Source organism: Marivirga aurantiaca (genome assembly GCF_016679925.1).
Lineage (GTDB): Bacteria > Bacteroidota > Bacteroidia > Cytophagales > Cyclobacteriaceae > Marivirga > Marivirga aurantiaca.
Window position 1 is genome coordinate 980414 of record NZ_JAEQBW010000001.1, and the last position, 57671, is coordinate 1038084.

At 37.5% G+C, this 57671-nt stretch carries 50 protein-coding genes and 1 tRNA gene (2 of these 51 running past the window's edge); 33 read left to right on the top strand and 18 right to left on the bottom strand.

Annotated features, from left to right (window positions below; genetic code table 11):
• From miaE to JKA74_RS04255, 17 genes are all read left to right on the top strand, one after another.
• A protein-coding gene (miaE, locus tag JKA74_RS04175) for a tRNA-(ms[2]io[6]A)-hydroxylase (RefSeq protein ID WP_201429894.1) crosses the window boundary here: on the top strand, positions 1 to 184 show its final stretch. 401 nt of this gene lie to the left of the window's left edge; 184 of the gene's 585 nt are visible here — the last part of the coding sequence; its start codon lies beyond the left edge, outside the window; the stop codon is at positions 182 to 184.
• A complete protein-coding gene (locus JKA74_RS04180) occupies positions 184 to 762 on the top strand; it encodes a YqgE/AlgH family protein (RefSeq protein ID WP_201429895.1) in 579 nt (192 codons plus the stop codon). The genes miaE and JKA74_RS04180 overlap by 1 nt, the downstream gene beginning before the upstream one ends.
• A gap of 59 nt (positions 763 to 821) precedes the next feature.
• The gene (locus tag JKA74_RS04185; protein WP_236587492.1) at positions 822 to 3089 is read left to right on the top strand and encodes a DUF349 domain-containing protein; all 2268 of its coding nucleotides are present in this window, start codon (positions 822 to 824) and stop codon (positions 3087 to 3089) included.
• Positions 3090 to 3192: 103 nt separating this feature from the next.
• Positions 3193 to 3265 (top strand) — tRNA-Thr (locus JKA74_RS04190).
• Positions 3266 to 3445: 180 nt separating this feature from the next.
• Positions 3446 to 4468, top strand: coding sequence for a DNA polymerase III subunit delta (holA, locus tag JKA74_RS04195; protein WP_201429896.1), 1023 nt, complete (start codon positions 3446 to 3448; stop codon positions 4466 to 4468).
• Between the two features lie 70 nt (positions 4469 to 4538).
• Positions 4539 to 7616: a tetratricopeptide repeat protein gene (locus JKA74_RS04200; RefSeq protein WP_201429897.1), complete on the top strand. Its 3078-nt coding sequence runs from the start codon at positions 4539 to 4541 to the stop codon at positions 7614 to 7616.
• A gap of 1 nt (position 7617) precedes the next feature.
• Positions 7618 to 9297, top strand: coding sequence for a porin family protein (locus JKA74_RS04205; RefSeq protein WP_201429898.1), 1680 nt, complete (start codon positions 7618 to 7620; stop codon positions 9295 to 9297).
• Positions 9298 to 9463: 166 nt separating this feature from the next.
• Positions 9464 to 10237: an SPOR domain-containing protein gene (locus tag JKA74_RS04210; RefSeq protein ID WP_201429899.1), complete on the top strand. Its 774-nt coding sequence runs from the start codon at positions 9464 to 9466 to the stop codon at positions 10235 to 10237.
• A 12-nt stretch (positions 10238 to 10249) separates the two neighbouring features.
• Positions 10250 to 10924, top strand: a complete 675-nt coding sequence (locus JKA74_RS04215) for a MotA/TolQ/ExbB proton channel family protein (RefSeq protein ID WP_201429900.1) — start codon at positions 10250 to 10252, stop codon at positions 10922 to 10924.
• A 6-nt stretch (positions 10925 to 10930) separates the two neighbouring features.
• A complete protein-coding gene (locus JKA74_RS04220) occupies positions 10931 to 11326 on the top strand; it encodes an ExbD/TolR family protein (RefSeq protein ID WP_201429901.1) in 396 nt (131 codons plus the stop codon).
• Positions 11319 to 12185 carry a hypothetical protein gene (locus tag JKA74_RS04225; protein ID WP_201429902.1) on the top strand — a complete coding sequence of 289 codons (867 nt, stop codon included), beginning with the start codon at positions 11319 to 11321 and terminating at the stop codon, positions 12183 to 12185. The genes JKA74_RS04220 and JKA74_RS04225 overlap by 8 nt, the downstream gene beginning before the upstream one ends.
• 2 nt (positions 12186 to 12187) lie before the next feature.
• Positions 12188 to 13492, top strand: a complete 1305-nt coding sequence (locus JKA74_RS04230; RefSeq protein ID WP_201429903.1) for a bifunctional folylpolyglutamate synthase/dihydrofolate synthase — start codon at positions 12188 to 12190, stop codon at positions 13490 to 13492.
• Between the two features lie 2 nt (positions 13493 to 13494).
• Entirely contained in the window at positions 13495 to 14160 is a 666-nt protein-coding gene (gene trmB / locus JKA74_RS04235) for a tRNA (guanosine(46)-N7)-methyltransferase TrmB (protein ID WP_201429904.1), read from the top strand.
• Positions 14148 to 14807: a phosphatase PAP2 family protein gene (locus tag JKA74_RS04240; protein WP_201429905.1), complete on the top strand. Its 660-nt coding sequence runs from the start codon at positions 14148 to 14150 to the stop codon at positions 14805 to 14807. The genes trmB and JKA74_RS04240 overlap by 13 nt, the downstream gene beginning before the upstream one ends.
• A gap of 3 nt (positions 14808 to 14810) precedes the next feature.
• Positions 14811 to 15746: a succinylglutamate desuccinylase/aspartoacylase family protein gene (locus tag JKA74_RS04245; protein WP_201429906.1), complete on the top strand. Its 936-nt coding sequence runs from the start codon at positions 14811 to 14813 to the stop codon at positions 15744 to 15746.
• Positions 15743 to 16348: a sugar transferase gene (locus tag JKA74_RS04250; RefSeq protein WP_236587493.1), complete on the top strand. Its 606-nt coding sequence runs from the start codon at positions 15743 to 15745 to the stop codon at positions 16346 to 16348. Before JKA74_RS04245 ends, JKA74_RS04250 begins: the two co-directional genes overlap by 4 nt.
• Positions 16349 to 16491: 143 nt before the next feature.
• Complete coding sequence (locus JKA74_RS04255; protein ID WP_201429907.1) at positions 16492 to 16686, top strand: hypothetical protein; 195 nt, start codon at positions 16492 to 16494, stop codon at positions 16684 to 16686.
• Between the two features lie 643 nt (positions 16687 to 17329).
• Here JKA74_RS04255 and JKA74_RS04260 read toward each other — a convergent pair.
• Both JKA74_RS04260 and JKA74_RS04265 read right to left on the bottom strand, forming a co-directional pair.
• Positions 17330 to 18349 (bottom strand): PorP/SprF family type IX secretion system membrane protein, encoded by a 1020-nt coding sequence (locus tag JKA74_RS04260; RefSeq protein ID WP_236587494.1) that lies wholly within the window; start codon positions 18347 to 18349, stop codon positions 17330 to 17332.
• A 61-nt stretch (positions 18350 to 18410) separates the two neighbouring features.
• Positions 18411 to 25400, bottom strand: a complete 6990-nt coding sequence (locus JKA74_RS04265; protein ID WP_201429908.1) for a PKD domain-containing protein — start codon at positions 25398 to 25400, stop codon at positions 18411 to 18413.
• A 386-nt stretch (positions 25401 to 25786) separates the two neighbouring features.
• On the opposite strand from JKA74_RS04265, the gene JKA74_RS04270 reads away from it, so the two are divergent.
• Both JKA74_RS04270 and JKA74_RS04275 read left to right on the top strand, forming a co-directional pair.
• A complete protein-coding gene (locus tag JKA74_RS04270) occupies positions 25787 to 26281 on the top strand; it encodes a hypothetical protein (protein ID WP_201429909.1) in 495 nt (164 codons plus the stop codon).
• Between the two features lie 109 nt (positions 26282 to 26390).
• The gene (locus JKA74_RS04275) at positions 26391 to 27827 is read left to right on the top strand and encodes a PP2C family protein-serine/threonine phosphatase (RefSeq protein ID WP_201429910.1); all 1437 of its coding nucleotides are present in this window, start codon (positions 26391 to 26393) and stop codon (positions 27825 to 27827) included.
• Between the two features lie 685 nt (positions 27828 to 28512).
• Here JKA74_RS04275 and JKA74_RS04280 read toward each other — a convergent pair.
• The gene (locus JKA74_RS04280) at positions 28513 to 29205 is read right to left on the bottom strand and encodes a 16S rRNA (uracil(1498)-N(3))-methyltransferase (protein ID WP_201429911.1); all 693 of its coding nucleotides are present in this window, start codon (positions 29203 to 29205) and stop codon (positions 28513 to 28515) included.
• 161 nt (positions 29206 to 29366) lie between these two features.
• Here JKA74_RS04280 and JKA74_RS04285 point away from each other — a divergent pair, with 161 nt between their 5' ends.
• From JKA74_RS04285 to JKA74_RS04295, 3 genes are all read left to right on the top strand, one after another.
• On the top strand, positions 29367 to 30653 hold the full coding sequence (locus JKA74_RS04285; protein ID WP_201429912.1) for a NupC/NupG family nucleoside CNT transporter: 1287 nt from the start codon (positions 29367 to 29369) through the stop codon (positions 30651 to 30653).
• A gap of 512 nt (positions 30654 to 31165) precedes the next feature.
• Entirely contained in the window at positions 31166 to 33559 is a 2394-nt protein-coding gene (locus JKA74_RS04290; protein WP_201429913.1) for a TonB-dependent receptor, read from the top strand.
• Positions 33549 to 34487: a DUF4249 domain-containing protein gene (locus tag JKA74_RS04295; protein ID WP_201429914.1), complete on the top strand. Its 939-nt coding sequence runs from the start codon at positions 33549 to 33551 to the stop codon at positions 34485 to 34487. The genes JKA74_RS04290 and JKA74_RS04295 overlap by 11 nt, the downstream gene beginning before the upstream one ends.
• A 56-nt stretch (positions 34488 to 34543) precedes the next feature.
• On the opposite strand, the gene JKA74_RS04300 is transcribed toward JKA74_RS04295, so the two are convergent.
• A complete protein-coding gene (locus JKA74_RS04300) occupies positions 34544 to 35209 on the bottom strand; it encodes a peptidoglycan DD-metalloendopeptidase family protein (RefSeq protein ID WP_201429915.1) in 666 nt (221 codons plus the stop codon).
• Positions 35210 to 35328: 119 nt separating this feature from the next.
• Positions 35329 to 36951, bottom strand: a complete 1623-nt coding sequence (gene pckA / locus JKA74_RS04305) for a phosphoenolpyruvate carboxykinase (ATP) (RefSeq protein ID WP_201429916.1) — start codon at positions 36949 to 36951, stop codon at positions 35329 to 35331.
• A gap of 222 nt (positions 36952 to 37173) precedes the next feature.
• Between pckA and JKA74_RS04310 the strand changes: the two genes are divergently transcribed.
• From JKA74_RS04310 to JKA74_RS04325, 4 genes are all read left to right on the top strand, one after another.
• Positions 37174 to 38676 (top strand): peptide MFS transporter, encoded by a 1503-nt coding sequence (locus JKA74_RS04310; protein ID WP_201429917.1) that lies wholly within the window; start codon positions 37174 to 37176, stop codon positions 38674 to 38676.
• A gap of 102 nt (positions 38677 to 38778) precedes the next feature.
• Positions 38779 to 39324, top strand: a complete 546-nt coding sequence (locus tag JKA74_RS04315; RefSeq protein WP_201429918.1) for a SiaB family protein kinase — start codon at positions 38779 to 38781, stop codon at positions 39322 to 39324.
• 16 nt (positions 39325 to 39340) lie between these two features.
• Positions 39341 to 39721, top strand: coding sequence for a DUF1987 domain-containing protein (locus JKA74_RS04320; RefSeq protein WP_201429919.1), 381 nt, complete (start codon positions 39341 to 39343; stop codon positions 39719 to 39721).
• Positions 39722 to 39730: 9 nt separating this feature from the next.
• Complete coding sequence (locus JKA74_RS04325; protein ID WP_201429920.1) at positions 39731 to 40273, top strand: hypothetical protein; 543 nt, start codon at positions 39731 to 39733, stop codon at positions 40271 to 40273.
• A gap of 329 nt (positions 40274 to 40602) precedes the next feature.
• Here the strand turns inward: JKA74_RS04325 and JKA74_RS04330 are convergent, their stop codons facing one another.
• The 6 genes from JKA74_RS04330 to JKA74_RS04355 form a co-directional block, all read right to left on the bottom strand.
• Positions 40603 to 40854 (bottom strand): hypothetical protein, encoded by a 252-nt coding sequence (locus JKA74_RS04330; RefSeq protein WP_201429921.1) that lies wholly within the window; start codon positions 40852 to 40854, stop codon positions 40603 to 40605.
• An 82-nt stretch (positions 40855 to 40936) separates the two neighbouring features.
• On the bottom strand, positions 40937 to 41185 hold the full coding sequence (locus JKA74_RS04335; protein ID WP_201429922.1) for a hypothetical protein: 249 nt from the start codon (positions 41183 to 41185) through the stop codon (positions 40937 to 40939).
• 14 nt (positions 41186 to 41199) lie between these two features.
• A complete protein-coding gene (locus JKA74_RS04340) occupies positions 41200 to 41640 on the bottom strand; it encodes a hypothetical protein (RefSeq protein WP_201429923.1) in 441 nt (146 codons plus the stop codon).
• Positions 41641 to 41700: 60 nt separating this feature from the next.
• Positions 41701 to 42411, bottom strand: a complete 711-nt coding sequence (locus JKA74_RS04345; RefSeq protein WP_201429924.1) for an SDR family NAD(P)-dependent oxidoreductase — start codon at positions 42409 to 42411, stop codon at positions 41701 to 41703.
• A gap of 199 nt (positions 42412 to 42610) precedes the next feature.
• Entirely contained in the window at positions 42611 to 43309 is a 699-nt protein-coding gene (gene folE, locus JKA74_RS04350; protein ID WP_201429925.1) for a GTP cyclohydrolase I FolE, read from the bottom strand.
• A complete protein-coding gene (locus tag JKA74_RS04355) occupies positions 43287 to 43697 on the bottom strand; it encodes a 6-pyruvoyl trahydropterin synthase family protein (protein WP_201429926.1) in 411 nt (136 codons plus the stop codon). The genes folE and JKA74_RS04355 overlap by 23 nt, the downstream gene beginning before the upstream one ends.
• 296 nt (positions 43698 to 43993) lie before the next feature.
• On the opposite strand from JKA74_RS04355, the gene JKA74_RS04360 reads away from it, so the two are divergent.
• Positions 43994 to 44506 carry a hypothetical protein gene (locus tag JKA74_RS04360; protein WP_201429927.1) on the top strand — a complete coding sequence of 171 codons (513 nt, stop codon included), beginning with the start codon at positions 43994 to 43996 and terminating at the stop codon, positions 44504 to 44506.
• A gap of 292 nt (positions 44507 to 44798) precedes the next feature.
• Here the strand turns inward: JKA74_RS04360 and JKA74_RS04365 are convergent, their stop codons facing one another.
• Positions 44799 to 44969, bottom strand: coding sequence for a hypothetical protein (locus tag JKA74_RS04365; protein WP_201429928.1), 171 nt, complete (start codon positions 44967 to 44969; stop codon positions 44799 to 44801).
• Positions 44970 to 45326: 357 nt separating this feature from the next.
• Here JKA74_RS04365 and JKA74_RS04370 point away from each other — a divergent pair, with 357 nt between their 5' ends.
• On the top strand, positions 45327 to 46394 hold the full coding sequence (locus JKA74_RS04370; RefSeq protein WP_201429929.1) for an AI-2E family transporter: 1068 nt from the start codon (positions 45327 to 45329) through the stop codon (positions 46392 to 46394).
• A gap of 140 nt (positions 46395 to 46534) precedes the next feature.
• Here the strand turns inward: JKA74_RS04370 and pth are convergent, their stop codons facing one another.
• Together pth and JKA74_RS04380 are read right to left on the bottom strand one after the other, a co-directional pair.
• A complete protein-coding gene (gene pth / locus JKA74_RS04375) occupies positions 46535 to 47095 on the bottom strand; it encodes an aminoacyl-tRNA hydrolase (protein WP_201429930.1) in 561 nt (186 codons plus the stop codon).
• Between the two features lie 389 nt (positions 47096 to 47484).
• Positions 47485 to 48150 (bottom strand): DUF502 domain-containing protein, encoded by a 666-nt coding sequence (locus tag JKA74_RS04380; protein WP_201429931.1) that lies wholly within the window; start codon positions 48148 to 48150, stop codon positions 47485 to 47487.
• A 243-nt stretch (positions 48151 to 48393) separates the two neighbouring features.
• On the opposite strand from JKA74_RS04380, the gene JKA74_RS04385 reads away from it, so the two are divergent.
• The 5 genes from JKA74_RS04385 to JKA74_RS04405 all read left to right on the top strand — a co-directional run bounded on the left by JKA74_RS04385 (position 48394) and on the right by JKA74_RS04405 (position 54081).
• Positions 48394 to 48864 carry a nucleoid-structuring protein H-NS gene (locus tag JKA74_RS04385; RefSeq protein WP_201429932.1) on the top strand — a complete coding sequence of 157 codons (471 nt, stop codon included), beginning with the start codon at positions 48394 to 48396 and terminating at the stop codon, positions 48862 to 48864.
• A 51-nt stretch (positions 48865 to 48915) separates the two neighbouring features.
• Positions 48916 to 49485: a hypothetical protein gene (locus JKA74_RS04390; protein ID WP_201429933.1), complete on the top strand. Its 570-nt coding sequence runs from the start codon at positions 48916 to 48918 to the stop codon at positions 49483 to 49485.
• Positions 49482 to 50318, top strand: a complete 837-nt coding sequence (locus JKA74_RS04395) for a hypothetical protein (protein ID WP_201429934.1) — start codon at positions 49482 to 49484, stop codon at positions 50316 to 50318. The genes JKA74_RS04390 and JKA74_RS04395 overlap by 4 nt, the downstream gene beginning before the upstream one ends.
• Positions 50305 to 52770, top strand: coding sequence for a leucine-rich repeat domain-containing protein (locus JKA74_RS04400; protein WP_201429935.1), 2466 nt, complete (start codon positions 50305 to 50307; stop codon positions 52768 to 52770). Before JKA74_RS04395 ends, JKA74_RS04400 begins: the two co-directional genes overlap by 14 nt.
• A 615-nt stretch (positions 52771 to 53385) precedes the next feature.
• Positions 53386 to 54081, top strand: a complete 696-nt coding sequence (locus JKA74_RS04405) for a TVP38/TMEM64 family protein (RefSeq protein ID WP_201429936.1) — start codon at positions 53386 to 53388, stop codon at positions 54079 to 54081.
• A gap of 75 nt (positions 54082 to 54156) precedes the next feature.
• Here the strand turns inward: JKA74_RS04405 and JKA74_RS04410 are convergent, their stop codons facing one another.
• From JKA74_RS04410 to JKA74_RS04425, 4 genes are all read right to left on the bottom strand, one after another.
• A complete protein-coding gene (locus JKA74_RS04410) occupies positions 54157 to 54996 on the bottom strand; it encodes a metallophosphoesterase (protein ID WP_201429937.1) in 840 nt (279 codons plus the stop codon).
• A gap of 150 nt (positions 54997 to 55146) precedes the next feature.
• Positions 55147 to 55956: a DUF481 domain-containing protein gene (locus tag JKA74_RS04415; RefSeq protein WP_236587495.1), complete on the bottom strand. Its 810-nt coding sequence runs from the start codon at positions 55954 to 55956 to the stop codon at positions 55147 to 55149.
• Between the two features lie 392 nt (positions 55957 to 56348).
• Entirely contained in the window at positions 56349 to 57236 is an 888-nt protein-coding gene (gene floA, locus JKA74_RS04420) for a flotillin-like protein FloA (RefSeq protein WP_201429938.1), read from the bottom strand.
• Positions 57237 to 57409: 173 nt separating this feature from the next.
• On the bottom strand, positions 57410 to 57671 hold the end of the coding sequence (locus JKA74_RS04425; RefSeq protein ID WP_201429939.1) for a hypothetical protein. Its footprint extends 266 nt past the window's final position; 262 of the gene's 528 nt are visible here — the last part of the coding sequence; the start codon falls outside the window, past its right edge; the stop codon is at positions 57410 to 57412.

Here is a 57671-nt window from a genome sequence, read left to right on the forward strand (position 1 = left end):
TGATGGTGAAATCAAGAAATTTTATCATCGATTATGGGCTTCAGAAGCTAAACATGGAGAAATTTTTATTGATATGGCGTTACATTATTTTGAGAAAGAGTTAGTTTATAGCCGATTAGAACAAATGAGTGAAGAAGAAGCTAAGATTTTAGAAGACTTACCCTTAAAACCTGCACTTCACTGATGGAGTTTTTTGAGTTTAAAAATATTGACCGGCCACAAAAGGGAGACTTGTTACTTTCGGAACCCTTGTTGCCCGATATTAATTTTGATCGTACGGTAATATTGTTGTGCGAACACAATGAGGAAGGATCTTTTGGCTTTGTTTTGAATAAATTATCAATTTTGAAGGTAGATGAAGTTTTACAGGAAATAAATTCCTTCGATACGAGTTTATATGTAGGAGGGCCTGTACAACAAAACACTTTACATTTTATTCATGACATAGAACATTTGCGCGGAGGAGGGCAGGAAATTATGGATCAATTGTATTGGGGGGGGAGTTTTGAAAAATTACTGGATTTGGTGCAGGAAAGAAAGGTTGATAAAAATAAGATCAGGTTTTTTGTAGGCTATAGTGGATGGTCGGAGGAACAATTGCAACAGGAAATTGATCAGAATACGTGGATTGTGGCACGAGGAGTGCATCCATCGTATATTTTTAATACTCCGCCTGAAAAGCTTTGGAAGGATATATTGGAGAAAATGGGGGGGAGATTTAAAGTATATGCCAACTATCCTTCTGATCCGAAGCTTAATTGATAAAAAGAATTAAAATTTTAATTAATATTGTATCTATTTGATTAAAGAATACTAGAATTATGATGGACGTGAAAGGTACTTCTGAAAACCCAGATGAAAATAAAGATAACATGGAAGAACAGAAGGTGAAAAATGAGCAGGCAACAGGTGAAAACCAGGGGAATGAAGCCAATGAAAACGAATTTGTACAGGATGAATTGTCAGGTTCTGTAAAGAAGGAAAACACTGAAGAAAAGGATGTGCCTGCTGAGGAACAACCTATTCGTTCTTCTGAAATAGAAGCAGCTGCAACAGACCTACCCACTGAAACAAATGAGCAGGTATCTTCTCAAAATGAAGAGCAAGCTGATGAAGTGGATACCAGAGAAAATACACCTGTTGATGAAAATTCAAGCATGAAGGAAGCTGAGGAAGAAGCGAGTACCTTATCTGAAAATCCTGAAAAGCATACCTCCACCGAGACTGGGGTAATTGATGCTGATCAGCCCCTTAAATCCTCCGAAATAGAAGCAGTTGCTACAGATATACCTGAAACTCATGAAGCAAAAGCAGAATCTTCTGCTAAAGAAGAAGATGAATCTGATAATGAAGATGAATCCGATAGCGACCATGAAGATGAGTTAAAAGATTACTCCAATTTTAGTAAAGCAGAATTGGTAGATGCTATTAAAGAAATTTCCCATTCAGATGATTTCAGACAAGCAGATAGAATTCTAAAGGAAATCAAGCCACTTTTTGATGAAATACATGATGAAGAAAGAAAAGTGGCACTGGAAAAATTCCTTGCCGAAGGTGGTGAGGAAACCGATTTTTCAATGAAGCATGATGAATTGACTGATCGTTTTGAAGCCAATTTTCAGCTCTATAAAGACAGAAAAAGAAAACACTTCAAAGAACAGGAAAAGCAGAAGGACGAAAATTATAAAAAGAAACTGGAAATATTGGATCGCTTAAGGGAATTGGTTGATGGTGAAGAAACTATTACCGGCCTCAACGTGATCAAGGAATTACAGAAAGAATGGAAAGCTGTAGGGCAGGTGCCTGGCAACCAGGCCAAAACACTTTGGGCCAACTATAATGCTCTGCTTGACAGATATTACGATCAAAGGAGCATCCTTTATGAACTAAAAGAACTTGATAGAAGAAAGAACATTGAAGCTAAGAAAGAGCTTTGTGAGAAGGCTGAAGCCTTGGCAGATTCCAATGATGTGCCTTTTGCTATTAAGACTTTAAATGATTTACACGAAGAATACAAGCATATAGGTCCTGTACCAAAAGAAGAACAAGAGCCACTTTGGCAAAGGTTCAAAGCAGCCTCTGACGCTGTTTATGATAAACGCAAGGACTATCTAAAAGACCTGAAAGAAATCCAGGAAGCCAACCTTGAAAAGAAAAAAGCCATTATTGATAAAATCCAAACTTATTTAGAGTTTAACTCAGATAGGATTAAAGATTGGAATGCCAAAACCAAGGAAATATTGGCCATTCAGAAGGAGTGGGAGAATACCGGACAGGTGCCCAAGGAAAATGCCAAGGAAATCAACAAAAGCTTCTGGAGCAATTTCAAACAATTTTTCGGCAATAAACATGAATTCTTCAAGCGATTGGATGCAATGCGTGAAGAGAACATGAAGAAAAAGCAGGAATTGGTGAACCTGGCAGAAGCATTGAAAGAGAGTACTGAGTGGGTAAAAACAGCTGAGAAACTCAAGCAATTACAAAACCAATGGAAAGAGATTGGCCCTGTGCCCGAGAAATACAGGGAAAGTATTTATAAGCAATTTAAAACAGCCTGTGATGCATTTTTTGAAAATAAGAGAGCAGGTAATCAGGAATCTGAGAAGGAATTTAAGGAAAACCTAAAAGCCAAAGAAGATATTATTGCGCAGATCAGGCAATTGGAGCCTGGTGATCTGGAACAATTGGAGGCCTATGAGCAAGCCTATAGTAAATTGGGCTTTGTGCCACGCAATGCCATTCAAAAGGTTAAAGAGCACTTTTCTGATGCAATTGCCGAGTTCATTGAGAAGTCGGAATCTGTGTTGAGCGAAGAACAATTAGCTAAAGTGAAGTTAATGGCACAGCTGACTAAGATAATGGCGGGTCCGAATTCTGACAGAAAGCTCAATCAAAAGGAACATGGCCTTCGAAAGAAAATCAGTGATTTGCAAAATGACATCATTACATGGAGAAACAACCTTGAGTTTTTTGCTTCATCAAAAACAGCAGATAAATTGAAAAAAGAATTTGATCAAAAAATTGAAGAGGCAGAAAAAGAGATTGCACTGTTAAAGAAGCAGTTACGCATAGTCCGCTCTGTTGACTAAAAAATTACTTTGACTTTTTTTAGTGAAGGGTTTGGATTAATAAAAACAGCCCGTATATTTGCACTCGCAATAAGGGAAACGAAAGGCTCCCAAGTTGTAAAAGGCCTCTTTAGCTCAGCTGGTAGAGCAACTGACTTGTAATCAGTAGGTCGCTGGTTCGATCCCGGCAAGAGGCTCATTAAAGCTACTCATTTGAGTAGCTTTTTTTGTTTATAATCGTTTTTGCTTCTCTAACTATTCAAAACCAGATCAAGTAATATTTACTTCCTATTAAATGTTTACCATTTAGTTCCACATCCTTTCCTCTTTTACAACTAACCCTTATCTTCGCATCAGCATACAATTTGAATAGTTAAATGGCAAAAACTGCAGATCAGATATTAACGGATTTAAAAGGTGGAGCTTATGCGCCTATATATTTTTTGCATGGAGAAGAACCTTATTTTATTGATATCATAAGTGATTTCATTGAGAAAAATGCGCTCAATGAAGCAGAAAAGAGCTTTAACCAACGCATATTATATGCAAAAGATGTAAGCCTGAACAATGTGATTTCGGCTGCCCGAAGCTTTCCAATGATGGGACAGAGGCAGGTAATCATAGTAAAGGAAGCACAGGAATTGGCTGAATTGAAGAAAGGAGATACAGGCATGGAAGTATTTGAGGCTTATTTGCAAAACCCCCAACCTTCCACAGTTTTGGTGTTTTGCCATAAGCACAAAAAAATCGACAAACGGAAAAAGATTTCCAAACTGATAGAAAAAAACACTGTTTTCCTTGAATCCAATAAAATTTATGAAAATAAAGTACCTGATTGGATCCAACAATATGTAAGTGGGAAAGGCTACAAAATCAATCGGGATGCTACTATGTTACTCACAGAATATATTGGCAACAACCTGGAAAGAATGTCAAATGAGATTGATAAAATATTAATCAATTTTAAAGAGCCTGTTGAAATTGATTCGGCCCTTGTGCAGGAATATGTAGGGATAAGCAAAGACTATAATATTTTTGAATTGCAAAAAGCCCTTGTGACAGGAAATGTTTTACAGGCCAATAGGATCATCCAATATTTTGCTGCTGACCCCAAAAATCATCCTGTAATTTTATCTATTGGTTTTTTGCATAGTTTTTTTACTAAATTATTATTAATACACAACCATCCTGACAAGTCGGACAGAGGTGTGGCCATGGCTGCCGGGGTTTCCCCTTATATTGCCAAGGAATATATGGCGGCTGTCAGACGTTTTAATCTTAACAAGGTAGTGCAGAATCTGGCTTACATTTATCAGGCTGATTTAACCAGCAAAGGAATCAATGCTTCGCTGGCTGAGGACCAACTAATGAAGGAATTGGTCTATAAACTGATGCACTGAGGTGAATAAATTCAGCTTAATCAAAAATATTTAGCACTTAATTGAGTTAAATACGTAATTGAAAAACACGATGATCTATAAAATAATAACGCCATTACTTTTTCTTTGCCTGCCTTTTTTTGCCAATGCCCAATACGCGCATGTGAGGCAGTCTGCTGATGATTTATATAAGGAGGGAGTCAAATTATTCCAATCACAACAATACAATTCAGCACAGAAACTATTGGAAGAATATGCCAATCATCCTCACAGCAATGATCTTCAGTCCCAAAATGCGGAGTATTTAAGCGCATTATCGGCTATTTATCTTTTTCATGCCGATGGAGAAGCCAGAATCAAAAATTTCGTCAATACTTATCCTGCTAATTCATATGCTGATGAAGCATATTTTGAGTTAGGTAATTTCTATTTCAGGGAGAAAAACTATCCCAAAGCCATTCAATATTATGAAGAAACGGATGAAGATGTGCTGGGTCAAAAGGATAAAGAAGACTATCAGTTCAAATTGGCTTATTCCTATTTTAGCAGGAAAGCATTTTCAGAAGCCCTTCCTTATTTTAACAAACTAAAAAGAAGTAGTTCCAGTTATCAATCAGCAGCCAGTTATTATGCCGGCTATATTGCCTTTGAACAAGGAGATTATAATCAGGCATTAATTGACCTGAAGAAAGCAGGGGAGAATGATTCTTATAGTAGTACAACTGCCACCATGATTGCCAATATCTATTACAGGCAAAAAAAATACGATCAGGTAATTGAGTATGCTCAAAATATTAGTAATAATGTGTCGGGCATGGCTTCGGCTGATTTAAGCCTGATCATAGGCGATTCTTATTATTTTAAAAATAATTATTCCAAAGCTTCTGAATACTTTACTGATTTCAGAGACAAAAGTAAAGCGAAACCTGAAAGAGAGGTGCTTTACAGAATGGCCTATGCCGAATACAAACAGGAAAACACCGGAGAAGCTACTCAATTATTTGAGCAAGTTGGCTTAGGGAAAGATTCCTTGTCGCAATACAGCACATACTATTTGGGTAAGTTGTATTTGGAGAACGATAATCCCCGCTATGCTGTAAATGCTTTTCAGCAGGCAAAGCTATTGGATTATATTCCTGCGATAAAAGAAGAAAGCCAGTATCAACTGGCCAAGCTTTATATTAAGCAAAAACTCTTTTCAGATGCTATTTCGGAGTTAAAGGATTTTGTGTCCAGGTATCCTCAAAGCAATTACGCCACTGAGGCTAATGAGTTGTTGAGTCAGGCATACCTTAATACCAATGCCTATGAACTGGCCATAGAATTTATTGAATCTATCCCAAATAAAACCCTGAGGTTGAAAGAAGCTTATCAGAAAGTGGCTTTCTATCAAGGAGCGGAATACTTCAACCAGGCCCAGTTTTACAAGGCGGTGCAATTTTTTGAGAAATCAGTAAGCTATCCTCAAAACAAGTCACTTGCAGGAAAAGCCTATTACTGGATGGGAGAGGCCTATGCCACCGGAAAAAAATATGAAGAAGCAATAAATGCTTATGAGAAGGCTCTTAATCATTCTAGTTCCTCTGATGAATGGTATCCGGCACTGCAATATGGATTGGCGCATGTCTATTATAACGATAAACAATTTAGTAATGCATTGAACTATTTTAACGCTTATGTGAAGTACGGTAAATCCAGACCTTACTATGAAGATGCCCTCATTAGATTGGCTGATTGTTATTATGTTTCAAAAAAATATTCCCTGGCACTTTCTAACTATCAAACTGCTATTGACCAAAAAAATGAAAAATCTGACTATGCTTATTTTCAGAAAGGTGTTATCCATAGTATTTTATCAGAAAATGAAAAAGCAAACAGGCATTTTGATGTGGTAATATCAACTTATAAAAAATCAAATTACTATGACAATGCCCTTTTCCAAAAAGCATTGATGGCTTTTGAAAGTGGGAAGTATTCAGAAGCTATAGATGGTTTTTCTTATTTACTAAAAGCAACAAATCAAACGCCTTTGAGGCCTTATGCTTTATCCAAACGGGCAATTGCTTACTTTAATTTGCGGAAATATAAAGAGGCTGAGGAAGATTATAAAATGATATTGGATAACTATCTCACCCATCAGACAGCCAATGGTGCTTTACTGGGCCTTCAGGAAATATATAGTATGCAAGGCCTTTCAGGAGATTTGGACAAATATTTAGCGGAGTATAAAAAAGCAAATCCTAATGATAAAGAGATAACTTCTATTGAATTTGATGCGGCCAAATCCATCTACTTTAACCAAAATTATAATAAAGCAATTGCTGCCTTTCAGAATTACCTGAATGAATATCCTGACAATGCATTGAGTTATGAAGCCAAATACTACCTGGCAGATTCCTACTACAGGAGTCAACAATATGACAAGGCACTTCCTTATTTTTACGAAGTAGTTCAGGAAGATAAAACACCATTCGTCAAACGTTCTGTTCAGAAGATAGCCGAACTAGAACTAGAAAGAAGCAACTATGAAAATGCCGAACTCTATTACAATAAAGTTTTAGAATTGGCAGATAATGATAAGGATAAATATATTGCATGGTCGGGCTTGTTGCAAATAGCCAAAGCCCAAAGTTTATATTCGGAGATGATTCAGTATGCGGATCTTATTCTGGATAAAGCGGCAGTGAACCCTAATGTAATGAATGAGGCATACCTGAATAAAGGATTGGCTTATTATTACCAGGGGGATTATAAAAATGCAGAATCACATTTTAAAAGTGCTGTCAACAATGCCAAAGATGCCAATGCAGCTGAAGCTAAATACCTTATTGCCCTTATGCAGTATAATAAAGATGAGCATCAAAATTCTATTAATACATTGTTTGAGTTAAATAATGATTTTGCCAATTATTCTGAATGGCTGGGGAAATCATTTTTATTGATTGCAGACAATTATTATGAGATGAATGAGCTGTTCCAGGCTAAAGCGACCTTAAATTCCATCATTGAAAATGCTCAATCTGTTGTTTTGAAAAAAGAGGCACAATTGAAGCTGGCTAAAATTGAAGAGGAAGACCAAAGAAAAGCAGAAGTAATTAAAAATGAAGAAGATTCCATCCGTGCTTTGCAGGGAGAAATGATACTTGACACAGATTCTACCAAAAACTAATATGCGTTATTTACTATTAATAACATTTTTGGCCTTTGCAAATATTTTGCAGGCTCAGGACAATTGGGAAGATCCCAAGACTGGTGAGATAGAAGATTCTCAGATAATAATAGAGAAAAACCGGAAAATTGAACTACCGGGAGCTACCAGAAACTTTCAGAAAGTACCGAAAATTGAAAAAGACAGCAGTCTTATTCCTGTTAGTTTTGAGATAAAGGAATTTCAGCCTACTTTAAATAGCATCAAACCCAGAATCAGGGTGCTAACAGTCCAGGATGAGAAACTTCAGAAATTATATGCAAACCAGGTAAAAGTGGGATTGGGCAATTATGGGGCTACTTATTTGGAGGGTTTTTTGGCAAATAAAAGGAGCAAGAACCAAAGTTACGGCTTACAATTAACCCATGAAAGTTTTGCCAGGGGGGCTGTGGATGGTAATAATTCGGCCTCAGGCTACCAGTTGGTTCGGCCTTATGGGAAATTGATCTTCAATAATATTGTGGTGGAAGCTGATGCTTTTTATGAAAGGCACAATAATTACCTCTATGGTTACGATTCTGCACTTACAGAAGTGGATAGAGATAGTATACAGCGTACTTTTCATACGGTTGGTGCTCATGTGAGATTGAAAGACAGGGACATGGAAAATCCCTACCAATACGGACTTTCAATAGATGCTTATCAATTGAATACTAATTATAAAGCAGGAGAGGGATCGTTTGATTATGACTTGACCAATGAAATGAATTTGTCAGAAAATTTTAAGGTGTATTTGAATTCGAATGGGTTTTTTAGCAAATATCAATTCAATGATAAATCCCAAAGCCGTACGCGGAACTTATTTAGAATACAACCGGGCATTGTATATAGTGTGGGAGATCTTACCCTAAATGGAGGGCTGAACTTTGTATATGAAAATGACACACTGGAATCAATGAACCAATTGCATGTCTATCCTGATATTTTCGCCAAATATCAATTAAGTCCTAAAATATTTGCCAAAGCTGGTTTGAAAGGAGATGTGAGGGGAGTACGCTTAAGAGATTTACTTTTGGAAAACCCTTACTTGAATGATTCAATTGCATTGAACCACACTTTAATGCCGTTTCAATTATATGGGTCTTTATACGGATCTTTGACTAATGTTTTGGGATTTGAAGCCGGCTTTTCTGTTGCTTCAGTAAAAAACAATTATGGTTATTATGTTAATCCTGAAAACACTGAACGATTTGAGGCTGTATATTTTACAGGTAATAACACCGAAATTAATATTTATACCGGAGTTTCCGCCCAAATCAACCAGGAGTGGAATGCTCGATTGAGAGGAGATTATTTCTACTACAATTTAAGTGATGGTCTGGAAATGCCCTACAGGCCTAATTTCCTTCTGAAATTTGATACTGATTACCTGATTGCAGAAAAACTTACAATTGGTTTGAATGGCCATTTGCAAGGAAGCATGTATCCGGGATTCCCACCCAATAACGCCAACCCTGAACTGGTAGAAGACGTGAAAATACCTGCTATTTACGATTTAGGGATAAAACTGGATTACAAATTATCTAATCGCTCGTCTGTATTCTTGCATGCTAATAACCTGATAGCCAAAGAATATGAGTATTATTTCAATTATCCAAATAGAGGATTTCAAGTTTTAGGAGGCTTTATATATTCTTTTTAATGTTTTAAATATCAATAATTGCCATTATATTTGATATTCAACAAGTCCTATGTTAAAAATATGATAGTCATAGGAAAGGGGTAGTTGAAAATATTATAGATATAATGATAAATATTTATAATAAATTGATACATTTAATCTGCTAATAACCTTAAAAGACCGAAAAATGGCGAAAAAGGACAAAAACGAAGACGAATACAAAGACGAAAATTTAGATAATTCTGCAAATCAGGATGATGAGGATTTCGGATTACCTGATTTAGATGATGATAATGATTCAGAAGAACCATCTTCTTCTTACGATGAAGATCAAAAAGAAATTGAAGAAGACAGGCTGTCAGACATCCAGGAACCCTCTGACTCTCCATACCTGGATGATTCTGAAGAAGATGTGAACGACCCTTATGAAAGTGATCCCTATGAAGAGGAATTAGCTTATGAAAGGGATGAAGCTGCATCAGCTTATGTTCCACCCAAAAAATCTTCTGCGGCACCTATTGTAATTACTTTAACCTTAATTGTTCTTTTGGCTTTGTTGGCTGTTTACTTTATCTTCATCAGAGAACCTGAGAGTTCAAAGGAAACAAAGCAAGCTCCTGTAAAGGATACAACCTCTTATGTGGTTGAAAAGCCAGTGGTAGTTGAGGAACCTGAAATTAAAGAGCCGGAAGAGCCAAAAATTGGTGAAGTAAATACACTATCCAGCAGAACAGGTCGTTCATATGTGGTAGTTGGGAGTTTCTTTGATGCAGATATGGCAAAAGATTACGCTGATAAATTAGCCAAGGATGGTACAAGTACTTACATTATTCCTCCATTTGGAAAAAGTAAGTTTAACCGTGTGGCAATTGAAGAAACAGCATCTTTTGCTGAGGCCAATTCCAGGGCAACGGAACTGGCAGGTCAATTTAAAGAACAACCATGGCCATTAAAATATTGATCTTTTTTAAATATGACATTATTGCAAGTAACCACTGCCACTGATTCATTAGTGGTAAGCGCTGAAGAAAGCGTTAATTTGTTTGATTTACTATTACAAGGGGGATACGTTATGATCCCCCTTTTATTATTATCCATTGCAGCAATTGCTATTTTTATAGAGCGGGTAATGACTATTAAAAAAGCTTCAAAAACTCCATCCGGGCTACTTTCACAAGTGAAATCCATGGTGATAGAGGGAAAGATAAGCGAAGCGAAAATGATATGTAACCAAAGCAATACACCAATAGCCAGAATGTTGGAAAAAGGTATTTCCCGAATTGGAAGCCCTTTAAAGAACATAGAAGTGTCTATTGAGAACGTTGGTAAGATTGAAATTTACAAGTTGGAGAAGAATCTTTCTTTGCTGGCCACAATTTCCGGGGCAGCTCCTATGATTGGGTTCCTCGGAACTGTTACAGGGATGATCCAGGCTTTTATTGCTATTGCACAGGAAGAGGGTTCAGTGAGTCCTAAGTTGCTCTCAGCTGGTATTTATGAAGCGATGATTACCACCGCTGTAGGTTTGTCAGTGGGTATTATTGCTTATTTAGGCTATAATTACCTGGTTACCCAGGTTCAAAAAATTATCCACAAGATGGAGTATACTTCTGTCGATTTCATCGATTTATTACAGGAACCTAAATAATTTCTAATGGCTCTTAAATCACGTAACAAAGTAGATCCAGCTTTTAGCATGTCTTCAATGACTGATATTATATTCTTGTTGTTGATTTTTTTTATGCTAACATCCTCTTTTATCACTCCTTCAGGTTTGCCTGTTAATTTACCGACTAGCAAAACCTCCAATATTGTGATGCAAAAAGTGAGTGTTACTATTACTAAAGACCTGCAATATTTCGTTAATGATAAAAGAACATCAGTTGATGATTTAGAGACTGCCATTAGCAGGGAAATAAAAAATGCTGAAGAAGGTATAGTGGTTTTGCATATTGACAAAAGTGTGCCGACAGAATATTTAGTAAATGTGGCTGGAATAGCAGCTAAGTTGAAAGCAAAAGTATCTATTGCTACCAAACCCAATGAATGATTTTGCCCAAATAGAGCGTAAAAACAATAGAATAGGAATCGCAATCTCCGTTACGATCCATTTGATATTACTATTGCTCTTTTTATGGATTACTGTTTGGAAAGAACCTTATCCTCCTGCCCCTGAATATGGAATAGAACTTAATATTGGGATGAGCGAACAGGGATCAGGTGCTGAGCCTGTTGCTCCACAACCGGAAGAAAGCGAAGAAGAAGTGCAGGAAGAAACAGCTGCTGAAGTTGAAGAAGAAGTGACTGAGCCTGAAGACGAAACTGTGGAAAGTACCAGTGAAACAGAGTCTGTTGATGAGGTAGAAGAAGTAGCTGAGCAGGATGCTGTTACCCAGGAAGATGCACCGGTTAAAGTGGAAGAAAAAAAATCAGAACCTAAGAAGAAAACAGAAACAGCAAAAGAACAACCCAAACCTGTAGAGGAAAAGAAAGAAGAAAAACCTAAAGCTAATCCTAATGCCCTCTTTCCGGGAAGTAATACTTCCCAGGGAGAAACTAACAATAAAAGTGGTGACCAGGGAGTGGAAGATGGTAAAGTAGATTCCAAAAATCTGATGGGGCCACAAGGCGGTGGAAGTGGCAGTCAATTAGATATGGCGGGCTGGACATGGGATTCTCCACCTAATCCAAAGGATAACTCCGATCAAAATGGCAAAATAGTTTTTGAAATTACTGTTGACAGCAATGGTGAGGTAATTTCTGTTCGCCTGAAAGAAACTACTGTTTCACCTGATATTGTAAAAGTATATCAAAATGAAGTGGCCAAATTATCCTTTAGCCGTACTTCAGGCGGAGTTGCACCTAATCAATCTTCCGGTAAAATTACTTTCTTGATTCGTTCCAAATAAATATGACTTACGAAGAAGCAGAAGCTTTTTTATTTGAGCGTCTTCCTATGTATCAGCGAATAGGAGGAGCAGCCTACAAAAAAGATTTATCTAATACTTTAGCTATTCTCAATGCCATTGATAATCCGCATCTCAAAGGTAGATATATCCATGTGGCCGGAACCAATGGAAAGGGAAGCACCAGCTCCATTTTGGCTTCCATACTGAAAGAGGCCGGATACAAAGTGGGTTTGTATACTTCACCACATCTGAAAAGCTTTACAGAACGGATCAGGATTAATGGGGAGGAAATTCCCAAGGCCAAAGTGGCGGAATATGTGGAAAAGTACAAGGTTTTGGTAGATCAGTTTCAGCCTTCTTTTTTTGAATTGACCACTGCCATGGCGTTTGATTATTTTGCGGAAGAAAATGTGGACATTTCAGTGATTGAAGTAGGATTAGGAGGTCGGCTTGATTCTACCAATGTTATTGTCCCTGAGTTAAGTATTATTACACAAATAGGCCTTGATCACCAGCAATTTTTAGGGGATACTACAGCAGAAATAGTAAAAGAGAAAGCCGGAATTATAAAGGAGAACGTCCCTGTTGTTACTTCGGTAGTTGAGTCTGAACTTCGTGAAATCATTCAATCTATAGCCACGGCTCACGATGCGGATTATTATTATAGTAAAGATTTATTTGAAGTTGAATTTCTCAGGATTAATCCTCCTTACTGGCAATATAATGTGAAACACAAAGCCAAACTTTTATTTGAAAGTATTGAAGTAGCATTGGGAGGGTCTTACCAATTGCAAAATCTGCAAACTGTTTTCACAGCCATTCATGTTTTAAATAAAAGGGATATTAAAATTAAAGAGTCAGCTGTTTTTGATGGTTTAAAAAATATTCAAAAGAATTCAGGATTGAAGGGCAGATGGCAGGTTGTACAGGAAAAAGGTGCAGGTTTGCCAAGGATCATAGCTGATACAGGCCATAATCTTTCTGCATTTGATCATCTGATCCCCATGCTACAGCAGGAATCATTTGAGCATTTGCATATTGTTTTCGGTGCAGTAAATGACAAGGATCCTACTCCCATACTTGAGCTATTGCCGAAAAATGCTTTCTATTATTTTACACAAGCACAAATCCCAAGGGCAATGCCGGTTGATCAATTGAAAGAAGTGGGGGATGTGCTGGGATTGAAAAGCATTCCGTTTGAAACAGTTTCTGATGCCTGGAAGAAAGTGAATGAAAATGCCGGGAAAAATGACCTTATATTTGTAGGAGGTTCTACCTTTGTGGTAGCGGAAATTCCGATCATTTAATTATGAGTAGACAAAAATTAAATCGCTTCAAGGAAATAGGAGAGCGGGAAAATATTATAGAAAGAGAAGATGATAGGTTTGATATCATCAAAGGCCAATGGAATAAACTTCTTTTTAAAAATGAAAACCCCATCAATCTTGAATTAGCTTGTGGAAGAGGTGAATATACTACCGGGCTTGCGAAAGTGTTTCCTAACGAAAATTTTATTGGTATTGATATCAAAGGGGAGCGTTTGTGGAAAGGAAGTACACAGGCCCTGGAAGAAGAATTGGACAATGCAGCTTTCTTAAGGACTTTCATATTGGATTTGGAGCAAAGTTTTGTGGCCGGGGAGGTCAAGGACATATGGATAGTTCATCCCGACCCTCGTCCACGCGACCGAGATGATAAAAGAAGATTGACATATCACAGGTTTTTGGATATTTATAAAAAAATCCAGGGAGGCAAAGGCAGGATTTATTTCAAAACGGATAATACAGATCTATTTGATTGGACCTTAAATGAAGTGTTAGCCAGTAGAACTGATATAATGGATTTGCATTTTACTAAAGATTTACATAAATCGGATTATATTAAAGAGCATTTTGGCATCACCACGCGATATGAGAACAAATTTTCTATCATTGGTGAGAAAATTAAATACTTGCGTTTCGAATGGAAAGCTTAAAAGAAAAACTACAAAGCCCGGCATTTATGATGTTTGTGCTTTACTTTTTTACAGCATTACTACTGGTGATATTTCTTGAGAAAGGAACATTTTTGCTTTGGCTCAATAGCCGACATAATCCTTTTGGTAATGTTTTTTTCCGATATGTTACCCATTTTGGTGAAGGATTGGTATTTGTATTGGTAGGGATAATCTTTCTTTTTTATCGGTTTTACAACCTTATTCTGTTGGTAATGGTAGGCTTTTTTCAGTATATTTTAGTTTATCTTGCTAAAGCATTGATTTTTAACTTTCCCAGGCCTTCCATCTTTTACGAGGGAAAAGAAATAGTTTTTAATTTGGTAGAGGGTGTGAAAATGGAAGCAAGATACAGCTTTCCGAGTGGGCATACAGCCACCGCATTTGCATTGGCCACACTTCTTATTTGTCTCACCAGGAATAAATTATTGCAAGTACTTTATATGTTAGGAGCCATTTTAGTAGCTATTTCCCGCATTTACTTATTTCAGCATTTTTTGGTGGATACCTTGGTGGGTGCCCTGGCCGGAATGTTCACTGCAGGTTTAATTTGGTGGTACTTTACTCAGAAAAATCCTGATTTACTCTATCATAAATCAAGCTTGCAAAGAGGATTATTAAAATCATAAAGTATGGAAATAAATGGGGTTGAAATTTTACCGGGTGAGGAAAAAAAAATTGATGTAAATATAGCCAAACTACCTTCACATTCAGCTATTGATATTTCCATTACTGTTTCAAGATCAACAGAACCAGGGCCCGTTTTGTTGCTAATGGGAGGCTTGCATGGAGATGAAATCAATGGTTCGGAAATCGTTCGCAGGTTGATTGAAAAGAATTTGCATGTGCCTAAAAATGGAACCATAATCTGTATTCCTATTATAAATGTATATGGATTTATTCATTTTTCACGCTATGTCCCGGATGGAAAGGATGTCAATAGATCGTTTCCGGGGAATAAAAATGGTTCATTAGCTGCAAGAATGGCTTATTATCTTACCAGAGATATCCTTCCAGTAATAGATTATGGCCTGGATTTCCATACGGGAGGAGCCGACAGAACCAATTTTCCGCAGATTAGGTGTGTGATGAGGGATGAGGAAAACGTTCAACTGGCGAAAGCTTTTCATGCACCTTTTACATTAGATTCTAAATTCAGGCCTAAATCCCTTAGACAAACAGCCAATAAGTTTGGTAAGAAAATCCTGGTGTATGAAGGAGGAGAATCTGCACGTTTTGATGAATATGCTATCAGTCAGGGCATCAATGGAACCATTCGTTTGATGCATCACCTGGGCATGTCAGACAATTATATTGCACCGGATTATGAAAATTTAATTATCAAGAATTCCTCATGGGTGCGTGCAAGAAAGTCCGGTATCTTTTTATCTGAAGTAGTCAGTGGCCAGTTTATAAAGAAGAATCAAGTATTGGGTAGTGTAAACGATCCATTCGGGGGGTTCAAAAATAAAGTTACCGCAACTGCCAATGGCTATGTGATCGGGTTAAATCATAATCCTATCGTACATCAGGGAGATGCACTCATGCATATTGGTGTGATAAAATGATCTACAGGAATCTAATTAAGCCTTTTTTTGATAAATTATTTGCATTATTGGCACTTATCATAGCCAGTCCTATATTTATAATGGTGGCTATTCTTTTGGCTGTATTTCAAAATGGCAAAATATTCTTCAGGCAGTATCGGCCGGGGAAAGATGAAAAAATATTTCAGCTCATCAAATTCAAAACCATGAGAGACGATAAAGATGAGGCTGGAGAATTACTTCCGGATGAGCAGCGTTTGACCTGGATAGGTAAACTAGTGAGGAAAACTTCCATGGATGAAATTCCTCAATTACTTAACATCATAAAAGGAGATATGTCTTTTGTGGGGCCAAGGCCTTTGTTAGTGGAATATTTACCTTTATATAATAAAGAGCAGAAACTCCGACACAAAGTTACACCCGGCATTTCAGGCTGGGCCCAGGTGAACGGACGTAATACCATTAGTTGGCAGCAGAAATTTGAGCTGGATGTGTGGTATGTAAAAAAACAATCTTTTTTGCTGGATCTTAGAATCATTTTCCTCACTATTTTTAAAGTATTCAAGGCAGAAGGTATCAGCAGCGAAGGTGTGGCTACGATAGAGAAGTTTAAGGGGAATTGAGACGATTCTTGCAAAGGTCAGGCATTTGGTTTGATGCAGCTTTAATATTTTAGCTGGTGAAGTACAAGGTGGGGTTAGATCATCTTCTAATATAGAGGACAATGATAAAGAGTATATTGATTCTTTAGGTGAAATGAAATAATATGAAATCTATTATTTTTGGTGTGGCTATATTAATTATAGGTATGATTAGTAAATATATCATAAAAGAAAGGTCGAAAGAGGTGAATTATAGCCTATATGACAAAACGTATTATGATAAACAGATTTATGGTCTTATTATTGGTGGTATTATGGGGATAGTAGTAGGGATTTTGCAAATCCTTGAAGTTATTTAAAATTAAGTCTAGCCAGCTGGCCCGCAGCTGGCGCACGCGTTTCCTCTTAAACGCTGATATTATTTTAGAAGTACCAAGAGAAAAAACAGCCACAATTAGAATGCTTATTGCGAATACGCTTATACTAAATTCTATAGCCGGTATAAACGATAAAGCGGTGAAGCAATCTTTTGAAAGGGAGTGATAATTGACAATTGACAAAAATCAACAATTGACAAGGGATAGTTTCCAATAAAGTAGGCTTGGGCTGTAATTGATATTCAATACCTAAACCCATTCTTTTTCTTAAACGAAGCCCCTCCAACAGCCGTGGTGCGTGTCTCACGCACCTAAAGCGAAGACTAGCATACCTCGGTCAGCACGGCTCCAAACCGTCAGACCGATTTGGTTATTTGCTCCAAGCAAAGCCCGGTACTGACTGACCTGCCTGACCTAAGAATTATATATTAAAATGCAATCAATAATTTAAACCTAAGCCTTCAAATTCTCCTTAAACGAACTCCCTCTCCTTTGGAGAGGGTTGGGGTGAGGCTTTGAACCTGGACTAACACCATAACCAGCTTTTTTTTCCTTACAATAGCATTAGAAAAGAATTTCCTTTGCTTGTCCCGGCCAAACCGGGAGAGAGGGCTGGGGTGAGGCTTTAAAACGTAGGGCAAGGAAGAAACCTTTCTTTTCTCTTTTGCTTGATCTTCGCAACGAAGTCATAAACAATGGATATTTCGTGGGCACCACCGCTGGAACCTCCTAATTCAGAGATAGTGAAATCATAGCTGTAACCGGCCTCAAATTCAGGGAACTTAAAACCAAACATAAACACAAGGGCATCCCTGTCGTATAGATCACTCTGTTCTGATTTACCAAAAGGCACCCCTCTGTACCAGATTCCTGCAGAAATGGGGTCGTAGTGCCAGTTGATACCTATATCCAATTGATTAAACTCTCCCTGCTGCTTATAAATAAAAGAAGGAGCTATACTGGAGATATTATCAAATTCTTTAGGTCCTCTGTAAAGGGGAATCCTGATACCGGCATGTACGGATATTTTCATGTCCAACGGATTGGAGTCACCCACTAAAGACATATTGGGTTCCGTAATATGATGAAATGCCACTCCGCCCCAAAACATCTTGCTGTAAACCAAAACACCGGTGGAGAAATCAAAATATTGAATGTTTTGGACATTGGTCAATTCGGTGTCAAATGATACGTCCCTGTCACTGGCCAGCTGATCTCCCAGGGTTAAGCCATTTCTGTTGAGTCCGGCAAAATTATAGGCAAAATGGGTACCGGCTGAAATGACTAATTGGTCGTTGATAGAGGTTTTATAAGAATATAAAAACCCAACATTGGTATTGCCCAGGTCTCCGGATCCTGCCGCATCTTTTGTGAGCAATAAACCAAATCCACTACTTAGCTTCTCCAGGTTATAGTCATAAGAAACAGCAATGGTGCGGTAGGCTTTAGGCAGATGGGGCCATTGCATCCTCCCATTGGCTGTGAACCTGTGCATTTTCCCCGTACCTGTAAAAGCAGGATTAAGGTATAAAGGTGCCGCATAATACTGAGAAAATTGAAAGTCCTGGGCTTTTAGCTGCTGACAGCCAATGCCCAGAAATCCAATCGTTAAACCTAGCCAAATACTCTTTATAATTACTTTCAATTGCGTTTCGTCTTTATTGTTTTGAAATCAATCCACAGTTTAAGGTTTTCATAAGATGTAATTACCTTATGAGCGTTACATCACCTAATTTAACCTCTCTTCTTCCGTTTTCATAGAGCAGTTCCATCCGGAAAACATAAACGCCCATTGGCATCAGTTCCCCTTTGTAATAACCATCCCAACCTACTTCTTTATCATTTGATTCAAATATCAACTCCCCCCATCTATTGTAAATTTTCATATCATATTTTTCCACGCCTTTAACAAGCGGCAGGAACATGTCATTTCTTTGCGGGTCATTGCTGGCAGTGCCGGGACCACCTCTGCTTGGGGTAAAAGCATTTGCTACGACAGATTCACCACCGGTCAATACCAGTACTTGCGAAGCCCTTGTTAAGGTATCCGTACATCCTGTTTCCGAATTAATGGCCACTAATGTGATATCATAAATACCACTATCGGCATACACATGCACCGGCTCTTCCTGAAAAGATTCATTGCCATCGCCAAAATCCCATAAAAATTGATCAGCTTCCGTACTTGAATTTACGAACTCAACTTTCTCACCGGTAAACACTTCTTCGAAACCGGATTTGACCCTGAAAATCGATTGTGGAGATTCAAAGACTGTAATATAGGCTGTCTTCACTGCTTCAACCGCTTGCCCGGTGATATTATTGGCGGACAACCTGACGGTATAAGTGCCGGGTTTGTCGTAAGTATGTTGCGGATGAATTACCCTGGAAGATTGATTGTCCCCAAAATCCCATAGGTAAGTACTGGCCGTGGCAAATCTGGTAAGGTTCTCGAAATCGACCGTTAAAGGGGCACAACCTTCAATAGGATCAGCTGTAAAATCAACTATTGCCGGAATGGCATTAATGGTGATAATAGTCTGCGTATTGTCAGTACAATCTCCATTGGAAGCTGTCATTCTTACAAAGTAGGTACCGTAGGTTTCATAGGTATGACTACCCGGATCTTGCTCATCCGAAAAATTACCATCGCCAAAATCCCAGGTATAATCCCATTCTGATTTATTGGTAGTGGTATTGGTAATGGTAATGGTAGAAGTTGGCAGGTCCATATTGGTAGGCGTAGCAATGAAATCCGCTACAAGTTCAGGAGCCACTACTACCCTGGCAGAGCCTGTACCACTGTTGGTACATTGAGGCGTATTGCTGTCCTTTACTGACACCACGGTATAATCAGTGGTAACAGTGGGAGCAACGGTCTCGAAATGCCTGTTGAATGGTGTGTTAAATGTTCTATTCTGGCTGCCATCATTATAAGTGATTGTCCACGGGCCCTTTCCGGTTAAGTCAAATCTTAAGCTGGCTTCTTCTCCGTAACAGATGGAATCAGAAGCTGATAACACAACAGTAGGCATTTCCCGCACATTTACCCTTACTGGCAATCCAAAATTATAAGCCGGGCAGCCATTGGCATCTGTCACTGAAAAAACTCGGTAGTTAGTGGTTTCCGAAGGGGTAACTATTTCCTCATGACCATTTTGAAGGCCGGATAATGTGACGGTATCCTCTACATCATTAATGGCCATTTCAACTGTAAACGGAGCCACTCCTGATGCAAATTCAAAGTGGAGTGGGGTAGAGCTTCCTGCACAAATAGAGGTATTGCCGGTCATGCTTACTTCGGGAGTGGGAAGTGTATAAATAGTGGCGTTACCACTACCGGGAGCAATACATCCCTTTTTATCAGCTACTTCCAGTAATGTGTAAACAGTAGTATCATTTTCAGGTACTATATCAAATACATGTAATGTACTGCTATTCGGGTCTGTGGGGTCATGACCTGAAATAGGTTGAATATCACTAATGGCGAAAATATTCATTCCATCAGTAAAACGAATAGACCAGGGGCCATATCCAAATAGGGAAACTCCTAATTGAGTAGTTTCATTCACACATACTTCGCCCACATTATCTACCACAAATATATTGGCATCAGGTGCAGGATTCACCAGTATGGTAGCCGAATCAGCTGACACGGTCCCTTTACAACTGTTATCTGATACACTTACTAATTTATAGACAGTACTGTCAACCGGAGATACAGGTATAGTAAATGCAGGGGTGTTTGAGTTGACTGAAACTGTATCAGTTCCATCCGTATATTCGATATCCCATGGTCCGAGACCGGATAAGTTCACCCTGAGGTCAGTGGACTCTCCCTCGCAGATAGTGGCATCTCCTGAAATGATAGCAGTAGGGGCTATGTTCACATTTACCCTTACATTGTCATTGGAAGCTTGTCCCGGACAGGTATCAAACTCACGGTCAATTACTTCTGTGAGGTTGTAATTGACAGAAGCGGTTGGCTTCACCCATACTTTATCACCGCTTTGCACATTTTCTATTAATGTATCGACTCCGAATCCATTGGATAAAACGACATCAAATCCCAGGCTTCCCGGTCCGTCCAATGTGAAAGTAAACTCGGTGGAATCACCGGGACAAATAGTGCCAGGGCCGGATAGGGCAATGGAACCGGTAGGGCCCGGTATTACAGATACAGGAAGTGTCACCAAATCACCCGGACAAAAATTAGCATTAGTAACCCTTACGCTCACCTCACTACTGCCACTTTCCGGCTCATTGCCATAGTTGACAAAAATCACATTTCTGTCAGGTAATTCAGTGGCTGAGATATAGGCAAATTCAGGTACACTCCATTGGTAGGTATAACCCGCTCGATGGTCGACTTCATATCTAACAGTAGATTCATTTTCACAAACAGTTTCTGCACCAATGATTTCAGTAGGGTTAATGGGTTCAGGAAATACAGTGACTGTACGAATAGCTGAAGTATCAGAGCATGAACCATCACCGCTTACTATCAGCCTTATTTCATAAACCTGATTGGAAGGAGGATCGGAATCGTTTATAAAAGCTTCAGTCACATTTCCGTCATTATCAGGAGTGAAAGTAGTCCAGGAAGAAGTACCTGCCAATCGTCTTTCATAGATATAATTGCCACTGATGCCGGTACCCTGGGCATTAGCCCTGATTTCCGCCTCAAAGGGGGAACAACCGGAATTTCCCAATAGGAAGAAATCAGATCTCACCAAAGGATTAAGTTCAATGTCTTGAGGTGAACTAGTGGTAATACATCCCTCAGGAGTTTTAGCAATAAGTTCTACAGGGTAAATACGGGATCCTCCTGTACCTTCTGGATTATTATATTGATGCGTACTAGTTAAAGAAGAACTAAAGGCTGTTGATGCGCCATCTCCGAAATTCCAACGGAATTCTGTACCGGCAGGGTAAGTTGAGCTGGGATTTACTTCAAACGTAAATTCATAATCTTCTTCACAGGCCGGGTTGGGCAAGGAGGTAGTAAAATCAACCAAAGGTTGCTGAAATACCCTTACGGTATAAGTTGAATCATCCGTGCACCCTCCGGGACCTTCGGCAAAAATGGTGATGTCATAATCAATAAAAGGATCAGTAGTATTTATTAAAGGATCCAGCACTGTGCCATCTAGTTGATCGCCAAGACCGTTCATGTCAGCAGGAGCTGGTCCGGATTGTACTAAATTACTATTAGATGCATTTCTTACCTCATAATGCATATCAAAATCACCGCCATTGCCAGATACATTGGAGGAGGTTCCTTGAATAGTTACATTTTCCAGAGGTGAACAGCCTTCATTAATGTTGGTACGGAACTTCACTTCCGGGGTATCATAAATAGTAAATTCGATAGGGGCACTTAATGCTGTAACACACTGGCTGGTAGCAGTTGCTATTAAATCCAATTGATAGTCCCCCGGCTCTGTAAATTCATAGTCTATCCCGGCAGCAAAATCGGTATTTCCGGTATAATCTTCTCCTTCAAAAGTTTCTTCCAATACGTAGACTGTACCATTAAATTTGGAAAGTTGAAACTCCCATGTAAAATCACTTAAAGCAAATGGAGTAGGGTCGGTAGCATTTACCCAATTATATACAGCAGGCAAACAACTGGATACAACAGTGGCACTAAAATTAGTTTCAACTTCAATGTCTTCCGGTTCTTCAAGAGTTCCGTTATAAGTTACGGTTTCGCTGGTACATCCTGCAAGGCTGGTAGTTGTAAGAGTTACTGTAAAGTTCAGATCACCACTTGCAGGTCTGGCTAATTCAATAATATAGGTATCAGAACTGGTACCGCCAATTTCATCCAGTAGGATGGTCGGGTCATTAGGAACTGTTGACCAATTATAAGTGTCAAGACCTGATTGCTGAGCTTCAAATTTGTACTGAACAGAAGGACAATCAGTAATGGTATTGGTTAAAGAAAAATTAGCAGTTGGTTGTGGCCTTAGCTTTACTTCTTTTGATTTGATCGAAACACAATAATTATCAGTTATCACTTCTAATTCTATTTTAAACACCCTTTCAGAAGTGGAAGGATATTCATTCTCGAAATTAAAACTAAATGTTTCAGTTGTTTCATCAAGTGGATCTCTTACCACAGTAGCTGTAGTTTCTACAATTCCAGTTCCTGCGTCTGTCACAGTCCAGACATATTCATCTGCATTAAAGGTTTCAGTATTTGCATCTGTTTTAAAATAGAATGTAAAGGGAGCACAATAAAATAAGCCAGGATCATATAAATCTGGTGGATCTGAAACGTTCAGCGGATCCCCATCGAATATATTAAAATTGGCATCATCTTCAGGTAGCACTACTATATTAATAGTATCACTTACTGTTTGACAGCTATTATTTCCGGTTGCTACCAATACCACTTTAAAATTTTGATTAGAAGCTGTTTCATTGAAGAAAATATTCGTTTCAATAGTTTCATCTGCAGCACCTGGAGCACCAATGGTTTCAGTGGTTACTCCAGACAAAAAATCCAGTATTTTTATTTCATAAGTCACCGGATTTAAAGAAGCATCATTTAAGGTTTCATCTGTGATGTTAGTGAAGTTTAGGAAAGTACCGGGGCAGATTGGATCACCAGCATAAGTATCTCCAGCTGAATATGTATCGTAGTCATCCCTGTAAGAAGCTTCCAGTTCAGCTACAGGATTGTGTTTGACAGTTACGGTATGTACGATGGTGTCCCTACAACCTTGTGTAGTTTCGACTATCAAGGCTATCTCATAATCCCCTGGAACAGAAGCTGTTGGTTCAGCACCATCAGTTCCATCAAGAAATCTCCGGAAAGTATTATTATTGCTTTCGTCTTTCTCATTATTAAAACCTGCAACAGCATCATAGCTAAAATCCCACATCCATTTAACTATTTCATCATTATTCACTCTTGCAGTAATTCCACTGAGATTATCGGCAATATTAGAAAATTCAGTTTTGTTTAAAGGATCATTATTACCTGCACAAACTTCACTGGCATCAAAAGATGCTTCAGGTGTATCATAAACATACACGAACAATTCATCCACGCTAGTGCAGCTGGTAGCTGCATCTTCAGTATAAAGTCTGATTCTGTATTCTCCTGCTTCTGAGATGATTAAAGGATTGTTTGGGTAATTAAATGTGGCGGCACTATTTTCCTCTTCATGTTGTGCCAATGGTACAGTGGGAGCGGGAATTGTTTTCTCAACTAACCACGTTGTTGTAGTATTCACACTTTTGCCAGTGGATTCATCAGTTAAAGTTAATTCCAGTGGGTCAGTGCCTAAATCTTCCAGGCAGACTTCATATAAATTATCACTAGTATTAGGGCTGCCAAAGGTTCCATCATTAAAACCAATAACTGCTATAGGAGTGGCAGTAATAGTTATCGTTCTGTCAAAAAACACTTCGCAGTTGCCTTCTAAATCTGAATCGGAATTTCTAACGAACATTCTAACCAACTTTGTTCCTGCTGTTGAGAAAACTGTATTTAAGTCTGCCCCCTCATCATCAAGCCATGTATATCTGTCATTGTTACGGGCGAACACTACAGGATCAGTATCATTGGGGCCATCATATACTCTCCAACTATATCGGAAATCCGCATTATGGTTAGAAGCATCTCCACGAAACCTGATGTTCTCACCAGGACAAAAAGTGGTTTTTTGAGGTGAACCATTAGAAGTTTTGGATATAGTAAAACTTAAATTTTGAGGAGGAGCTACAATCCTTATGAGTGCGTATCTTTCAATTACAGGAATAGGACCTCCTAAAGGGTTACATGGCCCCCAATTTTCTAATTTAACTTCAAATACCTCACCTACTGTTGCTGAGGAGGGTACTGTGATGTCGAGGCTAGTTGACACTGCATCTCCCGGCCCCACAACTGCTGGATATTCTTCAATAGTATTTACATCACTTCCGGCAACATCCGCTTGTGGTGGTATATAGTTTTGATCCCCGGCATTAGAACCATCCAGCGTAACACCATTACTTAAAATCACACCATCAATTCGACCATCAGGAGCTGCTCCATCAATTGTGTTATATGTCCATCTGACATTTCTTTTCTCTTCATTGGGATTATCTGTGTCCCCTGGATTTACACAATTAAAAGTAGTGTTGTCCTCAAAATTTATTGTTACCTGATCACCTGCACAAACCTGATAAAGGATAGGCTCAATAGAAACATTGCCAGGATTATCCTCATCAGTATCCCAGTAATCAACCTCGTTGGAATTACTTGATGCTGTACAAATATTGCCATCAATCACTAAACGTGCTATTATATTAAAATCACAAACACCCAAATCTTCAGGATATGTATGTCTAGCGTTATTTATGCCATCATATGTTTGAGGTCCATCAATAAATGTATTTCCATTACCATTAGCTATAAACCATGTGTTTCCTGAATTAGTAGCAGTGTATGTGGTTGGAATTCCGTTTCCCCAATCTACAGAAATTTCCACATTTGCTCCGGCAGGTATGATTGCATTAAATGTCACGTACCAATCTACAGTGACAGGTGCACAAAATCTACCTAATCCAGGGGCTCCATTAACATTCTTTGCCTGAGCGTTACCTCCCAGAAAAGTGATGTCAGAACAATTATATGGTTGTGCATAAGTTGAGCTTAATACAACTACAGAAAATAGTAATGACAGTAGAATTTTTTTCATATATGTATTTATGACTTATACTTTACAAAACTATATTTTTTATTTATAACATAAAAACACAATTTCATCCAAGATTACATGGGTTTTATCGATAATAATCTTCCAATAATAACTTATGTATGCATTTAAGGGCCTTTTACTATTTGTGTACAAATGTAAATTTTTAATAATTGACCCAAACATTACAATAGCTGGGGAGTCATGTAAGATTAGCCTTTTTTTAATAGTATTTAATTTAAACGTAAATGTATACCATAAAAAAGGAAATTTTATCTATAATGAATTATATATTCTGGAGTAACCTTTAGAAACAGTGTTGCATTAACCCGCTGTATTTTGATGGAATTTCATTTATATTATAGGGATTAAAATGATATATTTGCGCCATGATCAAGAGATTGCTGCCTGTCATTGCCTTATTATTGTTTTCCTCATGCCTGCCTGATGAGCCTGATTTTGAAGGTTTCAGAAGGATAGAGTTACAGCGACTGTTGTCTAATCATGGGGAAAAAATCTGGAATCTTGAGGAAAGGGTGCTGTGGAATGAAGCGGTGAACCTTGTGGAATGTGATACACTGTCTCAATTGATTTTCAGGTTTACTACCAGCGCCAATGACAAGGATAGCTTGTTTTATGTAAAGCCTTTCAATACCTGTGCTTCCGATACTTTGAAAGGTTTTTGGTATGTTCCGCCTACTTTAACTGCTTTTGTACCAACTGATACAGTGGTGCTTGTGTGGGAATCAACAGATACTGCCTTTTTCTCAGTGAATGAAATTACTCCTGCCTTTTTTGAAATGCAAAGCCTTTTTCCTTCTGATAGCCTTTTAGAAAAATACGGTGCAGCTGTTCCGCTTGCTTCCGAACCTTCAGATCCCTGAGATTCATTGTATTTCGGAAGTATTTTGCCAAATTGGATTTTCTATTGTAGAATTCGGTTAAAGTTTCTGTACAGATTGTATTTTTCGAAGTTTATCTTCAAATTGTTGCATGATGAAAAAAGCCTATTACCTCTACAAAGTTGAAAAAGTACTTGAGTCCGGTAAATGGATTCTTGGAATTGGTATTTTAATACTGCTCTACTTTGTATTTGCTGATTTTAAGTTTCGTCATACCCCACATATTGCCCTCACCCGTTACACATCTATTGTTTTGGCCCTTGCATTTCTGCTATTGAGGAAAATAGCTCGCCCTTCTGCTAAAAAATGGGTGTTTCCTCTGTTTCATGCTTTCTTGTTTTCCCTGGTCTTTATGCAGTTGGCTGTTATTACGCTGGATTTTGAAACTGAATATTTTCACAGTGCCATATCCGGCAGTATAGTGGTAGTGTTCATTATTGCTCTTGTTATGAGGGCCAATACAATTTCTGCTTTCCTCATCCTCGTTGCACCCTTTATTGGTTTTGTAATTTTTACACTGATATTCTTAAATCCTGAAGGTAGTATTTTAATTGAATTGGCGAATCCCTTTGCCATGGTAATTGCTGCTTTTGTGATGAACCAGGTGAATGAAAGTTTACGTTACAAGGAGTTTTCCACTAATAAACTGCTGTTGCATGAGCAGGAGACCACTCGAAGGTTACTGGAGCAAGAAAAACAGCTCAACGATGAAATCATGTTGAGGAATGTGGAGGTGGAACAAAAGAAAAATGAGCTGGAGCTGGCCAATAAAGACATGCAGGAAAGCCTGGATTATGCGCAACAATTGCAACATACCATGTTGCCTGCCAACGAAGTGATTGGAAGTGTGTTTCCTGAACATTTTTTGTTTTTCAAACCAAGGGACAAGGTTAGTGGTGATTTTTATTGGGCAAAGGAATCAAAAGGCAGATTATACTTTGCAGTGGCCGATGCTACGGGACATGGTGTTCCTGCTGCTTTTTTAAGTATATTAGGCATTACTTTTTTAGATAGCATATTAAAAGATTCACCGGAAGCCAGCCCTTCGGAAGTATTACAGCTTTTACGTAAAAAAGTAATCGATAATTTTGGGATAGATGATGACAGCATAAAAGATGGGATTGATATGGCCCTCTGCCGTTGGGATCCTTTGGAAAAAACACTGGAGTATTCCGGTGCAATGCGTCCACTTCATCTTATTGTTAACCAGGATATCATTACTTATAAAGCCACCAGATGCCCCATTGGCTATTATCCAAAAATCATGGACTTTGAAAACCATGTGATCAAAATTGAGCAGGCCACTAATGTATTTCTATGCACTGATGGCTTTGCCGATCAGTTTAATGGTGAAAACGATAAAAAGTACAACCAAAGAAGGTTCAAAGAATTCATACTTACTATATCTGAGGAAACTACTGAAAATCAGGACCTTATTGTTCATAATGAATTTTCTAATTGGAAAGGTAGCGCAGATCAAATTGACGATGTGCTTATAATGGGGGTTAAAATAAATGTCAGTGCTTGATGGCACCCCGGTCAGCACGGTTCCAAACCGTCAGACCGATTGGTTATTTAGCCCAGGCAAAGCCCGGTACTGACCTGTGGTCTGACCTAAGCAGGAGTAGCTGGTTCATATATTATATTTCAATTAATAGCTCCCCGGTCAGTACGGCTTCAAGCCGTCAGACCGCTGGGATTCTAATTTATCAACTCCTCCAATGGACCTTTTCCAGTTCGTTTGTGAGGTGCTTTATTTCAGTTGACAGTTGGCAAGGGGGTAACTCTAATGCACGAAATCCTGGCTTCGGGATAGCCTGCCCCGCACCTAAAGCGGGGACTAGCAAACCCCGGTCTGACGGTTCCAAACCGTCAGACCGATTGGTTATCTGCCCCAAGCCAAGACCGGTACTGACCTGTGGTCTGACCTAAGAAGGAGTAGCTGGTTTGTGGTTCGTATATTATATTGCAATCAATATTTAAACCTAATCTATCAAATTCCCCTTGACCCAACTCCCTCAGAGGGTTGGGGTGAGGCTTTAAACCGCAATAACATGCTCGCAATAACCAGTAAGAGCAAAGTTGAGATGTTTGGCCATGTCGGTACCTCAAAGAGGTCAGACATATTTAAAACTGATTGGCTTCTTGGTTATAGGCAATGAAAAATTTTAACCAGATATCTGATGTTTTCAACGTACCGACTCTTTGGGGAATTACTGATATAAATTCATCAAATGCACAGCGGCAATTCCTGCGGTCTCGGTACGTAACCTGCTTTCGCCCAGGCTCACTATTTCAAATCCTGATGCTTTGGCCTTTTCAACTTCCCTTTCGCTGAAATCCCCCTCGGGGCCAATCAGTATTAAAGTATTTTGTTGCAGAGATAACTTGTCTTTCAAATGAACAGGATTTTCAAAATCTACATAAGCAAGGCATTTTAAAGCTGCTTCCTGCTGAGTAACAAACTCATTGAATGACAACAAACTATTTAAATGGGGGAGGCTGGCCTTCATGGATTGTTTCATCGCGCTAATGGCTTTTTTCTCCAGTCTTTCAAGTTTGAGTACTTTTCTTTCAGAATGGTCACAATTCAGAAAACTAATGGCATCCACACCGAACTCTACCGCCTTTTCCACAAACCATTCCATCCGGTCCAGGTTTTTGGTAGGCGAAATGGCAATGTGCCTGTGAAATGGCATTTTCTTTTCCTTTCTTATTTCAAGAATCTCAAACTGGCATTTCTTATGGTGTGCCTCAGTAATTCTTGATTTGTAGAAATTACCTTTCCCATCAATTAATTCAATGATGTCGCCTTGTTGTTGGCGCAATACTTTAATGCAATGTTTGGATTCTTCCAAATCCAAATATTGCACTTCCGGAAGAAGCGGTTGATAAAATAAGATCATCCTCAAAATTAAATAAAAAATCAGTATCCCTTTACTTTGCAGAGAAATATCCCTTTTAAGCTTATAGCAGAGGCTCACTGCCCAATACTCAGCACTTTATCCCAAATACATTTTTTAATTAGCCTTATTCCTCTATTTTTGTGCCTTTGTGAAAAAACTATATGGACTATATAAGGGGGCTTTTTGGATTGCTGGTCTTGGTAGGTTTTGCCTACCTCTTCTCGGTAAATAGAAGGAATATTGATTGGCGATTGGTTGCTACAGGCTTGCTGCTTCAAATTATTTTCGGATTACTCATCACTAAAGTGGATTTTGTTGAATTGCTTTTCAAGAAAGTTTCCGATGCTTTTGTGATTTTCCTTAGTTTCTCCGGAGACGGTGCACGTTTCTTGTTTGGTGATTTGGCCGGTGATACTTTTGGTTTCATTTTCGCTTTCCAGGTTTTGCCCACAGTTATTTTCTTTTCCACTGTTACGGCTGGACTCTATTATTTGGGGATTCTGCAAAAAATGGTGTTTGGTATTGCCTGGGTGATGTCCCGCACTATGCGATTGTCCGGTGCGGAAAGTCTGTCAGCTGCAGGTAATATATTTCTTGGCCAAACAGAAGCCCCTCTGCTGGTACGTCCTTTTGTACCCAATATGACCCGCTCAGAATTAATGTGCCTGATGACAGGCGGAATGGCCACGATAGCAGGTGGAGTATTGGCGGGTTATGTAGCTTTTTTGGGTGGTGACGATCCGGTGCAACAATCACGTTTTGCCTCCTATTTATTAAGTGCTTCCATCATGAACGCTCCGGCTGCCATTGTAATTGCCAAAATTTTAATTCCTGAAAGCAATCCTGATGCTATAGACGACAAGCTTGAGGTCAGCAAGGAGAAGCTGGGAGTTAACCTGATTGATGCTCTTTCAACAGGTGCTGCAGATGGCTTAAAGCTTGCCTTAAATATTGGAGGGATGTTACTCGCTTTTATAGCTGTAATAGCAGCCATCAATTATTTTTTAGGTAATGTAGTCGGTGAACTCACCGGTTTAAATGAGTTTGTGAGCCAATCTACTAATGGGACTTTCAGTAACCTTAGTTTGGAATATATTTTGGGACAGATATTCAGGGTCTTTGCTTTTGCCATGGGGGTGGAATGGAATGATACCCTCGCTGTAGGAAGTTTGCTAGGACAAAAAACGGTTATTAATGAATTTGTAGCTTATATGAGCCTGGCTGATTTAAAAGAAGCAGGGGCATTATCTGAAAAATCTATCATTATTGGAACCTATGCTCTTTGCGGTTTTTCCAACTTTAGCTCCATTGCTATTCAAGTGGGAGGTATAGGAGGGATGGCTCCTAACCAACAAGGGAATTTATCCAAACTAGGTATGAGAGCCTTATTGGCGGCTACATTGGCTTGTATGATGACGGCTACCATTGCCGGAGCATTGATGATTTAATGGGTACTAAATGATGGTGGAGTGATTTTGTAAAAGCCTTTGTAATTCAATAAAGGGCAAGCAGAGGGTGCCACCTATCCTAGGTCAGTATGGCTGAAATTTATTCTTCCTTACATATATTCTCAGCCGTGGTACGTGTCTCACGAAACACTTAAATTTCCACTTAGAATCGCAAAATTTTTCGTGCCTGCGTTTCCACGAATGCTTTGGAATAAACAGGTATAATATCAAACTGTATCTCGCTCGTTTGTGGGGACACAAAACGAGGACAAGCAGAGAGAGAATCGGCTATCCTTGGGCAGGACTATTATCAGGCTAGCTCCAGAGGAACGGCATACTATTACACTATTGAAAAGGAAAACCAATTTTCCTCCTAATTTTATTCCAAAAACTATGATAATCAATTAATCACAAAAAAACTCTCTTAATTTATAATTAATGGATTGTATTTGCGTTCGTCATTATATTTATTTGCATCGTTAAAATAACTTCAACACTTTAAACCTTCCTTCATGAACAAAATTTTATGGATTAAGCTAGCCATTTTGTGCCTTGTAATTTCAAATAGCGAGGCGCAACATCGTATTAGTGGCTATATAAAAGATGTGAAAACCGGAGAAAGCCTTATTGGAGCCAATATCTGGCAACCCGCTACTTCTAAAGGAACCGCTGCCAATACTTATGGATTTTACAGCTTGAACATTCCTGGTGATACCGCTACTATTAAGGTCTCATATGTGGGTTATCAATCCCAGGAACTCTTTATAAAACTTAACAAAGATACAACTCTCCATTTTCAGCTTTCTTTATCAGATGTTCTTTCAGAGGAAGTGGTGGTAAAGGGGAACAGGCCAAATCTGGAACTGACTAAAATGAGCAGTATGAAAATTCCTGCCCAACAAATCAAAAATATCCCGGCCTTATTGGGTGAAGTAGATGTTTTGAAAGCTATACAACTGATGCCGGGCGTTCAGGGTGGAACGGAAGGAAGCAGTGGTATTTATGTTCGAGGGGGCGGGCCAGATCAGAACCTGATACTCCTGGATGGTGTACCAGTCTATAATGCTTCCCATTTATTCGGTTTCTTCTCCGTTTTTAATGCGGATGCCATCAATAATGTGGAAGTAGTAAAAGGAGGTTTTCCGGCTCGTTATGGTGGCAGGCTATCCTCTGTCATTGACATTAACATGAAGGAGGGGAATATGCAAAACTGGCAAGCTGAAGGTGGTATTGGGATTATTTCTTCCCGCCTTTCAGTAGAAGGCCCCATACGAAAAAACAAAGGCTCTATTATAGTTTCCGGCAGGAGAACCTATATAGATATACTGGCTCGGCCATTAATTAAAGCCAATACCGATGGGGATGCGAACCTGGGTTATTATTTCTATGATTTGAATGCCAAAGCAAATTATATTTTTGGTGATAAGGACAGGGTATATATAAGTGCTTATACAGGTACGGATAAATTTTATGCAAAAGATGATTACAGTTATTCGTATGACAATAATACAGATGAATATAAGGATGAGGCCGGCATTCAGTGGGGCAATATTACTACTGCTCTAAGATGGAATCATTTGTTTTCAAACCGTTTGTTCCTTAATACTACCGCTACTTATAGTAAATATAATTTTCGTTTGTTTCAGGATTCATATAGCAAGTACACTTCAGGTGATGGTACTATAAGCGAAAATAGCTACTATGCTGCCTATAATTCCGGTATTCAGGATTATGGCACCCGCTTTGATTTTGATTATTACCTCAGTAATCAGCATGCTATAAAATTTGGAGTGAATTATATTTATCATATATTCCAGCCGGAAGCTTTCAATGTGGAAGGTGACTTTGGAGATGAGTTTGAGATGCCGAATTCCGATCTTATTTATGGCAATGAATATGCTGCTTATGTGGAAGATGAATTTGAACCCATTTCAAAATTAAAGATCAATGCTGGTTTACATGCCTCGGCTTTTTATGTCAATCAGAAATGGTATCCTTCATTACAACCAAGAATTAGTACCCGTTATCTAATTAATGAAAACCTTTCAGTAAAAGCCTCATATGCTGAAATGGCTCAGTTCCTGCATTTATTAACCAATTCCGGAATAGGCTTACCTACTGACCTTTGGGTGCCAGCAACTGACAATATTAAACCTCAATTATCCCAGCAGACTGCTGTGGGAATATCCTCCCTGCTAGGAAAAGGCAAGTATGAAGCCTCTATTGAGGGGTATTATAAAAACATGGAAAACCTCATCGAATATAAAGAGGGGTCTAATTTTCTGGATTTGTCAGAAAGTTGGGAAAGCAAAGTGACCACAGGAAATGGTTGGAGTTATGGTTCTGAATTTCTTCTAAGAAAAAATGAAGGCAAATTTAATGGCTGGATAGGCTATACGCTATCATGGAATTACAGACAGTTTGATGAATTAAATTTTGGTAAAGCTTTTCCGTATAAATACGACAGAAGACATGATATCAGTATAGTGGCCAATTATAAATTCTCAGAGCGTTTCGAAATGAGTGGTACATGGGTTTATGGAACCGGTAATGCAATTACAGTTCCTATTGCACGTTTCCCAGTGCTGGATACGAATGATAATAATCAATATGAGGACGACTACTATTATTATAGTGAGGATGAGGTTTATCAATATAGCGATCGAAATGCTTACAGAATGCCATCCTACCATCGTGCAGACTTGGGACTTACCTGGCATAAACCCAAAAAATGGGGAGAAGCCAGCTGGAGTATAAGCGTCTATAATCTTTACAATAGACAAAACCCCTTTTATATTGATACTTATACTAATGAAAATGGTGAAAAAAATTTCACGCAGATTAGCCTTTTCCAGATTATTCCTTCTATTAGTTATAGCTTTAAAATCTACCCCAATGAAAAATAAGATAGTATTTATTTTAGGAATTATGACTTTCACCTTGCTCTGGGCTTGTGAGAAGGATATTGAAATTGAAATAAAGGAGACAGAGGAGAAAATGGTTTTGAATAGTTGGTTGGAAGCAGGAGAAGCACCAGCCGTAAGCTTATCCAATTCTATTTTTATTTTTAGCAATAAACAAAGTGCTGAAATAGAAAATGCAATTGTTAAAATGTTTGAGAATGGAAAGGAAATTGGCACATTGACTTATCAGACTGATGCTGAACTCTATACAAATGAAAGCATAATTATTAAGGACTTTCATGAATATGAAATTGTTGCTGAGCACCCTGAACACGGGGAAGTATCAGCGGTAGATAGGGTTCCTGAAAAATATGGAAATACAGACATTAAAATGAACTATAAAAACAATGTAGAAGAAAATGGCGTGTGGCCAATGTATTCCGGGGAAATCACTTTTGAGATTAAGGATAAGCCCAATCAGAAAAACTATTACTTATTTAAACATATAACTATCACTGAAGAGTATAATGCTGATGTTTCCGAGGATACTGTTGTTAGGAAAAGTAATGCTAATTATGGGTTGGAGATCAATGGTAGTCAGGGCAAGGAGGTTTACATGTCAGGAAATAGCTTTATTATATTAAATGATGATATTTTTGATGGGAAATCTACACAATTTCGAATCAATAGTTATAATGATTTAAGAATGAGTGAAAGTTCGGGGCCTGATTATTACTATAAAGAATACCATCAAATCGAAATGCATCAGATCAGCGAATCTCTTTATAGGTATTTTATTTCCCTGGATGCCAATCAATATCCTGATGTATTTACCGAGCCTAGTCAGGTATACTCCAATATTGTCAACGGATATGGAATTCTGGGATTATCAACCAAGCAGGTATTCACTATTGATGAGAAAAGAGAATAGTAAGATATCTATGAAAATAAAGCCTTTTCCGTGATTATAGATTTGAAAAGGCTTTTTTATATAAAAATGGATGGATTCAGGCAGATTTTACTATATGTGTGTAGTTCTGAAGCACTACACACTCCAGGGAAATCCCCTTTTTTGCCCATTAGATCCGTCATGACCTGGAAATGTAAATGTGGAGGCCAATCACCATTTTCAGGAAAAGGACCTAACTCACAAAATTTTTCTCCTTTTTTTATTTCCTGTCCTTCTTTCAGATTCTCCAGGCTTTTGACACTTAAATGACCGTAAAGTGTGTAAAGCCTGCTTTTGGCTAATTGATGCATCAGGATGATGGTAGGCCCATAATCACCGAAGTTATTATTGTGGGCAAAGCTATGGACAACCCCATCCAATGGGGCATACACGGGATGAAAAGCCTCTGTCCACACGTCCACTCCTAAATGAAAGCATCTGGGTTCAGCTTGCTGGAAATGCGCACTGCGTTTATAGATTACCCTATTTTCCAGATAACCACCATAACCATATTTTTTCCCTGCCTGGCTGAGTTCATTAAACACGTAATTATTGAAAATTTCAGTATGGGACAGATCAACTTGATTCAATTTCAGGTTATTCTCTGTGAAATCCATTGATTTGCTATTGGAAGCATCAAGCTTTTCACCCATTATGGGAAAAACACTTATATTTTCAAGTTCTTTTTCTAAATCTAAACTCATCTTGATTAACTTCATTTAATTATGGTGACAAACAAAAACGACTGCCGAAAACAGAAAAAGTTTTACAACAGTCGTTTAAATTTATCAATAAAGTGGTTAGTATTACTACTTTATTCTATTTACACTTTTGCTAAATTGGGTCTTGGTGCACCTGCCATAATTTCATCATTGGCATACTCTTCAAACTTCTTGAAATTCTCGTTGAACTCAGCTGCCAGTTTATTGGCCATTTCATAGTAGCCTTTATCATTTTTCCAGGTCTCCCTAGGGCTTAATACTTCTGACGGAATATTAGGACAGGTAGCAGGGATGGCACATCCAAATATGGAGTGGTTTCTGTAGCCTACATCATTCAAGCTGCCATTAAGTGCAGCAGAAATCATCTCTCTTGTATACTTCAATTTCATTCTTGAACCAACACCATAAGGTCCGCCAGACCAGCCCGTATTGACCAACCAAACATTCACTTTGTTCTCATCCATTTTTTTACCTAACATTTCTGCATAGGTAGTTGGGTGTAGTGGAAGGAATGGTGCTCCAAAACAAGCAGAGAATACTGTTTGAGGCTCTGTAATACCGGCTTCTGTTCCGGCTACTTTTGCAGTGTACCCTGAAATGAAATGGTACATTGCCTGTCCTTTACTTAATTTGGAGATTGGAGGTAATACCCCATAAGCATCACAAGTAAGAAAGAAAATATTTTTAGGTACGCCACCAATAGATGGTGAAACCGCGTTGTCAATATGGTGGATAGGATAGGCCGTTCTGGTATTTTCAGTAACACTTACGTTGGAATAATCTACAGTACGGGTGCCCGGAAGAAAGCGGGTATTTTCAACAATGGCGCCAAACCTGATGGCATCATATATCTGTGGTTCTTTTTCCTTTGTTAAATCAATTGTTTTAGCATAACAACCTCCTTCGAAGTTAAATACACCCTGATCTGTCCAGCCGTGTTCATCATCTCCAATTAATCCTCTGTTTTCGTCAGCTGAAAGCGTGGTTTTCCCCGTGCCTGATAAGCCAAAAAAGATAGCCGTATCGCCATCACCTTTTTCACTCATGTTGGCAGAGCAGTGCATTGAAAGTACGTTGTGCTCTGATGGCAAAGTAAAGTTTAATACAGAGAATATTCCTTTTTTCATTTCACCAGCATAGCCGGTGCCACCAATTAAGATAATGTTTTTGCTGAAATTTATGATGGCAAAGTTTTTCTGACGGGTTCCATCTGCTTCCGGGTCTGCTTCAAATTCCGGGGCGTTGATAATTGTAAAGGAAGGCTCGAAATTCTCTAGTTTATATTGCTCGGGCCTTAAGAACATATTATAACAAAACAGGTTATGCCATGCCTGTGTATTCACAACCCTTAACTTTAATCTATAGGTTTTATCGGCCCCGGCATAGGCATCTCTTACATACACCTTTTTATCAGCAAGGAAATCCAACATTTTCTGGTGCAGCGCATCAAATTTATCCGAATCAAAAGGAATATTGATATTGCCCCACCAAACTTTGTCGGCAGTTTTATCATCTTTAACTATGAATTTATCTTTAGGCGATCTTCCTGTGAATTTTCCGGTATCGCACATTAATGCACCTGTGTCAGTAAGAAACCCTTCTTTATTCTTTAAGGCATGTTCTACTAATTCAGCAGGAGTCAGGTTCCAATAAGCTTCACTTACATTTTGCAAGCCAAGACTGTCAAGTCCGGCTTTAGAGGATTTAAGTCCATATTCCTTCATTATTTTTGATTTTTACGAGATTGATACAATGGTTTAAAGGCAAAGTTAAATAAATTAAATAGCTTATAAAGTAATTTTTACAGTAATTGTTAGACTTTAGAAAGTGTATAATTTACACTATCTGTTGAATTTAACGGTATTTTGCGTTGCAATTTGGTTTAATGACCTTCCCGTATTAGTTTTAGCAACTTGAATTTTTAATATTACTAACTATTAGATTATATGAGTTCTGAAAAAACCTTTTTTGGCCATCCGCGTGGATTAGCCACCTTGTTTTTTACTGAGATGTGGGAACGTTTCAGTTACTATGGTATGCGTGCCTTACTGGTGTTATTTATGGTTGCAGCTATAGAAGATGGTGGTATGGGCATAGACGATAAATCTGCCACAGCTATATACGGACTGTACACAATGTTTGTTTATTTACTTGCTTTGCCAGGTGGTTGGTTGGCCGATCGATTTTTTGGTTTGCAAAAGGCAGTATGGTATGGAGGTATAATAATAGCAGCTGGCCATTTTTGTATGGCCATACCTTCCGATGAATTCTTTTTTATTGGTTTGGTACTTATTGTACTGGGTACCGGCTTACTTAAACCAAATATTAGTAGTATAGTAGGAGGGCTTTATTCTGATAATGAACCAGCGAAAAGAGATGCTGGTTTTTCAATATTTTATATGGGGATTAATTTAGGAGCGTTTATTGCCCCTTTAATTACTGGATATCTGGGTGAAAGTGTAGATTGGCACCTTGGTTTCGCAGCTGCTGGTTTTGGTATGTTACTGGGTGTTATTCAGTATAAAATAACAAGCAAAAATTTAGATGGTGTTGGTTTGCATCCTGAAGGGTATGATCCTGCTAATAGCCAGCAAATCAAATTAAGAAAGAAAATTAAAATAGGCATTTGGGTGTTTCTATTAGCACTTGTTGCCCTTATACTTTTAACCACTTTAGGTTATGTGGGCATTGATGCAGTTAAAATTGCCAGTGTGGCTAAATATGTGGTTGCTGGTGCGTTAGTACTATTCTTCTTAGTAACTTTCCTTTTTGGAGGTCTTAACAAGGACGAAACAAAAAAAGTAGGAGCCATTGCACTTTTACTAATCTTTTCGGCAGTTTTCTGGTCTGGTTTTGAACAGGCTGGTTCTTCGCTCAATCTTTTTGCAGAACGATATACAGATAGGGAAATTGGCAATTGGCTAATGCCAGCCAGTTGGCTTCAAAGTGCCAATCCGTTATTTATAATCGTGTTATCTCCTGTGTTTGGATGGCTTTGGGTCCAATTGGCCAAACGAAATTTAAATCCCAATATTCCTATCAAATTTGCTTTTGGACTTATCTTGTTAGGATTGGGTTTTGCAGTAATGGTGGCTGCTTCTCTGATAGTTGTTTCAGGAGATTCTGCATTACCAACATGGTTATTGTTGACTTACTTTTTACACACTTCAGGAGAACTTTTCATAAGCCCTGTGGGTTTAAGTGCCGTTACAAAACTGGCACCAAAGAGATTGGTGGGGCAAATGATGGGGGCATGGTTCATGTCAGTGGCATTTGGTAACCTGATTGCAGGAATAGTGGCCGGTGAATTTGATCAGGACGCCATAGCAAATGATCCTTCTCTTTTACCTGATATTTTTATTTATATCACTCAATTTACAATAGGGGCAGGTATTGCGGTACTAATATTAAGCCCTGTTATTAAACGATTAACAGGAAACGTGAAATAATTAAATAAAATTACTAAGTTGTCATTAAATTGTTCAATTTATTAAAATAAATTGTAATTTGTGCGCTATGCGCTTTGCTTCATGTAATTTTGATACTAAAGAATGATAAATACTAAGGAACAGTATAAACAACAAAAAAAGAGCGAGAATTTGCTGTTGGGTTACAAAGGAGAAATTACCGATAACCTTACTTCAAGTTTATTATCTTTAGCTGAAAGCAAATTGGCTATGGTTGAATACAATTCCAGGTTGAAGAAAAAAGTATTTCATATTTTAGTAGAAGTTTTACAAAATATCTATCATAATTATAATGATATGCTTAAGGCGCCAGACAATTATCAGGAAGTATTCCTTATGATTGTCAGGGAAGACAAATCTTACAATATAGTTGCGGGAAATTATATGCAACAAGCACATATCCAAAAATTGAAGCAAAGAATTGATCAAGTGAATGCAATGGATCCTGAGTCGCTTAGGGCAAAGTACAGGATTAAACTGGATGAAGGAGAATTTACTGAAATTGGAAGGGCCGGTTTGGGAATTATGGACATGGTCCGTAAATCAGGACAGCCCCTGGAATATGATTTTTTATCAGTAGACAAAGAGTATTCATTCTTTAGTTTAAAGATTAATATACAGTATAAATGAATTAATAATAAAATATATGGAGGCTTATTATTTAGAAGCAACACCGAAAACACCAAGGCTTGATTTTAATCCGGATGCCGACACTTTTGTTATATCAGGAAGATCAATTCCAGAAAATTCTATCGAGTTTTATAAGCCATTGCTCGATTGGTTGGAGAATTATGTCAGTAATCCTAAAAAATCTATTATTTTTGAGGTGAAACTTGAATATTTTAATACAAGCTCTTCAAAATGCATGGTGGAAATTTTTCGGAAATTTGAAAAAATTCATAGTGCAGGTCATGAACTTACCGTAGAGTGGTATTATGATGAAGAAGATGAAGATATGCAGGAATCAGGTGAGGACTTTAAAGATATAATCAAGGTGCCTTTCAAGATGATTCAAAATAAAGACTAACAATTATATATGTCAAAAGCTGTTACTCAATCAGATGTTTTTCAAGCAGAGATTGATTTTCTTAACGAAGTAAGGGTGTTGGCAGAAGATGATAACCTTCCTGCTGAAAAAGTTAAAGAAAATTATACAGCACTTTGTAACAAATATGAGAGATTAATAGGAGAAGCCAAGCTTTTAACCTCTGTAAGTGATAGATTGCATTCCAGGCTGAATGAAGCCAACGAGAAATTAAAGAAACAATCAGATGAAATCAATAAGATCAATGATGATCTGAAAGTAAACAATCAATTACTTCAGGATACTATAGATCAATTAGTGAAGGCAAAAGTGGGAAGAAAAGCATCCTCTATTGTGCTACTAATTGCCATTATATTGTTTATTATATCTGAAGGAGTATTGGAACCTCTGGTGGAAGAGAAATTCGGGAATGAACAAATAGGGTTTGTTTTTAAATTGGGTATAGCCATTCTTCTTAAACCTATCGATGTTTTGGTAGAACGTTATATGATGCGAAAGGCACTTAAAAATAAACGTTCCATCACCACCTTATAATATATGGTATTGGAGTTAATCTTTGGAAAGGCTGTTGACCATTATTGTTAACAGCCTTTTTTATGATTATCTGGAAACGTGAGTGCTATTCTTTATCTAAATCTTGAAATTTCCAAATCTGATGTTTGCTTATTTATAATGAAAGGTATTAACATTCGAATAAACTAATTCCTTGAAATTAGGAAAGTTTTCCCCCAAGTCAGTACGCCTGCGTTTGTGTCTCACAAATGCTTTTGATACAAAATTTAATGACGATATTCGCCTTTCTTACAGTTGTACGCTCGATTTTATCCACAATCGAGGGTGGTTATTTGAAGGTGGTGTCTTTATCAGCTTATTTTATCTGGAAGAGTATTTAATTGGTTGTCCATCGATTTAATTTGTTCCTCCAATTTCATTACATATTCTATCGACCGGGAGATCATTGTATATTGTTCATCTATTTGTTGGTTCAAAAGCGTGATTTCCCCGGTCAACCTCTTAATTTTTTCTTCATATTCTTTTTTCAACTTCTTTTTTTCTTCTTTGGCTTTTTGAATATGCTCTTTGTAGAAGTAATATGATTCTGGTATTTTGTTCATGAAAATAAAGATGGATTGATAGTTAAATTGAAGGGGAAGTGTTTTTTAACTTACTTCTCCCTACAATTAATGTTATAAACTGCTAATGAATACTTTGAAAATTACCGGAATCTACCCTTTTTTTTAAGTTTGCCAATTCTTTACTTAGTTTATGAGAGTAATTAACTGCCATATTCAGCATTTCTTGTTGAGAAGTCAGTTTCTCTTTCAAAAATGACACTTCCTCCTTAAGTTCACTTATTTGTGACTCGTAAGTGGTTTTAAGGATTTGAATCTCTTTTTTGGCAGTCTCAAGCTCTAATTTGAATGCATCTTCTTTAATATCTTTCATAAACTACGGATTAATTAATGATCAATTGCGTCCTGCAAATTGTCTTTGTATTGAATATCCATTTCATTAAATTTTAAACCAGGATAATTCTCTTTAATCTTCTCTCTGCCTATTTTAACACTTTGCTTAAACACTTTATTATCGGGCAATATCTTCCTATGGGTTTTTAGGCCGTGCCTGTACATTTCCTCTTTCCATTCTGTAAAATACCATTCCATTGATGGCTGATGAAAAACTGTGAGTGGTCTCTTATCAAAAATTAATTTGGTAATATGTTTTTCTTTCACAAGCTTTCCAATAGACTCAAAAGTTTTTTTAAATTCTTCAATTGGAATATAGGAGCTGGTAGCCTCAACTATAGCAATTGGTTTACCTTCCACAAAAGATACTTTAGCATGTTTCAGCTCTGAGTGGGTTATTAGATTGTCTTTTAAATTATCTGTTGTATTACTCATATATAAAAGTGTATTAAAAATGATATTATAATTAACTTTACAAAGCAGAGATTGTTTAAATTAAATATGCCGAATATTTCCCATTCCTCCATCAAGGCCTATTACCTGGGCAGTCATCCAGGAGCTATCACTATTCAACAAGAAGATTGCCAGCCTGGCTATGTCTTCAGGTTTCCCGTATCTTCCTAATGGATGTCTTTTGTTGGAAGCTTCCTTTTTCTCATCCGTTGATAACAGGTTTCCTGCTAGTGGAGTATCCGTCAGGCCGGGGGCTATCATGTTCACTCTGATTTTACTGGCCGCCAATTCAGCAGCCAAACTTAATCCCAATCCTTGCAGTGCACCCTTGGCAGCCGCTATTGATGCGTGAAAAGGTAAGCCAGAATTGGCAGCTACGGTACTGAAAAGTACTATACTTGATCCATTAGCTGCTTTTAAATTCTTTAGAGCTTTCTGGATCACTTTGGCTGCCCCTAATGTATTGATAGTGAAATCTCTGATGAAATCCTCATCTTTCAATCGCTGAAAGGGCTTAAGGTTAATTGTCCCCGGACAGTAAACAAGGCCGTGGAGTTCTTCAGGTAGTTTATCCAGTTCTGTATCAAAATTTGCAACATCCAATTTAATGTAACTGAAATCACCTGTAATTTCAGGTTTGCTTCTGGAAGCCAGATAAAGATGGGCTCCTTTATTTTGTAGGTCTTTGGCAAGACTTAAGCCTATTCCTGAACTAGCCCCAACAATGAGGAAGTTTTTGTTCTCAAATGACATAACAGTTGTTTATTGTTCGTGTAATCAACCATTCAATTAGAACAAATGTTTGAGATCTGCATAAAAAAAGAGCAAGCCGGTGATAGCTTCCTCTTTTAGTTGTTGTATAATAAAATATGGTGCTGAATTCTCTAAAATAAAACTTCCGCCTTATTGATAAAAATCAATTACACTTGGTCCTTCTGAGAAAATCTTTACTCTATCTGGGGGAGGGGCTGTTAATATAATCCAGGAACTCTCTTCTGGTGGCCTCATCATTGAACTTTCCACCAAAATAAGAAGTGCCTGTTCGGCTATTAGTATCACCTACACCTCTTGAAGAAACACACATATGTGAAGCATCCATTACTACCGCTACGCTATCAGTGTCTAATACTCTCTTAAATTCCTCTGCTATCTGCATAGTGAGCCGCTCCTGCACCTGTGGCCTTTTCGAAAAATACTGCACAATTCTATTGATCTTGGAAAGACCAATTACTTTCCCGCTGGAAAAGTAAGCTACGTGTGCTTTACCATAAATGGGTACAAAATGGTGTTCACAATGAGAATAAAAGGTAATGTCTTTTTCCACCAACATTTGATCATATTTGTACTTATTTTCAAAGAGTTTTGGGGTGGGCTTGTTTAAAGGGTTCAGTCCGCTAAACACCTCTTTTACATACATCTTGGCTACTCTGGCAGGTGTGCCTTTCAGGCTGTCATCGGTTAAATCCATTCCCAAAATATGCATTATTTCCTTAAAATGCTTGGCTATCATTTCCATTTTAAGTTCATCATCCATTTTAAATGCATCCGGCCTTAAAGGAGTTTCATGGCTTGAACCAGAGTGGTCATCTCCCAAATCGTCTATAGAATTGAAGTCGTCCAACTTTTTGTTATTCTGTGGGGTATTCAACATAATTTCTTTCTGTTTCGTAAAGTTTAATTTTGACATCCAATGATGCCTCAATTTTCTCTCTCAATAATTGATAAATCACAACAGCAATATTTTCTGCAGTAGGATTAATCGATTTAAATTCCTGAGTATCCAGATTCAAATTTCTATGATCAAATCTATCCAACACATTTTCTTTAATGATATCGCTTAGCACTTTCATGTCCACCACATAGCCGGTTTCAGGGTTTATTTCTCCTGTTACTTTTACTTCCAGATCGTAATTGTGGCCATGGAAATTGGGATTATTGCACTTCCCGAACACCATTTGGTTCTTCTCATCGGTCCAATTAGGATTGTGTAATCTATGTGCTGCATTAAAATGTTCTTTTCTGTAAACAGAAACTCTCATGAATATCTTTTATTTGAAAGATTAAATATACGCAACTAACTTGAATGGCTAAATTATGTTTAAAATGTTTTTGCAAACATAATATAATCTTTCTTTTTGATTGGCAATTGATAATTGGCCAATAGTAAAGTTTTTACTTGCCAGCTTTCTCTTAAGTTTTTATCTCAATAAGTTCAACAAAGCTGTGGAGTTTTTAATTTCCTGATAAAGGCTTTCTGTTGGATTTAAATTTAGTGATTTTATCAAATCAATCAAACTTTATTATCTTTGTTCAGTCTAAATAAAAAGAAGAACAAATGAATAAAAATACTATTGCCATCGTCATAGGTTTAATCGCTATTATATTAGCTGTTATGAATCTGATTAGTATTGGCCAGCTTAATAGCAGCATGGAGGCTAAGGGAACTGATGCCCCCGTCACTCCTATAACAGAAGAAAAATACGAAGTAGCCAAAGCAATGGGATATATGCAGCGCTTTAGTACAAAACTTTATTGGGCTGGAAGCCAAGAGAATTGGGAGTTATCTGAATTTTATGCTCATGAATTAGAAGAAACAATAGAGGAAATTTCGGAAGCCGATGTAATTGATGAAGGTTTTGCAGTGAGTGAAATGGTTACGAAAATGTCTATTCCCGCATTTGAGCAAGTGGAAGAGGCAATTAAAAAACAGGATAAAAGTGCATTTGAGAGTTCTTATCAATTGCTGATCCAATCGTGTAATGCATGCCATGCAGCTAGTAAACATGCATTTATTGAAATAAAAGTACCCGAATTAGAAGGTGTATACAATCAGAAATTTAGTAAATAATACTTTCTTGATGAATAGCATAGTTTAAAAAGCACAAATAACTCTGGACTTTTGGGATAAGGCTATACTCAACTTTTACAAAGTTAGTGTTGGCTCCATCAAAAACAATATTAGTGTCCTGTATCTTTTAGTGGTCAAAATTTGGAAATGTTTTCGTAAAATACTGATCTTTAGGCTTTAATGCACATCTTAATTCCAACCTTTTCATATAGGTATCAATGTTAGCAGGGAAGAAATAATGTAAGGAAGCTTATAAATATGATGCCATCTGAAAATAAGAGATGCTAGACAATTAATCGAATATTTTTTTGATTACCCATATTATAAGGGCAATCACAAGTATAACAACAATTATTCCTACCCATACACCTGCTTCAAAAATACCAGCTGCTAAATCGCAACCAGTAACTGTTACTAATAGTAACAGGAAAATCATTAATTGAGAAAATTTTAGTCTTTTCATAGGTTAAATCTTTTGTTGTAAAGTATTCAAGCAAAATTTCTCTTTCACAATTTGATTGTTCCTAGCCTTTCGTGTCACAAAATTGATTATAAATAAAGAGAAAGCTTTAAAGGAGAATAGGTAGAGTCAAATAATGAATCTTATCCACGCTAGTTAAATTACCTCCATTTGTATTTATATTACGAGTGTAGCGTCACCTAAGTTTTATAGGCAATATTAATACTACTAATTATTACTATCCAATCTCCTTTATCTATGAGGTTAAAGATATATTGAATATTATAAACCTCCGTATATCACCTACGTACTTGTGTATTTAATTAGGGGGAAATAATTTCTACTTTAAAAATACCCGTTTTGGAGAATAGCAAACAAATTTTTGATCAACCAACTTTTACAAAAAAAGTATTAATAGTAGCTGGGGTTTTTATTCCTATAATTCTTGTACTACTTCTTTTTGGTATAGCTTTTAAGGTTCTGTTACTCATTTTGGCTGGGGTTTTATTGGCTTCTTTTTTTCGAGGTATTGCAAGTTTTATCCATAAATATACCCATATTTCTTTAGGCTGGTCTACTTTAATTTCGGTGCTACTGGTAATTGGATTAATTGTGTTGACATCATTTTTCATTGCTCCACAGATAAGCGATCAGGTAAACCAGCTTACGCAACAATTACCACAAGCCATTGATGACACTAGACAGCAGATGGAGAGTAGTTCTATTGGAAGAAAAATAATTGATCAAATCCCTGATGATCCTGTAAAATGGATGCAGGAAAAGAGTGGTATGTTGAAAAAATCGTTCGGTGTTTTTGCTTCTACTTTTGGTGTTTTAGCTGATATGTATATTATACTTTTTATAGGACTCTTTATGATGGCACAACCGGAACCTTATCAGCATGGGATAATAAAACTGGTGCCAATTTCCAGGAGAGGAAGAGCTGAAGAAGTGCTGGAAAAGCTCGGAGCTACTTTGAAAAAATGGATTGCAGGCAAACTGTTTTCCATGTTAGTAGTGGCAGTTTTGACTACTGTAGGCCTTTATATTTTGGGAGTACCGCTGGCACTTTCATTAGGAATTATAGCAGGTATTCTTTCCTTTATACCCAACTTCGGACCTATAATTGCTTTAGTACCTGCGGTGCTTATTGGTTTCATGGAAGGGCCAGGTACTGCTTTGTATGTCGCCTTATTGTATATCGGGGTTCAGGCATTGGAAAGTAATATTATAACCCCATTAGTACAGAAGCAAATGGTTTATTTACCTCCTGCAATGATTCTTATCTCTCAGGTGTTGCTGGGAATATTGGTAGGAGGTCTAGGTTTAATCCTTGCGACTCCTATTATAGCTATTGTAATGGTACTTATAAATATGCTATATGTTGAGGATACTTTAGGTGATAAATCTACTGGTAAAAAAGAATAAACATGAACTCATATTAGAGATTGTTTACTCACAAAGGGTAAGCTATGCCAGAAGATTAGGAAGACTTTTTAGCAATCATAGATTTAGATTTTCCTTTAGTATTGGCTTTAGGAAATACGAATAAAGCCTCAACTATCTAATCAATCATTAAATTGGCTCATGGTCATGTTTACTCCAATGGTTGTAAAAGCTAAAACCATTTCACAGGCTTTATCCATTGCAAAGGGCAACTCCTCAAACTCTTGTTTGGTAAAAGGGCTCAAAACATAATCTACTTGTCTTCCTTTTGGGAAATTATCACCTACACCAAATTTTAAACGAGAATAATCCTGTCCGCCTGTGAGATCTTCGATATTTTTCAACCCATTATGGCCAGCTGCTGATCCTTTCGCCCTCATTCTTAACTTTGCAAATGGTAAAGCTATGTCATCAGTAATTACCAGAATGTTTTCTTTTGGAATGTTCAACTCCTGCATCCAATAATTGACAGCCTTGCCGGATAAATTCATATAAGTGGTGGGCTTGATGAGGTGGATCTGTCTTCCTTTATATTTGAACTCTGATTTCATCGCCAGTTTTAGCGTTTCAAAGCTCACTTTCTGGTTATCGGCAAGTCTGTCTAAGGTGAGAAAACCGATGTTATGTCTGGTGATTTCATATTCAGCGCCTATATTTCCCAGGCCTACTATCAAATATTTCATGTGTATATGTTTATTTTTAGTGGTCACATGGAATGTCTGACCTCTACCATCTACTTCCACATCCTAGGCTTTTACTAATATTCATCCTCGGTTGGTATAGCTGGCTTTATGGACATTTCATGTGTATATGTTTATTTCCATTAGTCACATGGAATTCAATAAATTTTATTCATCCTCGGTTGGTATGTTAAGGATTCTAAAATTTATGCTCATTTCATTGTTGTATCTCTTCAATTATTAATGGACACAAATATAAGGGAATTCAAATTTCCTGTATTGGATATAGAGAGTTACTTTCAAATGTTACTGTTATTTGTAAAAGCAAGGAGAAAAATCTGTTGATGTTCATATACCTGTATCATAAATCAAATCCAATTATTGGAGATCACTTAACTACTTTCTTGCGCTCTTTCCTTAGCTGAAAATAGCTTAGAGGAACCTGTTCCCATTCCCACAATAGTACGCATTGCTTGTTCCGGTTCAATATCCAGAAATTTTAATTGTGAAGCAGGAACGTGGTAAATATTGCCATTCATAGGATTGGGTGCTGTCGGGACAAAAACGGTATATATATTATTAGAGACTGATTCTGTGATAAAGCCTGTTAAAAGAACCCCCGTATTGTAGGCGTCTACCAAAACTACCTGACTAAAAGGCATTTTCTTCAATCCGGAAAATTGGGCTACCGTATCTTTTACTGAAGAATAAAGAGGGATTTGGCTAAGGTATTTCATTTCAAATACTTTAAAATAGCTTTTGCCTCTTCTGGCACGCATGATTAAACCTATAAGAAAGATAATCACCAATAGTATCAGGAGTGCTAAGAAATTGATGAACCAGGTATGCGAGTCTGCATTTTTGTCCAGAATAGAACTTATAGGAGAGATAACATTGAAGACAAATTTGAATATCAATGAAAGCAGGAATAAAATAATAATAGTAGGCAGTATGATTAACAAGCCGTTTAAAAGTGTTTTGATTAAGAAAGTTTTAGTCCAGAAACTTTCTGAAGGTTGTGGTTTTTCCTGATTTTGAAGCGATGTGTTTTGTGTCATATTATTCCAATTGATTTTCCTGCTAAGGGATATTAGTAAATAAAGCCTTATTTAATATTCAATCTTGCTTTATTACGTAAAATTATATTTTTAAACCATTATTACGTTTTATAAATTTCAAATATCACCTATTAATCGCCTTTTTTTATCGATTAAATATTATATTATTTCGATAATCATAACATTTTTAAATAAATACGTTAAAGGGGAAATATACCAAACGGAATAAACAAAATGAATAAAATGAAATCGTTTTTAAGATTAGCCACATTATGTCTGTTATTAAGTGCAGGTCTATTTGCTTGTAAGAGTAGCAAAAAAGCAGCTGATCAATCTCCAACTCCAGCTCCTGTACCGGAAGTTACTGAAGAAGAAATGCCGGAATCCGAAGAGCCCGTTGAAGAGGCTGAAACCAAAGCAAATCTTATGTTGCGTTTAAATAGCTATTTTAGCGCTATAAGCTCTTCTTCGCAAAACCCTACTGCTGCTAATCGCAACATTAATGAAGCAAAGGCTATGTTTGCTTCAGGGGATGTGCCTGTGTTGATTATTATACATGAATCAGCCGATGGTACCAAAGATTATGATGAGCCTACCACCATTAAGGATTATATGAACTATCTCAAAGATCAGGGTAAAAATCTTAATGAAATCTATGAGATGAAAACCAATGCCAATGGTAAAATTACTGAATTGGAATTGATTCGTAAATAATCTATGCTCACTAAAATGAATAATAATATGAATTTGATCGCAATAAAATACATGAAAAATTTAAGTATGCTTGCCCTTTTGTTTTGCATCTCATTTGGAGCACTGGCTCAATCAGCGGATATTTCTCCACAAAGAAAGCAGGCAATAGATTCACTAGCCCTTGAAAAGGTGCGTGATTTAAGTAAATATATCAGCATTATTGGAGATAAAGAAACTGCCTATTCTGAAGCAAACCGTGTTATGGACAGGGCAGAAGAGCTTTTTGCCCCTGATAGTGAGATGGGTGTTTCCTCATTAAGTACCGAAGAAATAACTTATTATAAAGTACGTGAGTATTTTCAGCGGTTGATGGCACTGAATTATGATAAAGTAAAAATTGATTGGTATGATATTCACTACATCAGTGATCTGGAACAGCAACCAGATGGTAAATACGTGGGTGTTGTAACTGTATATCAACGTTTTGAAGGAACATCTGAAGATGGCCTTACCTATAAGGACACCACCAAAAAAGACATCACTATTTATGTAGAGAAAAAGAAAACCCAAATTGCAGGTCGTACGATCGAATTCTGGGATGTGATGTTAGGTGATATCCGTGTGACAGAAACTTCTGCATGATAAGATTAAGATTATTTGTAATCGTATTCTTGCTTACTATGCCCTCCATACTCCCTGCCCAAATTAGGCAGGGAGGTGGAAGTGGCATGGATGAGACTGAATTATATGCTTCCACTAAGCAGGTCAATCAGTTTTTCAGACGCTTTAATGGTGAAGAAGACCAGAAAGGCAAACGCTACTATCAAAATGACAGGGCTTATCGTGATGTTTCATTGCGCAAGAATTACATTACCATCTTGTTTGATGATGATAATAGCGGTATTCCTAATGATAGAAAAAAAGCTTTCATCAATGATGTGACAGATAAAAGAAATCCAAAATATCTTAATTTTCATGATGATGGTTGGTTTGCTGAAGTAAGTGCCGTTTTTACCCGCTCCGGACAGGAGGAAAATATCTCTTTATTCTTTAAAATACAGCCTCAGGGACAAGGTTTTGAATGGGTATTGGACAAAGCAACTTCCATGCAATATCAGCAGTATTTTGGGAAAGATAGTAGTGATCAAAAATCATTTCTGCATCCTATGAGTCATGAACTGGATTTTATGAACTTGCATAAATCTTTCCGAAATCAAAAAGGTGTTGATTTTACCAGCACTGAATTTAAGCCTGACTATTTATCCATTTTTTTGTACGAATTAGGCAATAAAACTATTGCTTTTAAAACAGTAAAGAATTTGAAGTTTCATTTTTTCCAATGTGAAGGATGGTATTTTCAAATATCAGAATATAACAGACCGGGCTACAATAGCGGATGGTTAATTTCAGATCTTGCCCCCATAAAAAATGAAGACATTTCGGCACTTAAAGCCTTTATCTATGATCAACAGTAGATTTTTTATCGCATTCAGTCTTCTCCTTACTTTAGGCCTATTCGCTCAATTGGCCAATGCGCAACAGTTGGGCGATTATACCAAGGAAGAGGTGAAAAGCTATCAATCCAAGGCAGAGGACCAGGTGAGGTTTTTGTCATTTATGCTTAATACCCTGGGGAGTAAAAGCAGCAGTCCCAGGGATAAAGATGTAATCATTCGTGAGAGCTATAAGAAAATATTCAGAGATGGCAAGGTACAGGTGGAAGATGATCTGACTTCTAACAGAATGGTATTGGTAAATAAAGATATCACTGCTTATTTGAAGGATATTGAATTCTTTTTTCGGGATGTAAAATTTGATTTTGAAATTAAGGAAATAGAGCCCTTTTTACGTGATAATGGAGAATTATCATTTAAAGTTACACTCAACAGGACTTTAAAGGGTACAGGCCTTGAAGGAGAGTCTATCTTGAATACCCAAAAACGATTTATTGAAATTAACCTTGACAAAACTACTGACGAACTTCAAATTGTCAGTATTTATACTACAAAAGTAAGCAGGGAGCAGGCACTTAAAGAGTGGTGGAACAACCTTTCATTCGGATGGAAAAACATATTCAAAGAAAAATTGGGTATTAGTTCTGATAGTATAAGTATGAGTGAACTGAATAAAATTGCTTCCCTGGACTCAATAAATTTAGCTGGCAATGACTTTATTGTGTCAGTGGAACCTCTCAACATGTTGGTTGACCTACAGAAAATCAATTTAAGTAATACCAAAATTCAGGACATTGCCCCGCTCAGCAGTCTTACAGAAATTACCTATCTTAACCTCTCTAATACCAGTATTACGGATGTTAGTTTTTTACGCTATGCCGAAAAATTGAAAATACTTGACCTGTCCTTTACGCAGGTTCGTAATTTGGAGGATCTGGTGAACCTTACTCAACTGGAAGAACTATACCTCAAAGGGACTAACATCTCTGATTTTAGCGTGATTTCGGATTTTAAGGCTTTAAAAAAACTGGATTTGAGCGAAACTTTTTTTAGTGAATTGAGCCTGTTATTTCCCCTCAATAATCTAACAGAGCTTCATCTGGCTCGCACCAATATCAGAAATGTGTCCGATTCATTAAGTCCTAACACCTTGCAGGTATTGGATCTTACTTTTAATGCCATTTCAGATCTTTCTCCTTTGAGAAAGTATAGTGCTTTAAAGAATCTGAAAATAAGCAATACTCAGGTTGTAAGCCTGGAGCCTCTAATGACTATAAAAAGCCTGGAAAAAGTATATGCTGATAATACTTTCATTAGCCGGGAAAAAGCTGCGAATTTCACTGATGAGAATCCGCAGGTATTAATTATCATCAATTCAGAAGAATTATCCGCATGGTGGGCTTCGCTTAACCCTGCATGGAAAAAAGCCTTTGATACTTATCTTTCAGGAACACAAAATTCCATTCCGGAAAAGGAACAGCTCACGAAACTATTATTGACTGATAGTTTAAATCTGGACAACTCAGGACTCACTGATTTATTTGCTTTGAAGAAATTCTCCCGCCTCAGATCTTTATCTATTGCCGGAAATAATATCAATAGTCTGGACCCACTTAGTTCATTAAATAGCTTGTCGGAGTTGAATGCAAGCAATGTAGGCTTTACCAAAGTAGATCCTTTACTGAACCTCAAAAAGCTTAGAAAGCTTAATATTTCTAACAATGAATTATCCGAAGAGCAAGTGCTTAAGCTTTCAAGGGTTAAAAGCTTGAAATTGTTGAATATTGACAATGCAGGTATAGAGAAATCTACCGTAAAAGTTTTCTTAAAAGAAATTGACAACGATTGTATTGTGATATATGATACAGAAGGACTCAGCAATTGGTGGGAGGATTTGGATCTCATCTGGCAACAGATTTTTCAGTTGCAATTAGGAATGGGCAATCCGCCTACTGCTAAGGAACTACATCAATTGACGGCTATGACCAATGTAGTGATCATTGATGAGGGGATTACACAACTTGAACCACTTGATCAATTTGTTCAGTTGGAATCAGTTTATCTTGAGCGTGTGAGACTGACCGATCTAAATAGTATTGAAGCCGTAGGGGAGATTAAAAGACTTACCATTAAGGAAACACCTATTGCTTCCATTAAACCTTTGGCTCAATTGAAAACGCTGGAAGAGCTGAATTTAGATTATTCTTCAGTGGATGACTTACGTCCTTTGGAAAGTTTGGAAAATCTTAGAAGATTGAGTGTAGCCGGTACAAGGATCAAGAATTTAAAAGGGCTTGAAGAACTTTATGGTCTGGAATACCTTGATATTTCCAGTACTCTGGTTCGTAGACTAAAAAGTGTGGATGAATTAAATAATTTGGAAGAACTTAAATGCTATAATACCAGAATTTGGAGTAGTAGAGTAAGGAAATTCGAAAAAAATCATCCTGAATGTATGGTAAAGTTTTATTGAGTTGAGTTTCCAGCTTAAAGCTCTTTTGTACGGACACGGGCTTGTAGGTGAATTTGAACCGATCCAGACCGATTGGTTAATTCCAGGCAAAGTCCGGTACTGACCTGTAGTCTGACCTAAGAAGGAATAGCTGGCTTGTAATGAAAATGCAATCAATATTTAAACTAAGCCTTCAAATTTTCCTTAAATGAGCTCCCTCTCCTTTGGAGAGGGATGGGGTGAGGCATTAACACCACACTAATACAAAAACCCAATCCTAATATTTCAGAAGATTAAGATTAGAACGTCCTTGCGAGCACAGCAAACTTTCTCAACTCTTGTATCCAAGCCTTTTCCAGCTCGTCTGTGGGGACACAAGACGAGGGCAAACAGAGTGCTACTGGTCAGCACGGTTCCAAACCGTCCTGCGGTTCTGTCTAGCTGAGATGGTAGTCAGACCGGAAATGGCTTACTAGTTATGGCTGGTCTCTTGCTTAGAACACTGGTTTCATACTACACTGTTTTTACTGATTTTTCTCCATTCTTTTCAATCTTTTATCAACCAATCAAATAGACATTGCGTGAATGTAACCATTGGCAGGTACGCTTTTAATTTACTGATTTTATGATATTCATATGGCACTAACGCAAGAACAAGGTAAAACCAAAAAAAGCAAACTTCCTTTATACATATCTTTAACCATCGTTTTGGCGGTATTACTGATTTACTTTTTTGTACCTGAAGTGAGTGAGGAACTAAAAAATGCATGGGAGGTGCTTACGAGTCAGGATGAGGAAAGAACAAAAGAATGGGTAAGTCAATTTAGTTTCTGGGGACCACTTGTCATTGTATTTGCAATGGTTGCTCAAATGTTCCTGATCATAGTACCAACTCCCTTTTTGATGGTGGCGACTATTCTGGCTTATGGACCTTATTGGGGCTCTTTAATTATCCTGGTGGCCATATTTTGTGCTTCTACAGTGGGCTATGCAATAGGTGCTTATTTAGGCACAGGAGTAGTAAAGAAGATTCTTGGTGGTAAGTCAGAGCGAAAGATTGAAAATTTCATCAATGAATATGGTTTTTGGGCTGTGGTAGTCACACGTTTGTCTCCCTTTTTATCAAATGATGCTATAAGCTTTGTCGGGGGAATTCTCAGAATGGGCTATTGGCGGTTTATTGGTGCTACTTTAATTGGTATTGCTCCATTAACAATCCTTATTGCCTATTTAGGTGAAAACAATCAACGTTTGCAAAATGGTTTGATTTGGGGATCTATTGCAAGTATTCTATTGTTTTTGGCTTATGTTTGGTGGGATAAGAAAAAATAAGTTTAATATTTGGGTTGTTTTCACGGATATTGATAAAAGCACGATTTGCTATAAATGTGAAAGTGTTTGTCGTTATTAAACCTGCTGTAATTTAAAAATTGTAATTTCCGGTCTCACGTTAAACCTCACCTGCCATAGATGTCCTAAAGCCCTGTTAATGTATAATGTTCTTCCATCTTTTAAATCAATTTCTCCTGATGAATACCTTTCATTCTTGACAGGAAGTAAAGGTGGATCAAGAAATGGTGGCTTAACTTGTCCCCCGTGAGTATGTCCGGATAGAATCCATCCCTGATATCCATTCCAAATGTTTAAATCACATACATCAGGATTATGGCATAATACAAGGTTTGCTGTTTCAGGATCATAATCAGTCATCACCTTCTCAGGATGGAAATTTGTAGCCCACAAATCATCAAACCCAATAAAATTCAGGCCTTCTATTTCAGTTTGCTCATTCCTCAATAATTTAATCCCATATCTGTCCAGCAGGGAAAATATTTTTTCAGCTACTATATTTTCCTGCCAATTCTTTCCATAATCATGGTTTCCTAAAATACCAACAGTTCCCAGTTTTCCTTTTACAGCATGATTTAATACTTCCTGAAGTTGCTCTAATTGTTGAGGGGATTCATAGCTGACGTAATCACCGGTATATACCACAAAATCAGGATGTTGTTTTTGGGCTTTTCTGAAAGAATCGATAATGTATTGATAATCAAACCTATTGCCCACATGCAGATCGCTGATTTGCATTACTGTTTTACCAACCAAACTTGAAGGTAGGTTTTGAAGAGGCATTTTCTTTTTTACAAATTCAAGCCAAAAAGGTTCTATTTGCCAGGCATATAAACCAGTAAGTGCCCCTAATCCGGTGAGCCCAATAAGTCCCTTTACAAACCTTCTTCTTTTCATGTCTACAGTATTTATTTAATTGTCTCTCCAATACTCGGGATGGTTATTTAATAAGTTTAGAGATTTATTGCAACAATACATATTAATTATAAAGCTTTGTAGGTGAAAAAATAAATTTGTAATCTAAAAAACATGAAGTAGTTTTCGATATTACAAATCCAATGAAATCCCGGTTCTGAGTGTGTAGATCAATTTAGTAATGTCCACAATCGGTTTGTCCTCGTAACTAATATCAAAGCTATTTTTCCAGGAGAGCCATTTGCTTAATTTGAAATTTAAAATTGTGGAACTACTAAGCCTGTTCCTGAATTGATCAATCTCCTGATCATAGCCAGTTTGATAGTAGTTAATCATGTTAAAATCGATGATTTCATTCACTGTTCTTCTGATGGAAAGATAGTTCGTGTTTTTTAAGAAATTAACTTCCACCTGCTCATCAGATTCAGGAACCTGCCATTTTTCGTATTCATACATGGCGCCAGTGCTCCACACCAAAGTAGTTTTTTCATTCTCAAAAACCTTTATTCTCACAGATCCGCCTGTGATCCATCTGGAATTTAAACCTCGGAAATCATCATAGGAAAATTGGGCAAAAGTTTCATAACTGATCATTCTTTCCCTCAGGAAATTGATCCGCGTATGCAGAAAACCAAAATTGACTACGTTGGCATCGTTTAGTTCTACATAATCAAATTTACCCAGAAAGGTATATGCATGCTTATCAGGATAGAATATGGAATTAAAATCAAGATTATAACCGAAAAAATTAACAGGATTGTCAGGAGTGGCGCTCCTGTTATAAGCACTTAGTTCCGTTGTCAGTTTCATCAAGAAATGCTTTGCTGTGTCTTTTTCCAACCTGAGCTTTTCAATATTCAATATTTGGGCATTGGAGAAATAGGGCAGGAGCAGACATAAAAATGTTAATGCCACCCTTTTTATCATTATCATTGAAAACATACTATATAGTTTATATCTGCTGATTGGTTCAGTTTCCAAACGAGCTTTTGAAACAACAATATAAAAAAAACTTTCAATGCCCGAAAAATTGCCAATCAATTGAAATGGTCAGTAATAAATGTAATAGGAGTGGTGTGTGGAAAGACTTTTCAGTAAGAAACGGACGTTCAATAATAGTGTTGCAAAAGCCGGAATTCAATTATTGGTTAGCTGAAATTTAGCTCAATCAACAACTTTTAAATGGAGAGACTTTTAAAAGGTTTGTCTTTAGAAACATTAGCTAAAGTTTAATTTATAATATTTCTTTTACAATGAGAGTTAGCACAGATTGAGTAAACAATTACTCAATCTGTGCTAACTCTCATTACTTTTAAATTAGATTTTTGATTGGATCAATAAAATCTTCCTGACCTGAAAGCACCTGATAGTGCCACTGGAATTTCAGATTCAGCTCTGATCACACTGGCTTTAGCTGCCTGAACCCGAGCAGACATCTCCTGCTCTGTAGCAACAGCCATGGCTCGTCTTTCTTCTGCTTTTGCTTTGGCGATGCTTAAATCAGCAGTAGCCTGGTCAATTTGTAAGGCTGCACCAATATTGGTCCCGATATCTATATCTGCAATATCAATAGAAAGTATTTCAAAGGCTGTACCAGCATCCAATCCATCAGCCAATACTTTTTTGGAGATGTTTTCGGGGTTTTCCAGCACTTCATAATAGCTTTTGGCTGTACCGATGCACGAAATAATTCCTTGTCCCACCCGGGCTTTGATAGTTTCTTCTCCGGCACCACCTACCAACCTTTGGAGATTAGTGCGTACTGTTACCCTGGCAACAGCTATTAATTGAATTCCATCCAGAGATACACCGGTAATGGCAGGAACAATGATCATATAAGGAGTTACCGATACCTGTACCGCCTGTAATACATCCCGTCCGGCCAGATCAATGGCAGTGGCTTGTTTAAAACTTAATTTTAAATTGGCCTTATCGGCTACAATTAGTGCTTTGATAACATTGGGTAAATTTCCATTGGCCAAGTAATGGGTTTCCATCTCGCTGGTAGTTACATCAGTAATACCTGCTTTGGTGGCAATAATCATAGAATTGGCAATCAGACCAGGGGGAACTCTACGAAACCTCATAAAGACCAGTTCCAACAGGCTGATACGTACCCCGGAGAAAATGGCTGTAATCCATAAATTGACCGGGAAAATGAAAAAGAAAAGCCATAAGCCAATAACAATGGCTACGATTAATATGATGGTGGTTAAAGCCATTGATTAGTGATTTTTTTTTACAACCCGAATGTAGTAAAGTTTATTGATTTATTGGGTGAAACTATTTTATTTAATAAGCTTAGGTATTTTTCACATAAACTTCAAAATACATTATTTTATTAAAATGGAATTGAAGTGATTATGTGGATGATCTTTTTCAAAATAGATTCTGGCTAAAACTTATAATATAATGCCAGTTCTCCGGTGACGTTTAGTTGCTGAAAATTATCATAAAATGCATATCCAGCCATTATATTTAGCCCTACTCTTTTTACAAAAATAATTTCAATACCAAAGCCCAGGCCATTATTGAAATAACCTTCTGTATACCGGGTTTCTTCTTGATTATTAGGCATACCAGGGTTGTAGAGGTAAGATATTTCAGAATTATAATAATAATGGTTTGCCTGATAAAGGAAAAGATTGGTCGAGTTA

Coding starts and splice junctions, on each gene's coding strand:
- JKA74_RS04180 (WP_201429895.1), top strand. CDS start 184: ATGGAGTTTTTTGAGTTTAAAAATATTGACCGGCCACAAAAGGGAGAC.
- JKA74_RS04185 (WP_236587492.1), top strand. CDS start 822: ATGATGGACGTGAAAGGTACTTCTGAAAACCCAGATGAAAATAAAGAT.
- holA (WP_201429896.1), top strand. CDS start 3,446: ATGGCAAAAACTGCAGATCAGATATTAACGGATTTAAAAGGTGGAGCT.
- JKA74_RS04200 (WP_201429897.1), top strand. CDS start 4,539: ATGATCTATAAAATAATAACGCCATTACTTTTTCTTTGCCTGCCTTTT.
- JKA74_RS04205 (WP_201429898.1), top strand. CDS start 7,618: ATGCGTTATTTACTATTAATAACATTTTTGGCCTTTGCAAATATTTTG.
- JKA74_RS04210 (WP_201429899.1), top strand. CDS start 9,464: ATGGCGAAAAAGGACAAAAACGAAGACGAATACAAAGACGAAAATTTA.
- JKA74_RS04215 (WP_201429900.1), top strand. CDS start 10,250: ATGACATTATTGCAAGTAACCACTGCCACTGATTCATTAGTGGTAAGC.
- JKA74_RS04220 (WP_201429901.1), top strand. CDS start 10,931: ATGGCTCTTAAATCACGTAACAAAGTAGATCCAGCTTTTAGCATGTCT.
- JKA74_RS04225 (WP_201429902.1), top strand. CDS start 11,319: ATGAATGATTTTGCCCAAATAGAGCGTAAAAACAATAGAATAGGAATC.
- JKA74_RS04230 (WP_201429903.1), top strand. CDS start 12,188: ATGACTTACGAAGAAGCAGAAGCTTTTTTATTTGAGCGTCTTCCTATG.
- trmB (WP_201429904.1), top strand. CDS start 13,495: ATGAGTAGACAAAAATTAAATCGCTTCAAGGAAATAGGAGAGCGGGAA.
- JKA74_RS04240 (WP_201429905.1), top strand. CDS start 14,148: ATGGAAAGCTTAAAAGAAAAACTACAAAGCCCGGCATTTATGATGTTT.
- JKA74_RS04245 (WP_201429906.1), top strand. CDS start 14,811: ATGGAAATAAATGGGGTTGAAATTTTACCGGGTGAGGAAAAAAAAATT.
- JKA74_RS04250 (WP_236587493.1), top strand. CDS start 15,743: ATGATCTACAGGAATCTAATTAAGCCTTTTTTTGATAAATTATTTGCA.
- JKA74_RS04255 (WP_201429907.1), top strand. CDS start 16,492: ATGAAATCTATTATTTTTGGTGTGGCTATATTAATTATAGGTATGATT.
- JKA74_RS04265 (WP_201429908.1), bottom strand. CDS start 25,400: ATGAAAAAAATTCTACTGTCATTACTATTTTCTGTAGTTGTATTAAGC.
- JKA74_RS04270 (WP_201429909.1), top strand. CDS start 25,787: ATGATCAAGAGATTGCTGCCTGTCATTGCCTTATTATTGTTTTCCTCA.
- JKA74_RS04275 (WP_201429910.1), top strand. CDS start 26,391: ATGATGAAAAAAGCCTATTACCTCTACAAAGTTGAAAAAGTACTTGAG.
- JKA74_RS04280 (WP_201429911.1), bottom strand. CDS start 29,205: ATGATCTTATTTTATCAACCGCTTCTTCCGGAAGTGCAATATTTGGAT.
- JKA74_RS04285 (WP_201429912.1), top strand. CDS start 29,367: ATGGACTATATAAGGGGGCTTTTTGGATTGCTGGTCTTGGTAGGTTTT.
- JKA74_RS04290 (WP_201429913.1), top strand. CDS start 31,166: ATGAACAAAATTTTATGGATTAAGCTAGCCATTTTGTGCCTTGTAATT.
- JKA74_RS04295 (WP_201429914.1), top strand. CDS start 33,549: ATGAAAAATAAGATAGTATTTATTTTAGGAATTATGACTTTCACCTTG.
- JKA74_RS04300 (WP_201429915.1), bottom strand. CDS start 35,209: ATGAGTTTAGATTTAGAAAAAGAACTTGAAAATATAAGTGTTTTTCCC.
- pckA (WP_201429916.1), bottom strand. CDS start 36,951: ATGAAGGAATATGGACTTAAATCCTCTAAAGCCGGACTTGACAGTCTT.
- JKA74_RS04310 (WP_201429917.1), top strand. CDS start 37,174: ATGAGTTCTGAAAAAACCTTTTTTGGCCATCCGCGTGGATTAGCCACC.
- JKA74_RS04315 (WP_201429918.1), top strand. CDS start 38,779: ATGATAAATACTAAGGAACAGTATAAACAACAAAAAAAGAGCGAGAAT.
- JKA74_RS04320 (WP_201429919.1), top strand. CDS start 39,341: ATGGAGGCTTATTATTTAGAAGCAACACCGAAAACACCAAGGCTTGAT.
- JKA74_RS04325 (WP_201429920.1), top strand. CDS start 39,731: ATGTCAAAAGCTGTTACTCAATCAGATGTTTTTCAAGCAGAGATTGAT.
- JKA74_RS04330 (WP_201429921.1), bottom strand. CDS start 40,854: ATGAACAAAATACCAGAATCATATTACTTCTACAAAGAGCATATTCAA.
- JKA74_RS04335 (WP_201429922.1), bottom strand. CDS start 41,185: ATGAAAGATATTAAAGAAGATGCATTCAAATTAGAGCTTGAGACTGCC.
- JKA74_RS04340 (WP_201429923.1), bottom strand. CDS start 41,640: ATGAGTAATACAACAGATAATTTAAAAGACAATCTAATAACCCACTCA.
- JKA74_RS04345 (WP_201429924.1), bottom strand. CDS start 42,411: ATGTCATTTGAGAACAAAAACTTCCTCATTGTTGGGGCTAGTTCAGGA.
- folE (WP_201429925.1), bottom strand. CDS start 43,309: ATGTTGAATACCCCACAGAATAACAAAAAGTTGGACGACTTCAATTCT.
- JKA74_RS04355 (WP_201429926.1), bottom strand. CDS start 43,697: ATGAGAGTTTCTGTTTACAGAAAAGAACATTTTAATGCAGCACATAGA.
- JKA74_RS04360 (WP_201429927.1), top strand. CDS start 43,994: ATGAATAAAAATACTATTGCCATCGTCATAGGTTTAATCGCTATTATA.
- JKA74_RS04365 (WP_201429928.1), bottom strand. CDS start 44,969: ATGAAAAGACTAAAATTTTCTCAATTAATGATTTTCCTGTTACTATTA.
- pth (WP_201429930.1), bottom strand. CDS start 47,095: ATGAAATATTTGATAGTAGGCCTGGGAAATATAGGCGCTGAATATGAA.
- JKA74_RS04380 (WP_201429931.1), bottom strand. CDS start 48,150: ATGACACAAAACACATCGCTTCAAAATCAGGAAAAACCACAACCTTCA.
- JKA74_RS04385 (WP_201429932.1), top strand. CDS start 48,394: ATGAAATCGTTTTTAAGATTAGCCACATTATGTCTGTTATTAAGTGCA.
- JKA74_RS04390 (WP_201429933.1), top strand. CDS start 48,916: ATGAAAAATTTAAGTATGCTTGCCCTTTTGTTTTGCATCTCATTTGGA.
- JKA74_RS04395 (WP_201429934.1), top strand. CDS start 49,482: ATGATAAGATTAAGATTATTTGTAATCGTATTCTTGCTTACTATGCCC.
- JKA74_RS04400 (WP_201429935.1), top strand. CDS start 50,305: ATGATCAACAGTAGATTTTTTATCGCATTCAGTCTTCTCCTTACTTTA.
- JKA74_RS04405 (WP_201429936.1), top strand. CDS start 53,386: ATGGCACTAACGCAAGAACAAGGTAAAACCAAAAAAAGCAAACTTCCT.
- JKA74_RS04410 (WP_201429937.1), bottom strand. CDS start 54,996: ATGAAAAGAAGAAGGTTTGTAAAGGGACTTATTGGGCTCACCGGATTA.
- JKA74_RS04415 (WP_236587495.1), bottom strand. CDS start 55,956: ATGTTTTCAATGATAATGATAAAAAGGGTGGCATTAACATTTTTATGT.
- floA (WP_201429938.1), bottom strand. CDS start 57,236: ATGGCTTTAACCACCATCATATTAATCGTAGCCATTGTTATTGGCTTA.